This is a genomic window from Gemella cuniculi DSM 15828 (assembly GCF_000425665.1).
GTDB lineage: Bacteria > Bacillota > Bacilli > Staphylococcales > Gemellaceae > Gemella > Gemella cuniculi.
Map to the genome: position 1 here is coordinate 173014 of NZ_KE384432.1, position 57671 is coordinate 230684.

General features: G+C 28.7%; 66 protein-coding genes and 1 riboswitch (2 of these 67 only partly in view). Of the genes, 21 read left to right on the forward strand and 45 right to left on the reverse strand.

Annotated elements, in window-relative coordinates:
• The 12 genes from H612_RS0107020 to H612_RS10180 form a co-directional block, all read right to left on the reverse strand.
• Positions 1 to 629, reverse strand: partial view of an aldo/keto reductase gene (locus tag H612_RS0107020; protein WP_027130800.1) — the 5' portion only. The gene continues 226 nt to the left of window position 1, outside the view; only the first 629 of its 855 coding nucleotides appear in the window; the start codon lies at positions 627 to 629; its stop codon lies beyond the left edge, outside the window.
• A gap of 302 nt (positions 630 to 931) precedes the next feature.
• Positions 932 to 2080, reverse strand: coding sequence for a pyruvate kinase (locus H612_RS0107025; RefSeq protein WP_027130801.1), 1149 nt, complete (start codon positions 2078 to 2080; stop codon positions 932 to 934).
• Positions 2081 to 2247: 167 nt separating this feature from the next.
• Positions 2248 to 3246 (reverse strand): tRNA dihydrouridine synthase DusB, encoded by a 999-nt coding sequence (gene dusB, locus H612_RS0107030; RefSeq protein ID WP_027130802.1) that lies wholly within the window; start codon positions 3244 to 3246, stop codon positions 2248 to 2250.
• A gap of 3 nt (positions 3247 to 3249) precedes the next feature.
• Complete coding sequence (gene folK / locus H612_RS0107035; protein WP_027130803.1) at positions 3250 to 3723, reverse strand: 2-amino-4-hydroxy-6-hydroxymethyldihydropteridine diphosphokinase; 474 nt, start codon at positions 3721 to 3723, stop codon at positions 3250 to 3252.
• A gap of 1 nt (position 3724) precedes the next feature.
• Complete coding sequence (gene folB, locus H612_RS0107040; RefSeq protein ID WP_027130804.1) at positions 3725 to 4105, reverse strand: dihydroneopterin aldolase; 381 nt, start codon at positions 4103 to 4105, stop codon at positions 3725 to 3727.
• A gap of 225 nt (positions 4106 to 4330) precedes the next feature.
• A complete protein-coding gene (locus tag H612_RS10290; RefSeq protein ID WP_342663383.1) occupies positions 4331 to 5152 on the reverse strand; it encodes an endonuclease/exonuclease/phosphatase family protein in 822 nt (273 codons plus the stop codon).
• Positions 5092 to 6375 (reverse strand): hypothetical protein, encoded by a 1284-nt coding sequence (locus tag H612_RS10295; RefSeq protein ID WP_245570465.1) that lies wholly within the window; start codon positions 6373 to 6375, stop codon positions 5092 to 5094. Before H612_RS10295 ends, H612_RS10290 begins: the two co-directional genes overlap by 61 nt.
• Before the next feature lie 202 nt (positions 6376 to 6577).
• The gene (locus H612_RS0107050) at positions 6578 to 6946 is read right to left on the reverse strand and encodes a single-stranded DNA-binding protein (RefSeq protein ID WP_027130805.1); all 369 of its coding nucleotides are present in this window, start codon (positions 6944 to 6946) and stop codon (positions 6578 to 6580) included.
• A 103-nt stretch (positions 6947 to 7049) separates the two neighbouring features.
• The gene (locus H612_RS0107055; protein ID WP_027130806.1) at positions 7050 to 7334 is read right to left on the reverse strand and encodes a cupin domain-containing protein; all 285 of its coding nucleotides are present in this window, start codon (positions 7332 to 7334) and stop codon (positions 7050 to 7052) included.
• Between the two features lie 56 nt (positions 7335 to 7390).
• On the reverse strand, positions 7391 to 8149 hold the full coding sequence (locus H612_RS0107060; RefSeq protein ID WP_027130807.1) for a class I SAM-dependent methyltransferase: 759 nt from the start codon (positions 8147 to 8149) through the stop codon (positions 7391 to 7393).
• 206 nt (positions 8150 to 8355) lie between these two features.
• The gene (locus H612_RS0107065; RefSeq protein WP_027130808.1) at positions 8356 to 9978 is read right to left on the reverse strand and encodes a phospholipase A2 family protein; all 1623 of its coding nucleotides are present in this window, start codon (positions 9976 to 9978) and stop codon (positions 8356 to 8358) included.
• Positions 9979 to 10410: 432 nt separating this feature from the next.
• Positions 10411 to 10635 (reverse strand): Rossmann-fold NAD(P)-binding domain-containing protein, encoded by a 225-nt coding sequence (locus H612_RS10180; RefSeq protein ID WP_027130809.1) that lies wholly within the window; start codon positions 10633 to 10635, stop codon positions 10411 to 10413.
• Positions 10636 to 10887: 252 nt separating this feature from the next.
• Between H612_RS10180 and H612_RS10435 the strand changes: the two genes are divergently transcribed.
• The 9 genes from H612_RS10435 (at position 10888) to H612_RS0107105 (ending at position 16664) form a co-directional block, all read left to right on the forward strand.
• Positions 10888 to 11055 (forward strand): recombinase family protein, encoded by a 168-nt coding sequence (locus tag H612_RS10435; RefSeq protein ID WP_342663380.1) that lies wholly within the window; start codon positions 10888 to 10890, stop codon positions 11053 to 11055.
• Positions 11028 to 12572: a DUF4368 domain-containing protein gene (locus H612_RS09285; RefSeq protein WP_342663384.1), complete on the forward strand. Its 1545-nt coding sequence runs from the start codon at positions 11028 to 11030 to the stop codon at positions 12570 to 12572. The genes H612_RS10435 and H612_RS09285 overlap by 28 nt, the downstream gene beginning before the upstream one ends.
• Positions 12573 to 12630: 58 nt before the next feature.
• Positions 12631 to 13143: a ClbS/DfsB family four-helix bundle protein gene (locus H612_RS0107080; protein ID WP_425402103.1), complete on the forward strand. Its 513-nt coding sequence runs from the start codon at positions 12631 to 12633 to the stop codon at positions 13141 to 13143.
• Positions 13144 to 13266: 123 nt separating this feature from the next.
• Positions 13267 to 13587 carry a DUF3847 domain-containing protein gene (locus tag H612_RS0107085; protein WP_027130811.1) on the forward strand — a complete coding sequence of 107 codons (321 nt, stop codon included), beginning with the start codon at positions 13267 to 13269 and terminating at the stop codon, positions 13585 to 13587.
• 241 nt (positions 13588 to 13828) lie between these two features.
• Positions 13829 to 14500 carry a MobQ family relaxase gene (gene mobQ, locus H612_RS10515; RefSeq protein WP_281170300.1) on the forward strand — a complete coding sequence of 224 codons (672 nt, stop codon included), beginning with the start codon at positions 13829 to 13831 and terminating at the stop codon, positions 14498 to 14500.
• The gene (locus H612_RS10520) at positions 14497 to 14988 is read left to right on the forward strand and encodes a hypothetical protein (protein WP_281170304.1); all 492 of its coding nucleotides are present in this window, start codon (positions 14497 to 14499) and stop codon (positions 14986 to 14988) included. Before mobQ ends, H612_RS10520 begins: the two co-directional genes overlap by 4 nt.
• Before the next feature lie 355 nt (positions 14989 to 15343).
• The gene (locus tag H612_RS0107095) at positions 15344 to 15763 is read left to right on the forward strand and encodes a nuclear transport factor 2 family protein (protein WP_027130812.1); all 420 of its coding nucleotides are present in this window, start codon (positions 15344 to 15346) and stop codon (positions 15761 to 15763) included.
• A gap of 14 nt (positions 15764 to 15777) precedes the next feature.
• Entirely contained in the window at positions 15778 to 16392 is a 615-nt protein-coding gene (locus H612_RS0107100) for an SAP domain-containing protein (RefSeq protein ID WP_455327362.1), read from the forward strand.
• Positions 16393 to 16499: 107 nt separating this feature from the next.
• On the forward strand, positions 16500 to 16664 hold the full coding sequence (locus H612_RS0107105) for a transposon-encoded TnpW family protein (protein WP_027130814.1): 165 nt from the start codon (positions 16500 to 16502) through the stop codon (positions 16662 to 16664).
• Here the strand turns inward: H612_RS0107105 and H612_RS09980 are convergent.
• The 6 genes from H612_RS09980 to lepB form a co-directional block, all read right to left on the reverse strand.
• Positions 16639 to 16929, reverse strand: coding sequence for a Rossmann-fold NAD(P)-binding domain-containing protein (locus tag H612_RS09980; RefSeq protein ID WP_027130815.1), 291 nt, complete (start codon positions 16927 to 16929; stop codon positions 16639 to 16641). The two genes, H612_RS0107105 and H612_RS09980, sit on opposite strands and share 26 nt — an antisense overlap.
• Positions 16930 to 16965: 36 nt before the next feature.
• Positions 16966 to 17325: a DUF1304 domain-containing protein gene (locus H612_RS0107115; RefSeq protein WP_027130816.1), complete on the reverse strand. Its 360-nt coding sequence runs from the start codon at positions 17323 to 17325 to the stop codon at positions 16966 to 16968.
• Positions 17326 to 17343: 18 nt separating this feature from the next.
• A complete protein-coding gene (locus H612_RS0107120; protein WP_027130817.1) occupies positions 17344 to 17757 on the reverse strand; it encodes a MarR family winged helix-turn-helix transcriptional regulator in 414 nt (137 codons plus the stop codon).
• Positions 17758 to 17958: 201 nt separating this feature from the next.
• Complete coding sequence (locus H612_RS0107125) at positions 17959 to 18615, reverse strand: DNA alkylation repair protein (RefSeq protein WP_027130818.1); 657 nt, start codon at positions 18613 to 18615, stop codon at positions 17959 to 17961.
• Positions 18616 to 18617: 2 nt separating this feature from the next.
• On the reverse strand, positions 18618 to 20219 hold the full coding sequence (locus tag H612_RS0107130; protein WP_027130819.1) for a CTP synthase: 1602 nt from the start codon (positions 20217 to 20219) through the stop codon (positions 18618 to 18620).
• 145 nt (positions 20220 to 20364) lie between these two features.
• Complete coding sequence (gene lepB / locus H612_RS0107135) at positions 20365 to 20916, reverse strand: signal peptidase I (protein WP_027130820.1); 552 nt, start codon at positions 20914 to 20916, stop codon at positions 20365 to 20367.
• Between the two features lie 294 nt (positions 20917 to 21210).
• Positions 21211 to 21313, forward strand: a riboswitch (TPP riboswitch).
• Positions 21314 to 21352: 39 nt separating this feature from the next.
• On the opposite strand from lepB, the gene H612_RS0107140 reads away from it, so the two are divergent.
• Genes H612_RS0107140 through H612_RS0107155 form a run of 4 tightly spaced genes read left to right on the forward strand, consistent with a single transcriptional unit; the run spans position 21353 to position 24092 of the window.
• Entirely contained in the window at positions 21353 to 21637 is a 285-nt protein-coding gene (locus tag H612_RS0107140) for a thiamine-binding protein (RefSeq protein ID WP_027130821.1), read from the forward strand.
• A complete protein-coding gene (locus tag H612_RS0107145; RefSeq protein WP_027130822.1) occupies positions 21612 to 22397 on the forward strand; it encodes an ABC transporter permease in 786 nt (261 codons plus the stop codon). The genes H612_RS0107140 and H612_RS0107145 overlap by 26 nt, the downstream gene beginning before the upstream one ends.
• Positions 22378 to 23373: an ABC transporter substrate-binding protein gene (locus H612_RS0107150; RefSeq protein ID WP_027130823.1), complete on the forward strand. Its 996-nt coding sequence runs from the start codon at positions 22378 to 22380 to the stop codon at positions 23371 to 23373. The genes H612_RS0107145 and H612_RS0107150 overlap by 20 nt, the downstream gene beginning before the upstream one ends.
• Positions 23373 to 24092 carry an ABC transporter ATP-binding protein gene (locus H612_RS0107155; RefSeq protein ID WP_027130824.1) on the forward strand — a complete coding sequence of 240 codons (720 nt, stop codon included), beginning with the start codon at positions 23373 to 23375 and terminating at the stop codon, positions 24090 to 24092. Before H612_RS0107150 ends, H612_RS0107155 begins: the two co-directional genes overlap by 1 nt.
• A 57-nt stretch (positions 24093 to 24149) precedes the next feature.
• On the opposite strand, the gene H612_RS09300 is transcribed toward H612_RS0107155, so the two are convergent.
• The 3 genes from H612_RS09300 to H612_RS0107165 all read right to left on the reverse strand — a co-directional run bounded on the left by H612_RS09300 (position 24150) and on the right by H612_RS0107165 (position 26282).
• Positions 24150 to 24902, reverse strand: a complete 753-nt coding sequence (locus tag H612_RS09300) for a chloride channel protein (protein ID WP_281170305.1) — start codon at positions 24900 to 24902, stop codon at positions 24150 to 24152.
• An 11-nt stretch (positions 24903 to 24913) separates the two neighbouring features.
• Complete coding sequence (locus tag H612_RS10410; RefSeq protein WP_281170301.1) at positions 24914 to 25309, reverse strand: chloride channel protein; 396 nt, start codon at positions 25307 to 25309, stop codon at positions 24914 to 24916.
• Between the two features lie 64 nt (positions 25310 to 25373).
• Entirely contained in the window at positions 25374 to 26282 is a 909-nt protein-coding gene (locus tag H612_RS0107165) for a YitT family protein (protein WP_027130825.1), read from the reverse strand.
• Positions 26283 to 26463: 181 nt separating this feature from the next.
• On the opposite strand from H612_RS0107165, the gene pssA reads away from it, so the two are divergent.
• Entirely contained in the window at positions 26464 to 26982 is a 519-nt protein-coding gene (pssA, locus tag H612_RS0107170) for a CDP-diacylglycerol--serine O-phosphatidyltransferase (protein WP_027130826.1), read from the forward strand.
• 82 nt (positions 26983 to 27064) lie between these two features.
• On the opposite strand, the gene H612_RS0107175 is transcribed toward pssA, so the two are convergent.
• A complete protein-coding gene (locus H612_RS0107175; protein ID WP_027130827.1) occupies positions 27065 to 27829 on the reverse strand; it encodes an alpha/beta fold hydrolase in 765 nt (254 codons plus the stop codon).
• 147 nt (positions 27830 to 27976) lie between these two features.
• Between H612_RS0107175 and H612_RS0107180 the strand changes: the two genes are divergently transcribed.
• A complete protein-coding gene (locus tag H612_RS0107180; RefSeq protein ID WP_027130828.1) occupies positions 27977 to 29227 on the forward strand; it encodes a peptidoglycan bridge formation glycyltransferase FemA/FemB family protein in 1251 nt (416 codons plus the stop codon).
• A gap of 36 nt (positions 29228 to 29263) precedes the next feature.
• Here H612_RS0107180 and clpP read toward each other — a convergent pair whose 3' ends face one another.
• Positions 29264 to 29917 (reverse strand): ATP-dependent Clp endopeptidase proteolytic subunit ClpP, encoded by a 654-nt coding sequence (gene clpP / locus H612_RS0107185; protein WP_027130829.1) that lies wholly within the window; start codon positions 29915 to 29917, stop codon positions 29264 to 29266.
• Positions 29918 to 30059: 142 nt separating this feature from the next.
• Complete coding sequence (locus H612_RS0107190) at positions 30060 to 30938, reverse strand: YitT family protein (RefSeq protein WP_027130830.1); 879 nt, start codon at positions 30936 to 30938, stop codon at positions 30060 to 30062.
• 188 nt (positions 30939 to 31126) lie between these two features.
• On the opposite strand from H612_RS0107190, the gene cysS reads away from it, so the two are divergent.
• Genes cysS through H612_RS0107215 form a run of 5 tightly spaced genes read left to right on the forward strand, consistent with a single transcriptional unit; the run spans position 31127 to position 34714 of the window.
• A complete protein-coding gene (cysS, locus tag H612_RS0107195; RefSeq protein ID WP_027130831.1) occupies positions 31127 to 32524 on the forward strand; it encodes a cysteine--tRNA ligase in 1398 nt (465 codons plus the stop codon).
• Positions 32509 to 32937 carry a Mini-ribonuclease 3 gene (locus tag H612_RS0107200; RefSeq protein WP_027130832.1) on the forward strand — a complete coding sequence of 143 codons (429 nt, stop codon included), beginning with the start codon at positions 32509 to 32511 and terminating at the stop codon, positions 32935 to 32937. Before cysS ends, H612_RS0107200 begins: the two co-directional genes overlap by 16 nt.
• Complete coding sequence (rlmB, locus tag H612_RS0107205) at positions 32924 to 33739, forward strand: 23S rRNA (guanosine(2251)-2'-O)-methyltransferase RlmB (protein WP_027130833.1); 816 nt, start codon at positions 32924 to 32926, stop codon at positions 33737 to 33739. Before H612_RS0107200 ends, rlmB begins: the two co-directional genes overlap by 14 nt.
• Positions 33732 to 34175 (forward strand): GNAT family N-acetyltransferase, encoded by a 444-nt coding sequence (locus H612_RS0107210; protein ID WP_035500450.1) that lies wholly within the window; start codon positions 33732 to 33734, stop codon positions 34173 to 34175. Before rlmB ends, H612_RS0107210 begins: the two co-directional genes overlap by 8 nt.
• An 11-nt stretch (positions 34176 to 34186) precedes the next feature.
• Entirely contained in the window at positions 34187 to 34714 is a 528-nt protein-coding gene (locus tag H612_RS0107215; protein ID WP_027130835.1) for an NYN domain-containing protein, read from the forward strand.
• 139 nt (positions 34715 to 34853) lie between these two features.
• Here H612_RS0107215 and gorA read toward each other — a convergent pair whose 3' ends face one another.
• The 8 genes from gorA to H612_RS0107255 all read right to left on the reverse strand — a co-directional run bounded on the left by gorA (position 34854) and on the right by H612_RS0107255 (position 42715).
• Positions 34854 to 36206, reverse strand: coding sequence for a glutathione-disulfide reductase (gene gorA / locus H612_RS0107220; RefSeq protein WP_027130836.1), 1353 nt, complete (start codon positions 36204 to 36206; stop codon positions 34854 to 34856).
• Positions 36207 to 36536: 330 nt separating this feature from the next.
• Positions 36537 to 37583 (reverse strand): zinc-binding dehydrogenase, encoded by a 1047-nt coding sequence (locus tag H612_RS0107225; protein WP_027130837.1) that lies wholly within the window; start codon positions 37581 to 37583, stop codon positions 36537 to 36539.
• A gap of 18 nt (positions 37584 to 37601) precedes the next feature.
• On the reverse strand, positions 37602 to 38645 hold the full coding sequence (locus tag H612_RS0107230; protein WP_027130838.1) for a galactitol-1-phosphate 5-dehydrogenase: 1044 nt from the start codon (positions 38643 to 38645) through the stop codon (positions 37602 to 37604).
• Positions 38646 to 38751: 106 nt separating this feature from the next.
• Positions 38752 to 40017: a PTS galactitol transporter subunit IIC gene (locus H612_RS0107235; RefSeq protein ID WP_027130839.1), complete on the reverse strand. Its 1266-nt coding sequence runs from the start codon at positions 40015 to 40017 to the stop codon at positions 38752 to 38754.
• 87 nt (positions 40018 to 40104) lie between these two features.
• Positions 40105 to 40383: a PTS sugar transporter subunit IIB gene (locus H612_RS0107240; protein WP_027130840.1), complete on the reverse strand. Its 279-nt coding sequence runs from the start codon at positions 40381 to 40383 to the stop codon at positions 40105 to 40107.
• 4 nt (positions 40384 to 40387) lie between these two features.
• A complete protein-coding gene (locus H612_RS0107245; RefSeq protein ID WP_027130841.1) occupies positions 40388 to 40846 on the reverse strand; it encodes a PTS sugar transporter subunit IIA in 459 nt (152 codons plus the stop codon).
• 14 nt (positions 40847 to 40860) lie between these two features.
• Entirely contained in the window at positions 40861 to 41259 is a 399-nt protein-coding gene (locus H612_RS0107250) for a PTS sugar transporter subunit IIA (RefSeq protein ID WP_027130842.1), read from the reverse strand.
• Positions 41237 to 42715: a BglG family transcription antiterminator gene (locus tag H612_RS0107255; RefSeq protein WP_027130843.1), complete on the reverse strand. Its 1479-nt coding sequence runs from the start codon at positions 42713 to 42715 to the stop codon at positions 41237 to 41239. Before H612_RS0107255 ends, H612_RS0107250 begins: the two co-directional genes overlap by 23 nt.
• Positions 42716 to 43066: 351 nt before the next feature.
• Here H612_RS0107255 and H612_RS0107260 point away from each other — a divergent pair, with 351 nt between their 5' ends.
• Complete coding sequence (locus tag H612_RS0107260) at positions 43067 to 43393, forward strand: thioredoxin family protein (protein WP_035500452.1); 327 nt, start codon at positions 43067 to 43069, stop codon at positions 43391 to 43393.
• Positions 43394 to 43440: 47 nt separating this feature from the next.
• Here the strand turns inward: H612_RS0107260 and H612_RS0107265 are convergent, their stop codons facing one another.
• The 13 genes from H612_RS0107265 to H612_RS0107330 all read right to left on the reverse strand — a co-directional run.
• Positions 43441 to 45612: a hypothetical protein gene (locus H612_RS0107265; RefSeq protein WP_027130845.1), complete on the reverse strand. Its 2172-nt coding sequence runs from the start codon at positions 45610 to 45612 to the stop codon at positions 43441 to 43443.
• 182 nt (positions 45613 to 45794) lie between these two features.
• Positions 45795 to 46091: a DNA topoisomerase IV subunit A gene (locus H612_RS0107270; protein WP_027130846.1), complete on the reverse strand. Its 297-nt coding sequence runs from the start codon at positions 46089 to 46091 to the stop codon at positions 45795 to 45797.
• Positions 46092 to 46157: 66 nt separating this feature from the next.
• Positions 46158 to 47420 (reverse strand): competence/damage-inducible protein A, encoded by a 1263-nt coding sequence (locus H612_RS0107275; RefSeq protein ID WP_027130847.1) that lies wholly within the window; start codon positions 47418 to 47420, stop codon positions 46158 to 46160.
• Between the two features lie 342 nt (positions 47421 to 47762).
• The gene (locus H612_RS0107285; protein WP_027130848.1) at positions 47763 to 49223 is read right to left on the reverse strand and encodes a DEAD/DEAH box helicase; all 1461 of its coding nucleotides are present in this window, start codon (positions 49221 to 49223) and stop codon (positions 47763 to 47765) included.
• 428 nt (positions 49224 to 49651) lie between these two features.
• Positions 49652 to 50593, reverse strand: coding sequence for a serine hydrolase (locus H612_RS0107290; protein ID WP_035500455.1), 942 nt, complete (start codon positions 50591 to 50593; stop codon positions 49652 to 49654).
• Positions 50594 to 51005: 412 nt separating this feature from the next.
• Positions 51006 to 51761 carry a GNAT family N-acetyltransferase gene (locus H612_RS0107295; protein WP_027130850.1) on the reverse strand — a complete coding sequence of 252 codons (756 nt, stop codon included), beginning with the start codon at positions 51759 to 51761 and terminating at the stop codon, positions 51006 to 51008.
• Positions 51762 to 51804: 43 nt separating this feature from the next.
• A complete protein-coding gene (locus tag H612_RS0107300) occupies positions 51805 to 52959 on the reverse strand; it encodes a tetratricopeptide repeat protein (protein ID WP_027130851.1) in 1155 nt (384 codons plus the stop codon).
• A 1-nt stretch (position 52960) separates the two neighbouring features.
• A complete protein-coding gene (locus H612_RS0107305; RefSeq protein WP_027130852.1) occupies positions 52961 to 53908 on the reverse strand; it encodes a polyprenyl synthetase family protein in 948 nt (315 codons plus the stop codon).
• Complete coding sequence (locus H612_RS09305; RefSeq protein ID WP_051210183.1) at positions 53892 to 54308, reverse strand: hypothetical protein; 417 nt, start codon at positions 54306 to 54308, stop codon at positions 53892 to 53894. Before H612_RS09305 ends, H612_RS0107305 begins: the two co-directional genes overlap by 17 nt.
• A 171-nt stretch (positions 54309 to 54479) precedes the next feature.
• The gene (locus H612_RS0107315) at positions 54480 to 55709 is read right to left on the reverse strand and encodes a sensor histidine kinase (RefSeq protein ID WP_027130853.1); all 1230 of its coding nucleotides are present in this window, start codon (positions 55707 to 55709) and stop codon (positions 54480 to 54482) included.
• The gene (locus H612_RS0107320) at positions 55702 to 56379 is read right to left on the reverse strand and encodes a response regulator transcription factor (protein WP_027130854.1); all 678 of its coding nucleotides are present in this window, start codon (positions 56377 to 56379) and stop codon (positions 55702 to 55704) included. The genes H612_RS0107315 and H612_RS0107320 overlap by 8 nt, the downstream gene beginning before the upstream one ends.
• A 292-nt stretch (positions 56380 to 56671) precedes the next feature.
• Positions 56672 to 57427, reverse strand: a complete 756-nt coding sequence (locus H612_RS09310; protein ID WP_084167255.1) for a methyltransferase domain-containing protein — start codon at positions 57425 to 57427, stop codon at positions 56672 to 56674.
• 84 nt (positions 57428 to 57511) lie between these two features.
• A protein-coding gene (locus H612_RS0107330) for a GTP-binding protein (protein ID WP_027130855.1) crosses the window boundary here: on the reverse strand, positions 57512 to 57671 show its end. 929 nt of this gene lie beyond the right edge of the window; 160 of the gene's 1089 nt are visible here — the last part of the coding sequence; its start codon lies beyond the right edge, outside the window; the stop codon is at positions 57512 to 57514.

Genomic DNA, 57671 nt, shown 5'->3' on the forward strand with positions numbered 1-57671 from the left:
GTTGTTTTTCCATATTTTTCGCCTATTTCTGTTAAAACAGGATTTGTAAAAACATCAAATTTCCCAGCTGCCAAAGCTCCCCAACTTTCCGTAACTACTCCTTTACTTGTAAAATAATCTTGGTCTGTTTGTCGTTGATTAAATACATGTAATTCGATTTGATTCAAAGCAGGAGTAACTTCATTAAAAATAGAAAGATTGGCTAACTGTTCTGGTAAGAAATTAGATACGCCTATAGCTTTTATTTTTCCTTCTTTATATAATTCTTCCATTGCTCGCCACGCACCAAACACATCTCCTACTGGTTGATGCAATAAATATAAATCAACATACTCCATATCTAATTTTTTCAAAGAATCTTTAAAAGCAGATTTTGCTCCTTCATAACTAAAATCTGAAATCCACAATTTTGTGGTAATAAAAAACTCTTCACGTGGGATTCCTGATGCTTTAATTGCTTTCCCTACTGCTTCTTCATTTCCATATACTTGTGCAGTATCAAATAAACGATACCCTACTCGAATTGCTTCTTCAACTACTTTTTGACATTCTTCCATATCCGGAATTTGAAAAACTCCAAATCCTACCATAGGCATTTCTATTCCATTATTAAGCATAACATATTTCATTTTCTTTATCCTTTCATATTCAAATTTATCAATTATTGTCTAGTCCACTAATGATTTCTAAAAATAGTATACTATTCTTACAAAAAAATGTACAATAGAAAATTTTCATCGTAGTATGCAATTAACACATAGCATAATATGTTCAAATTCAGAAATATACAATATTTTTTCACGAATTAACTTTTATAGGTTAATAAAATACAAAAATAGTGGCTTTGCCACTATTTTTTATAATTGTAGTTGATATTTAATATTTTCAAATCACGTGTTTAAAACTTCAATTTATTTTTACTTTTGATCATTTAAACTTTTCTTATATTAACAAAATCTGTTGGTGGAACGTTATCCTTTCCGAGATCAGGTTGACCTGCCGTTATCAAAATATAATCTCCTTTATTTGCTAAACCTGAATTTTCAGCATAATTTGAAGCAAACTCTAACATTTCTTCCATTGACAATGTCTTAGGCTCTATATAAGAAACTACCCCTCGAGTTATTGCCAACTTTCTTGCTTTCTCCTTTGTTGGAACTACCGCTAGTATTGGCACTTTTGGTCTATATCTTGCAATAAATTTTGCAGTACTTCCCGATTTTGTATATGTTACTATATTATTTACATCAACTACATCCAATAAATATTTAGTTGAAATCGAAATAGCATGAGCAATATCCATCTTATGGTTTTTATACTCACTATCATCTTCCTCAATAATATTTTGAGTTTCTATATATGTAATTATTCTATCTATAGTTTCCAATGCTTCCCTAGGATAACTACCTGTCGCTGTTTCTTCAATTAACATAATCGCATCAACACCATCTATAATAGCATTCGCAACATCTGATACTTCTGCACGAGTCGGTCTTGGATTATAAATCATAGAATGTAGCATCTGAGTTGTTAAAATTACTTCTTTGGTCGCATCATTAGCTTTTCTTATAATTTCTTTTTGTATACTTGGTAAATTTTGATATGGCATCTCCATTCCAAGTTCATCACGATTTATCATTATAGAGTCAGCAAATTTAATAATCTCATCGATATTTTCATATGCTTCTTTACAATCAATTTTTACAATTAAACCAATGTTTTCTTTTCTATTTTCCTTTAATATTTCTCTAACTTTTTTTATTTCATCTAAATTACTAACAAATGGGCAAGCTATAAAATCAACATCTTGTTCACAAGCAAATTTAATATTTTCTTCTTCTATTTTTATTAATTTATATTTGCTTTGTGCATATATATGATCTAGATCATATATAATAGCAGTATTTTTATTTAATTCTTCACGTAAAGACTTTATCTCTTCTATTCTTTTTATATTTTCCTCATTACTCCCATAATAAGTATCTATTAAAACCGCATCAACCGCACCATTAACAATATTTTTTAAAATATTTTCTGTGCTATTTCCTAGCGTTGCTATTATTTTTACTTTTCTTGTCATAAATATATCCACCTTACGTAAAACGTTTTCTAAATAAATTATAACACATTAAATTCTAATTGACTATATTAAAAAAAATAAAGTTAATATTTTTATTTAAAATAACAAAAACTAGAAATAACGATATATTTATTTCTAGTTTTTAATTTGTGATTTTTATTAATGTATTAAATTATTATCTCTTTTTTATTATCATTCTCTAAATAATGTAAAAATTCACCAAATAAGTTTTCCATTTCTTCATAAGTATTAAGATAGTTTAGTTCTTTTTTCACTTTAGTACCACCTTTAATACCTTTCATGTAGTATGCAGCATGTTTTCTCATTTCGTGAACGGCTACTTTCTCTGGTTTAATTTCCATAAGTCTTCTTAAATGCAAAAGACAAACATCTATTTTTTCTCTAGGAGTGGGCTCCTCAGATAATTCTCCGGTTTCTAAATATTTTACTGTTCTATAAAGCATCCAGGGATTTCCTAAAGCCGCTCTACCAATCATAACAGCATCACACTTTGTATCATCTAACATTTTTTTAGCAAGTTCTGGTGTTGTTATATCACCATTCCCAATTACAGGGATTTTTAATTCTTTTTTCACATCACGAATTATATCCCAATTAGCTTTCCCACTATACATCTGTACCTTTGTTCTTCCATGAATAGCTATTGCACTTGCTCCAGCTCTTTCAGCATTTTTCGCATTATCCATAACATAAATATGCTCATCATCCCAACCCATTCTCATTTTTACCGTAACAGGTTTCGATACTGAATCTACTATCCTTGATATTACTTCATATACTTTATCAGGATCTAATAACAATTTACTTCCTGCATCAACTTTTGTAATTTTAGGAACAGGACATCCCATGTTTAAATCAATAATATCCGCCTCGGTATTTTTATCAACATATTTTGCAGCCTCTACCAAACTATCAATTTCTCCACCAAATATTTGCAAACTCAAAGGACGTTCTCTTGGGTCAATATACAACATGTTCATAGTTTTTTTGTTATTAAATAAAATTGCTTTATCACTAACCATCTCTGCACATACAAGACCTGCGCCAAACTCCTTTGCAGTAAGCCTAAATGCCGCATTACAAACTCCTGCCATCGGAGCGAGTACCACTCTGTTTGGTATTTCTATTTCTCTAATTTTAAACATTTTCTATCCTTTCACTTTATACACTTTAATTTCATCTGTAATTTTATCTAATGATGTTTTTATACTTTTGTTATCAATAATTACATCACCAAACAATTCATATATAGGTCTCAAAACAAAATTTCTTTCGTGAAGATATTTATGGGGAATTATTAATCTTTCATCATTAAATTTTTGATTATTATACTCAATGATGTCAATATCTATTGTCCTATTTCCCCAGTGTTCTTTTCTAACTCTACCCAAATCTAACTCAATTTTTTGAATTGCATCCAAAAGTTCATATGCTGAAAAATTACATTTAACTTCTACACACATATTTAAAAATTTCCCATCAGCTACTCCTCCCCAAGCATGTGTCTCATAAATACTACTCTTTTTTAAAATTTTTATCTCGCTTTTCTCCATTTGAATTAAAGCTTTTTGTAAATACTCTTCTTTAGGATCAATATTTGTTCCTAGTGCTAAAATTATCATATTATAAGTTCAAAAACTCCACACACCCAGCCTCTATCATAACTCCACACTCTTCGAAATGATATTTTATTGGAGCTGCTGGTTTATTAATTTTTAATTTAATATATGTGATTTCTGGAAATTTATTAAAAAGATTTTTCAGAATTTCGCCTGCTAAACGTTCTAAAAGATTAAATGTACTTTGGGTTGTTACTTCAACAATAGTTTGTGTAATATCTGCATAACTGACACTATCGTTAATATTATCATTAAATAATGCCGTTTTGTATTTAACATCACATTCCACCTCAAAAATAAAATTTTGTCCTAATTTATTTTCCTCGGGAAATAATCCGTGATGAGCAAAAACTTCTATATTTTTTACAAATAACTTTGTTATCATCTCAAAACTCCTTTGCAACTTTCATATAACTATAAAATTTTATCATATTTTTAGTTTTTTCTCTATTATTAAGTATTATTGATACTATTTAATTTCTATGAACATATAAAACACAAAAATATAAAACTTATCAATATCTTTTTTATGCATACTAAATTTGATAAAAAATAAAGACTATAAAATCGTTAAAAATCTTATAGTCTTTTTTAATTACTATTTAAAAACTTAATTTAATTTTCTTTTTAATAAATATAATCCAATAAATGCCAAACCAAAACCAACTAATGACAAATTATTTCGTGTTACACCTGTTTTAGCTAATATTTTTTTATTAGGTTTTGTAACCTCTTCTTTTTCTACTTGATTATTTCCTTTATCTTTAGGAACATTCTGTTTATTATTAGAATTGTGCTTTTCTTCTCTAGGATTACACTGATTTTCAGATTTTCTTTCCTTACTAAAATCTATCTGAACAATAACTGGATCATGATCTGATGCTCTTCCATGTTCTTCCATAAATGAAGCATTAATATGAACTGGAGAGAAAACAACTTTATCTTCTATATTTCTTGAAACAAGAATATTGTCCAGACTCTGATTACTTCCTCTATAAAAATATGAGTATCTATCTGCTGCATTATGTTTTAACATCAAATTAACAAGCTCATCTCCAACTATAGTCTTAACAGTTTCTGAAAAATCAAAATCATTAAAGTCTCCAGTCAGTACAAATTTCAGATTTGGATTTTGTTTCAAACCTTCTTTTACGAAATTATTCAAAATTTTCGCTTCTTTCAATCTTTTTGGCAAAGTATTTTGAACTGCTGGTTGGTTCAATCCATAAATAGCATCATCTCCTAATTTTGATTTCAGATGATTAGCTATAACAACTACTCGCTCACCTTTAAATTCAAATTCCGCCGCTAAAGATTTTCTAACTTTGTCAAATGCAGGATTCGTAGGGTCTATTCTTGAAGGATTTTTTGCTAAATGTCCATTTTCAAATTTTGCTGCCTTTGTACTCCCCCAATTTCTTTTTCTATTAATTTAACTCTGTCAGGATTATACAAATAAGCCACTCTTATATTTGCACCTGGTTTTCCTCCATCTTTGCCATCAACAGGTGCTATTTCAACGTATTTATAATTTTTTCCACCTAATGATTTTATTCTATCAGCTAATTTTTCACCACTCTTAACACCAGAAACCTCTCCATTATTTATTCCACCATTATTATCTTGAACTTCTATTAAAGTTATTATATCCGGACTATGTATCTCATTTATAAATGATTTGGCAATCTTATCTACTTTCTCTTCTGGAGTTTCATCATGCCCACTATTATTGGCAGAAAAGTTTTCTATATTGTACGAAGCTATAGTCAATTTATCCTCTGATGGATAGATCTTAGAAATTTCTCTTCTTAACCCACCATCTGTTATTGCTGGAACTTTTATTGGATCAATTTTAAAAGTTTTATTTTTATATGTAACTACTCCTTCTATATTTTCAGTAAAATAATCTTTTGCTTTTGCTATGTATTTGTTACCTACTACTATTGGAATAGTTTCTGTATTTTGAACTCCAGAACGCAAATTAACGCCACCAATATTGTTTAGAGGTAACCCTACATAATTTTCAGGCAAAACATATATATCCCCCTTATACTGTGGTCCTAGGACACGTGGTTTTTCTACAACTGTAAGCATTCCTTCTAAGCTTTCCCAGTAGTCTAAAGCTTCTGTCTCAGGATTATAACTATTAATATTATTATCCACTATATCTTTTGGCATATTGGCCGAAATATTAACCGCTTTAGGTAGTGGTGCTTTCCCCTCTTTTTTAATTTTAGCATCAATTAATTCTGTAACAGTTAAGCTTCCTGTTGGTTCTTTAAAAGTAGAGCCAGATTTTACACTATACTCTTCCATATAGCCTTCTTTTACTGTCGCTTCTATAGATAGCTTATCACCTGATTCTACTTTTTCTTCAGAAGCTACATATATGGCATCAGAGGTTTTTTTGTTATTATCTGGATTTGTATCTTGTACATAAAATCCTGAATTATCTTTTTTAGTAACTACCACATTACTTAGTTTTACTCTTTTTCCTTCCAGTGGTGATCTATGCCCCTCACCTTGAATTTCTCCTATATTAGCTACTGCCTGTATATTATTTTCTGCTTTCGCAATATAGGAAATAGTTGGCATTACGCTCACTCCTCCCAATACTGCACTCGCTAAAAGCAATGGTAATTTGTACTTTTTCACAATAAATTTCTCCTTATTTTGTTTGTATTTCTATTTTACTATTTTTTCTAAATTAATACAATATTTTTTAGCAAAGGTTTACAATTTTTTCAATTAACAAATTATTCTTTGTTATTCTATAAGTAGAAAACCAAAAAATCTTTAGCGTAAATTATAAATTTACACTAAAGATTTAAAAACAATCTAAATTACTTCTTCTGTCTTATTGACCTAAAACAAAAATATCTTCATTTTGTTTTTCTTCTTTTTTGTTACCTTTACTCAAAAATGAAACTTTATTTGCTATAATCGAAAGTTGATAATGATTTACACCATTTTTATCTTTATAAACATTATTATTCAAACTTCCCACTACATTCAATAAGCTACCTTTATCACAATACTTGGCAGTATTTTCTGCAATTTTTCCAAAAGCTGTAAACTCTAAAAAATCCGTTTCATACTCACCATTTTTATTTTTATAATCTGATTGCACTGCTAGTGTGGCTTTTAGATAATTTCGTCCTCCTTCACTTTCTTTTAATTCCGGTTTTTTTACCAGTCTTCCTATTAAAATTACCTGATTTAACATATCTTTTCCTCCCTATAATATATATTGTAATTTAGATTGCTTATAAAAACATTCCAGAGATCCTTAATAAAATTTATCTTTATAAATTAAAGATACTCTGTATTTACTTATGAATTAAAGTCACAAAAACTTCTCCGTCTTCAAGGAATTCTGCATTTATATAATTATCACCATCAAAATGTAAAACTTTTCCAGGTTCTACAACATAAGTCTCACTATCATTTAAAAAAACTTGAACTTTTCCTTTTACCACTGTAAAAACCACTAATGCCTCTGGGTGATTATGTCTTGATATTAAATCTCCCTTTTCCCCTACTTTTTTCACCAACTTAAATCTATCATGTTTCTTCAATAAACCTGCTTCACCAAAAACTACTCCTATTTTCATTTTTATTCTCCTTTCACTCAAATACAACTATTATTTTATTAAATTGTATTCTTTTGCTACTGCAATGGTTTTTTATTAACAAAACAAACAAAGTTCATATCTGTCTTTAATTTATTAAATGTTAATCTCATTTTTACAAACTGTTTTCGATTTTCTGATTTTAATCCATTTTTTACAATTTTTAAAGTATTAAGTACTCCCTCATCTGATAACATTCCTTTTAGTGTCATTAACGTAAGTTCCCCTTGTAATGAATTAACAGTTTTAAAACCAATTTTTGAAAATAAATCAACCCATTCTTTTTTCGGAAGAGGAAAAACATTTATATTGATGGCTGATGATAAATCTTTTTTTGTTTCTTCATAATTATTTACCAAAGAAATATCATGAGTAAGGAGCAATCCACCATTTTTTAAAACTCTATAATATTCTCTTAGTGCTTTTTCCTTACTTTTATCACTAAACATAGTTAACATAGCTTCATTGATTATATAATCAAAACTATTATCTGGAAATTCTAAATGAAATGCATCTGCTTTTAAAAATTTAATATTTTTTAAATTTTGTTTTTCTGATTCTTCACAGGCTTCAGCAATGGAAACCTTATCTACATCAATTCCTATAAAAGCTGTTTTAGGATACTTTTTAGCTAGCTGCAATAAATTTACTCCTCTATTACAAGCAACTTCCAAAACTAAATCGCCTTCTTTAAAATTAGTGTGGGCTAATAAAAAATTTGTTCCCCTAAGTCCTCCAGGTCTTAGTCTAGTCTTTCCTAATTTTTTTAAAAATTTATGACCTAATTCTTTTTTCAAAATGCACCCTCCTAAATATAACTTTCAATATCTATTTTATAACATATCTCTGAAGAATACTAGTTATTTATTAATATTTAGATTATATTTTATAAAAATACAATGAAAATTTAGTAATTTATATGTGTCTAAATTTAAATTTTTTATGAAAAAAGAGGCCGATTATTCAGCCTCTTTAATAGATATAAAATTTTTTATTTTACCAATTACATCTGTGTAGCTTTTTTTAAAAAACGTTTTTTGAAAAACAAATTTTTGGAATCACTATCTGAATTACCAGAATGTTCTCTGTTAAATTCTTTATGATTTACAGAATTTGAATTTTCATTCAAAGACTTAAAGAAATCTCCAATAGCTCTAAATGGTGCTGTTATAGTTTTAATAGCTTTAGCTATCTCTTCTAACGGAGTTTTGTTCATACGACTAAACCCTTCTGCAAAATAATATGCTTTTTCTCTTTCTTTTTGAGTCATTTTTTGTGCTTCTTTATATACACCATTTATAAAATTATTATTTGCCTTTCTGCTAAAATATCCATATTTATCATACTCTATATCATGCTGTTTACATAGTGCATCCAATCTATCAACTGGTGCTGGACCATTTTTTATGTCCCCGTACCCTGGTCCACAATAATTACCATGTAACGCTTTAAACGATTTACCATTTCTATTTTTCATAACATAACCTAATATTTTCCAAGTAGACATTTTTTTTATTTCTTCAGGCGTTGCAATTTTAGTTTTTTGTTTTTGATTGATTGCCACAACTTTTTTATTTACTAAATTTGGTTTTTTATTTTTAATTTTTGACACTTTAAAGTTTTTCTTCTTACTATTATCAATAATTGCCCCTAATTTTTTATCTTTTCTCATTTTTGTCTTACTTATTTTAGGTGTTGATACTTTATTAGTTACCGTTTTAGTTGTATTAGGTGATTTCTTATTTTTTGTATATGTTTTTTTATTTTCTCTTGTGTATAAATCAGCCTTTACAACACTCTGTTTAGTTTTACCTTTTTTGTTTGATGAAATGTTAGTTTTCTGATTACTACTAGTTTTAGTATTCACAGCTTTTGTATAGTTTTTTTCTTTACTTTTATTAACATTGGTTTTTGAGTTTTTATTTGAATCCACCACCTTATTTGTTGAATAAGATTTTGAATGTTTTGCTCTTCCTATGTTTGTTTTTGACTTTGTTTCTTTATTTGTATTATTTTTTGAGCTTTTACCTATATTTGAATTCGTTGCTCTACTTGAATTTTCTTTAACATTTTTGCTTCGAGAAGTCGAATTTGTTTTTGAACTTCTTCCATTACTATTACTATTACTATGCGAACCAAAACTTCCTTTTGTACTTGAGCTCTTTCCACTTGAAGCTAAACTACTCTTAGAATTTTTTCCGTAGTTATCTTTATTATGTGAACTTCTGGAACTTTCACTAGTGCTTTTTCCTCCATGTGATGCTGAACTTCCCTTAGAAGTCGCACTTTTTCCATGTGATGCTGAGCTTCCTTTGGAACTTCCTCCTCGACTTCCTCCGTGTGACGATGAGCTTCCTTTGGAACTTCCACCTCGACTTCCTCCATGTGACGATGAGCTTCCTTTGGAACTTCCACTTCGGCTTCCTCCATGTGATGCTGAGCTTCCTTTGGAACTTCCTCCTCGGCTTCCTCCATGTGAACCTGAATCGCCTCTAGAACTTCCACCTCGGCTACCCCCATGTGAACTTGAACTTCCCTTAGCGAATACATCGTGGTGATTATCAGTTATTGCCGCAGCACCACATAGTAATGTTGTTAACGCAAATATTGTTAACCCTTTTTTCATACTGTTTCCTCCTTTGTGTTGTATTAAATTAGTTAACTTTAAAAAGTTAACTTTTAAGTATACTATAACACTATAAATATCATTTATCAATTATATTTGTCATCAATTTCTAATAGAAAAAATTATTTTATTATAATAATTATCATCAAATATACATTAAATATCCCTTATAATTATTTTATATTCCATTAACCAACCTTATTATTTTTTTTTTATATTCCTATGTTTATAATCAAATTTATTTCATACCATCTATTTACTATTTAAATATCTACTATTATTATCCTATTATATAGAAATATCCTTTTTTTTATTAATTAAAATTTTTATATATTATTTTGTCTGTTTATCTATTTTAAAATTATATCTAATTGATAAATTTATCATTATAAAAATAAAAAAAAACTTAATGTAAATGTAAACATTAAGCTTCTATTCTAAAATCATTATAGGTGTTACTCCAGAAGATTTATTTATAATTGCAAATTTTACAATTACTCTACCTAATCTAGTTACTTCTATTGGAGAATATCTTCCTCTTAGAAAAAATTTTAAAACTGGTGATAGTTTTATAAGCAAATCTTCTAGTTTTCTTTCTTCGTCACGTTTTGCTATTAATAATAAAGGTCTATATATTCGTAAAATACCCAATTTCATATTTTTCAAACTTTCTTCTAGCTCTCCTTTTAGTGAAGAATAAAAATTTTTTGACTTACTATTGGCTCCTAAAGAAGAAACAACATTAAAACTTTTTACTTTATTATTACATAGCTTTGCAAAATTAATTGTATAATCTAAATCTATCTTTCTCTGATTCTCTTTTGTTTTTGCAATCTTTATTGTAGTCCCTAAAGGGTTAACCTCTTAGGAACAGAGAAAATAATAAAACTTGGAAAAGAGGTAATTCTCATGTCAAATACGAAAAGAACAGGACAAACAGCCCTTTACGAGCGTTTAAGTCGTGATGACGAAATGCAAGGAGAAAGCAATTCCATCACCAATCAAAAACAGTTACTTGAAAGCTATGTCGAAAGAAACGGCTTTGTAATATCTATCACTATACCGATGACGGAGTAAGCGGAACAACCTTTGATAGAGAGGGATTTCAAAAGATGATAAAAGCAGTAGAAGAAAACAAAGTATCTACTGTGATAGTAAAAGATATGAGCAGGTTTGGCAGAGATTACCTCAAAGTAGGCTTTTACACCGAAATACTTTTCAAAGAAAAGGGTGTAAGGTTTATTGCCATCAATAACGGAATAGACAGTGAAAAACAGGCAGAAAGCGACTTTACCCCATTTCTAAACATTATGAATGAATGGTATGCAAGAGATACTTCAAGAAAAATACAATCTATCTTCAGAGCAAGAATGGAAGAGGGTAAAAGAGTATCGCCAAGCGTACCATACGGTTATTATAGAAACCCAAAGAACAAACAGGAGCTACTTGTCGATAAAGAGAGTGCAAAGGTCGTAAAACGCATTTACAGGCTTGTTATAGAGGGATATGGAGTAACACAGATAGCAGAGATACTAACCAAAGATAAAGTCCTTATTCCGTCAGCCTATGCAGAAATACACTATCCTGAAAATAACCACAGTTCCAAGAAAAGAGGAATAGACGATCCATATTTTTGGACACCGACCACAGTTGGATATATTTTAGAAAAAAGAGAATACATGGGACACACTGTACTTGGTAAAACAATATGCCTTGATTACAAAACCAAGAAACGCAGAAAGGCAAAAGAAGATGAACTCATTATCTTCAAAAACACCCATGAAGCTATCATTGATGAAGAAACATGGAATAATGCGAGGAGGCTAAGAAAAACAGTAAGAAGAAGTCCGAAGTACGGGACAACCTCACACCCTTTTACAGGACTTTTAGTCTGTTCAGATTGTGGAGGAAAGCTAAGTTATCGAGAGCCGGCAGAACACAAAGAAAAGAAGTACGATTGTGATTATTGCTTTGTATGTCAACATTACAGACACAGAAAAGGTTCTTGCAGTATGCACTACATCAAAGTAAAAACAGTGAACGAAATACTCCTAAAATCAATCAAAGAAATCACAGACTTTGCCAAAGAAGATAAAAAAGAGTTTCTAAAAGTGATGAACAAGTTATCCGACGAAAAAAGAGAAGAAAAGTATCAAGAGGATAAAGCAAAATTAGAAAAACTGTCATCAAGAAATGAAGAGCTAACAATCCTTATTACAAAGCTATATGAAGACCACGCACTTGGGAAAATTCCCGCAAAACACTTTGATAGATTATTTAACACCTATGATATGGAGCAACAAGATTTAGAAAAACAAATACAGTATTTTGAAGAAGAAATAGAAAGCTATCATCAGAGAAAAGTTGATACTGATAAATTCCTAAAAATGATAGAGAAATATACAGATATTGAGGAACTGACAGTACCAATGATAAATGAATACATTGAAAAAGTTGTAGTCCATGAAGCAACAGGAGGAAGAAAAGGAAAAGACAGAAAACAACAAGTCGATGTGTACTTTAACTTTATAGGCAACTGTCAAGTACCACATGATGAAAATAATCATAGAAAAAATAGCTTTAAAATGGTATAATACTGTTAATTATTCAGAGAGAGAAATTAGAATTTGTGGGGAGGTGATTTTTTTGAGAGTGTACAAAGATAAAGAAGAACTCAAAACTGAAATAAATAAAGCATTTGAGAAGTATATTTTAGAATTCGACAATATTCCAGAAAATTTAAAAGATAAGAGAGCTGATGAAGTTGATAGAACTCCAGCAGAAAACCTTGCTTATCAGGTTGGCTGGACAAGTTTAGTTCTTAAATGGGAAGAAGACGAAAAAAAGGGGATTCAAGTAAAAACACCATCGGATGAATTTAAATGGAATCAACTTGGTGAATTGTATCAGTGGTTTACGGATACCTATGCTCACCTATCCTTGCAAGAATTGAAGACAAAATTAAATGAAAATATTCATTCTATCTATGCAATGATTGATTCGTTGAGTGAAGAAGAATTATTTGAACAGCATATGAGAAAGTGGGCTGATGAAGCGACCAAAACAGCAACTTGGGAAGTATATAAGTTTATTCATGTAAATACTGTTGCACCTTTTGGAACTTTCAGAACAAAAATCAGAAAATGGAAGAAGATAGTACTATAAATCCCAGTTTGTTGAAATGAAATAATTAAGTAAATACAATAATATAGCAACTTACAAAACAGTAAATCAAATCGGTTTACTGTTTTTTCTTTGCTCAAAAATAAAAAGAAAGGAAAACAGAAAATGAAAAACATAGATGAAAAAATCTTAATGGCAGAAGAAGAAATCAAGCAATTACAAAACAAAAGAAAAAAGCTCATCAGTCAGCAGAAACAGGAAGAAAGAAAAAAGAGAGATAGACGGCTTTATGAAAAAGGAGCAGTCTTTGAAAGTATTTTTACCGAAAGCAAGGACTTCACCAAAGATGAATTTTATCAGCTAATCACATTTTCAAACATTAAAGAAGCAGTAAATCAAAAGATCCTAAAAATCATAGAGAAGCGAGAAGAAAGCGAAAATCAAAATACAGAAAATCAAGAGGAAGAAACGGAAACAGAGGAATAGTCCCTTGTTTACAAGGGCGCACTTATACACCTTAACAGGTGCGTGCGTTCTCCGAAGGCTCTTGCAGAGGGCATATCAGCTAACGCTGATACAGGGGAGCTACACTCCCCTACGGAAATAAATTTCCTACCCCTTGTGTACTTCCCAAAAGAAATCGGATAAAAAGCAATCCGATTTTTTTAGGAAGTCTTATCTATCGCCACATCAAAGTATTAGAAAAACGGAAAGGAGGCTTTTAACTATGGCGATATATCATTTTTGCATAAAAATTATCTCAAGAGGCAAAGGCAAAAGTGCAGTAGCAGCTTCCGCTTATCGTAGTGGCGAAAAGATAAAAAACGAGTATGACGGAATAGACCATGACTTTACAAGAAAAGGAGGAATAGCCCATACAGAAATTCTATTACCGCAAAATGCACCACAGGAATTTGGTAACCGTTCTATTTTATGGAACAGTGTCGAGAAAATAGAAAAAAGTAAAAACTCACAACTGGCAAGAGAAATAGAAATTGCATTACCTAAAGAACTAAATCGAGAAAAACAGATAGAGCTTGTACGAGAATATGTAAAAGAAAATTTTGTAAAAATCGGCATGTGTGCCGATATTGCTCTACATGATAAAAATGACGGAAACCCACACGCACATATCTTACTTACTATGCGACCGTTAAACGAAGATAAAACATGGGGAGCAAAATCAAAAAAAGAATATATCCTTGACAACAACGGGGAAAAGATAAAACTCAAAAACGGTAATTACAAGACAAGGAAAATTGACACAGTTGATTGGAACGAACAAGATAAAGCGGAACAATGGCGAAAAGCATGGGCAGATATTGCAAACAAATATCTTGAAGAAAACAGCGCATACAGGAAAAAGTTGACCATCGTTCTTATCAAAGACAAGGCATAGAGCAAGTACCGACCATACATTTAGGAGTATCAGCAAGTCAAATGGAAAAGAATGACATAGGAAATATCAACCGAAAAATCAAACATCTGAATAAGCTATTAAGAAAAATTGCAAGAAGAATAAAAGCCTTGCTAAATTGGATAAGAGGAATTGGAAAAAAGGAAAAAATAGAAAATGAAAATACAAAGTCCACGCTTCCACCAAAAGAAAATCTACTATCCATTTTTGAAAATCTTATCCGTAGAAATGCAGATAACCATAATACAGACTTAGAGAAATATATTGAAAATTATCAGCTTCTAAAAGAGAAAAATATTATAAGTATCAATCAATTAAAAGAAAGCATAATTACTTTAAGGGATAAAAATTACAAGGCTACAAGAGTTATCAAAGATACTGAAAAAAGAATTGATGATAAAGTACAACTTATATACCAAGCGGAGAAATATTTGAAGCATAAGGATACTTACAAAGCCTATATAAGCTAAAGAAAAACAAACAAGATACTTTTTCTACAATGAGCATACCGCAGAGATTATTCTGTTTGAAAATGCCAAGAAATATCTGAAAGAACATTTAAGAGGAAGCAAGACCTTAAATATATCCAAATGAAAATCGGAAGTAACAGCCTTGAAGAAAGAAAAAGATAGTCTGTATTATCAAATCATAGACCTACGAAAAGAAGTTGAACAAGCTGAAAGTGTTAGAAACTGTATAGAGCGCAATTACAGAAACAAGAGAAGCGACTATCACAGGTAAAGAGGAACGAGTTAGACCTATACAACCGAGTGAAAAAATGATATAATGTAGGATAAGTATTTGATTTTGGAGGTGCTTAAATTCATGGATGAAAGAGAGAAAATCATTCGTTTATGGTTTGATATGTGGCTTATACAACAAGACTTAGGGATAGATGATATTTTTTCAGATGATGTAATTTATATTGAGAGCTGGTGTCCTAAGTATGAAAATCGGCAAACAGTAAAGCACTGGTTTAATGAGTGGAATACAAGAGGAAAAGTGCTTGCATGGGATATAAAGCAATTTTTTCATAAGGATAATCAAACTATTGTAGAATGGCACTTCAAAAACAAAATGAATGAGGGAAAAGTTGAAGAGTTTGATGGTATTTCTTTGATTGTTTGGACAACCGATAATAAAATCAAAGCATTAAAAGAGTTTGGTTGTAACTGCAATAACTACAATCCTTATAAAGAGAGTGATATTCCCTTATTTAGAGATGAAAAAGTAAATTGGTTTTAGGAGATAGAATATTGATAGAAAGTAGACCTGAGTTTGACAAAATTACATCGTTTGATGAGTTTAATAAATACTATTGGTATCGTGAAGAACTTTCACAGATATGCAAGTCATTAGGATTAGAACATAGAGGTACAAAACAAGACCTCAATTATATTATTGAGCAGTACTTTAAAGGTAATTTCATTAAAAGGTCATCAATAAAAAATGAAAAAAAACGAGTAGAAACTATTACCTTAGATACGCCATTACTTGAATGTGATTTTTCCTTTAATGCAAAGTTCAGAGAATATTTCTCTGTTTTAACAGGTATCTCACCATTTAAATTTACTGCTGATATGGCAACAGCTTGGAGAAAAGTAAAAAAAGAAAAAAATTTGAGCTTTACAATTCAAGATATGCTAAAAGTTTATTATGGAAAATCAAATTATGCGAAGTATGATAATTCAGTTTGTCAATGGAATCAATTTTTAAAGGATTTTTGTGCAGATAAAAATAGTTACAACTACTCAAACAAATTAAAAGTAGCTGCTATTCTTTGGAAAGAAGTTAGAAATTCAAAAAAGGAAAAAATCTATTCAAAGAATCTTTTAACTGAATACGAACATAAAATAAAAGTGTATTACAAGTAGGCAATTCCCAACTTGTTAAACTAACAATTTAATAAAAACTAAAACAGAACAGTAAATCGAAAAAGGTTTACTGTTTTTTCTTTGTCTAAAAGTGGAAAGGAGGACTTATGGAAGCAGAAAAAAGAGAAATAAAAGAACCACCACATAAACAGTTAATAATGGATATTGGAAAGACAAAATATACTGTAAATCTACATTTCAAGCAAGGTACAGGGGAAACATACAAGGATAAAATATTAAAGCTAATCAAGAGAGAAACAGAGAAGATATAAATTTGTCAAAGAAATTTTGTTTATATCCTTGACAAATCTTCCCAAATGCGGCAAATACATCTGAATGGTTTAATATCTCTATATTAAAGTTTGGTTTTTCAAAGTCTATAACTATCTTACTTAACCTCTCAGAATCAGGTGGCTTATTAATAGAATTTCTTCCCAATACATATACTCTTCTATAGATATTATTTTCCAAAGCTTCTTTTAAAATTTCCTTTCCTACTGCTCCTGTTGCGCCAATAATTACTGCAGATTTTTTCATACAATATCATCCAATATCATCTCTCCTATTATGTCTCTAAAAAAACAACGAAATCAGTGCTAGTATGGGTAACCCACCTTGTTTTAAAATTATTTTTTTATCACTAGTCACCCCACCGTATATTGCTACTAAAATAATATATATTAATATCATTCCTACCATTTCTTTGGGATTTTGTGAAAAAAACACACCATAAAACAATGCTACTCCTAATAAACCATTATAAACTCCCTGATTTTTAAATAATACATTTAATGATTGTCGTTTTAGTTCCTCCTGTGGAATATTAAATACTCTACTAGTATTTTTAGAATCTGTTGCAAAAGTTTCTAGATACATAATGTAGAAAAATAATATTGCTACTAATATTGTTAAAATTGTTGATAATATACTCATAATAATATACCTTCTTTCTTATTTTATGTTTTCACTAAACTTAGATAATAACTTTACCAAATTTTTTAAATCTTCATCAGTAAATTTCTCATTTATTATATCTCTTATATTTGTATTTTTATCACATTTTTTTATTTCAGATTTGGCATAATTTGTAACTTTCACATATATTTCTCTATTATTTTTTTCATTCCTACACCTTATTATATACCCTTTATTTTCTAAAATCTTTAAATGCCTAGTAATTGCAGCAGCATCTATTTTTAAGAACTCACCTAATTTTCTTTGAGTACATATAGAAACTTCATTTAAATACATTAATATTTGATACCTAGTTAAACTAACCCCAATTTCTTCTTCAAAAATATTTATAAGTCTTTGATCTATTATTTTTAAATTGTAAAGTAATTCTCCAAATTCTTTTATTTCCATAACTTACTCCTTAACAGTTGAATTATTGATAAGTCAATAATATTTAATTGATTTTTATAGTATATATCTTTATTATTGACTTGTCAATGATTTATTTACTATTTTCTTAATAATTTTACTTTAAATAACTAGATTACATATAATAAATTCGGGGCATAAGAAAAACTCATGCACCCGAATTTATAAAATTTAATTTTAGATTTATAAATATTTGCTGGCTTCTCTTATACTCAACGAAGCCATATTCTCAGAATTTACTTCTATAAAACGTTTCACCCAGATTGGATTTGTTTTTGAATAATCACGTAATGCCCAACCTATCGCTTTATTAATGAAAAATTCTTTTTGGTTTAAATTATTTACCAATATCTTTTCTAAAAGTTCAACATTCATTTTTTCTTTACGTAGAAGTTGATGGTCTATCGCAACTCGGCACAACCAAATATTCTCATCAACACTCCACTCTAAAATGATCTCCTGCATTTTTTTATTATCATATACTAAACTTCCTACTACTCTATCTAGTATATCTACCGTATCCCACCATGACTTAGTTATAACTAATTTTTTTAATTTAGGTAAATCCTCTGCTACTAAAGCTTTTTTCATAGTTTTCAAATACTGAGCAGCAATATATTGACATTCTCTTTTTTCATGTTGCCAACAAATTTCTACAAAATTCCAATCTATAACGCCCAACTTTTTAGCCTCTTTAAAATAAGATTTACAAATTTCAACTCTTTTGGGAGCCGTTACTCCAAAAAACTCAAACTTATTTCTCATATATTTCGACATATCTAAAGCACATACCTTATCTTCATGTGCTTTAAGATCAGTTATTATGTTAAATAAATTCATAACTATTTTCTATTGTCCAAACTCGCTTTAATAAACCCTGCAAATAGTGGATGTGCTTTTTCTGGTCTTGATTTGAATTCTGGATGGAATTGCCCAGCTACAAACCACGGATGTTGTGGTAATTCTACGATTTCAACCAATCTACCATCTGGACTAACTCCTGATAAAACTAAACCTTTTTCTGTTAATCTGTCACGGTAAAAGTTGTTAAATTCGTATCTATGGCGGTGTCTTTCCGTAATATTAATCTCACCATATTCTTTGTGTGCTTGAGAATTTTCAACTAGTGTACAAGGATAACTTCCTAATCTTAAAGTTCCTCCCATCTCAACTACATTCTCCTGATCTGGAAGTAAGTTTATAATTGGATATGGAGTATTTGGATCTAATTCTGACGAATGTGCCCCAGTCAATCCACAAACATTTCTTGCAAACTCCACAGCTGCAAGCTGCATTCCTAAACAAATTCCAAAGAATGGTACTTTGTTTTCACGTGCATACTTAATTGCAGTGATTTTCCCTTCAACTCCTCGATCACCAAATCCACCAGGAACCAAAATTCCATCAGCACCTCTTAAATATTCATTAACATTTTCTTCTGTAATATCTTCCGACTGAATCCAATCTATTTTTATTTTCGAATTATATTTATATCCTGCATGTTTTAACGATTCTACCACTGATATATATGCATCATGAAGTTCAACGTATTTACCTACTAAGGCAATTTTCACAGTATCTTGTAAATTATCCACTCTCTTAACTAAACTTAACCATTCTGTCATATCCGCTTCTGGAGCAGTAAGACCAAAGTGTTTTAGAACTATATCATCAATTTTTTGCTCTTTTAAATTAATTGGTAATTCGTATAAATTACTTACATCACGACTTTCTATAACATTTTGTTTTGGAATATCACAGAATAATGAAATTTTTGCACGAAGTTCATCAGTAAGTGCAAGTTCATTTCTTACAACAATAATATCTGGTTGTATCCCTAAACCACGTAATTCTTTAACAGATTGTTGAGTTGGTTTAGTTTTCATCTCTCCTGCAGCTTTTATGTAGGGAAGTAAAGTACAATGAATATAACATACATTATCACGACCTAAATCACTACGAATTTGGCGAATTGCTTCTAAAAATGGCAGTGATTCTATATCACCTGTTGTTCCTCCAATTTCAGTAATTACAACATCTGCATCACTCGACTCACCTGCTAGAAGAACTCTTGATTTAATTTCATTTGTAACATGTGGAATAACTTGAACTGTTCCACCCAAATAATCTCCACGACGCTCTTTTTCAATTATCGAAGAATAAACCCTTCCTGCCGTCACATTTGAATATTGTCCTAAACTAACATCAATAAATCTTTCATAATGTCCTAAATCTAAATCTGTTTCCGCTCCATCTTCTGTTACAAAAACTTCTCCGTGTTGATACGGACTCATAGTTCCTGGATCAACATTTAAATATGGATCAAATTTTTGTAATGTTACTTTCAATCCTCTATTTTTTAGCACTCTTCCTACTGATGCAGCTACAATACCTTTTCCTAATGATGATACTACTCCACCTGTCACAAAAATATACTTTGTCATCTTTTTCTCCTTCTTAAAAATAATAAAACCCCCTACGAAAATCGTAGGGGGTGGTTTCTTCTATCACTCTTTTAGAGTGCCCGTATATTATTCTAGCATAACATTATATTTTACGCAACTAAAATATTTTTAATCTTAATTTTATTTAAAAGAATTTAAACGAATTAAATGGATAATATCTCATACTAACTTTTCCTATCATAGCCTCTTTCTTTACAAATCCAAACACACGACTGTCTGTACTATGTTGTCTATTATCCCCCATCACAAAATACGTTCCTTCCGGAACTGTTTTTGATTTCGTACTGCTTAAATATTCTATGTTAAAATCTGGCGTTAGTGGAGCACTTCCTTGAGCTTTAGCCTCTTTTATTTTTTGTTCTAAATATGGTTCTTCTACCTTTTGACCATTAATATAAAGAACATCATTTTTATACTCTATAGTATCTCCTGGAACTCCTATAATCCTCTTAATATAATCATCTGTTTCATTAGCGTGAAATACTACCTCATCTCCACGTTCATAATTTTTACTAAGTTTATTAACAAAAACTTTATCATTATCTGCAAATGTATAATCCATTGAATGACCTTTTACAGTAAATGGTGCAATTACATAGGTGCTAAGTACTAAATAAATAGCTATTGATGCAACAACCACTACTATCCACTCAAATATCTCTTTTAAAAATTTCACTTGGCTATCCCTCTTTATTTTATTATTATGATTTTTAATTCTATCATATCTTATCACAAAAATCAAAAATAACTGTTAAATATATTCAAAATTAATCTACTAATATTTGATATTATATTTTAAATTTAACAGTAATAAATCTAATAGAATCTATTTCATTAAAATTTCTTTTCATTATAATTTATAAACATTAAGTCAAGTTAAAAATAATTTAAATATGTGAATTATAAAACCCTGTAAGACGTCTTGCAAGCGTTAATATCTTTCTGTTGCATTTTATTTTCATTGTGCTATAATCATAGATACGGGAGTCTGTGAACAGTCTGAGAGGAAACATTTAGTTTCGACCGAACCTGATCTGGGTAATGCCAGCGTAGGAAAGTTAATCTTAAAGACCATACTTAGACCCCTTAAAATTATAAGGAGGTTTTTTATTTTGCAAAATTGCAGTATCGCATTACAAATTCTACCGTTAGAAAATAATGATTCTAGGAGAATTAAAACGATAGATAATGTTATACATTATATTCAAAAAAGACATTCCAATGTAGTTATTTCACCTTTTGAAACAGTTATTGAAGGAGAACTCGATGAGCTTATAACTACTTTAAAGGAATGTTTAGTCCTTGCAGGAAAGGACTCTAATAATATTTTTGCTAATGTGAAAATTAATTACGGGAGTATTTTAACAATAGATGAAAAACTTAGTAAGTTTAGTTAATAAATATGCCGCTGCTATTTCTATGATTATTTTACTCATCATTTGGCAAGGAGCTGGTTATTTTAATCTACTCCCAAAATATATTATTCCAACTCCGATTGAAATAGCAAAAGCTTTTATAAAAAATTATCAACTGCTAATTTTTCATAGCAAAGTTACTTTAATAGAAGCTATTATTGGTTTATTTTTAGGAATTATAATAGCTTGGATTCTGGCTTTAATTATGGATAGCATTCTTATTTTAAATAAAAGTATTTATCCTATACTTGTTTTGACTCAAACAATTCCTACCATTGCTATCGCACCTATTTTGGTTCTTTGGTTAGGATATGGTCTTGCACCTAAAATTGTATTAATAGTATTAACAACTACTTTTCCTATCGTTATTAGTATATTAGATGGTTTTAGAAATTGTGATAAAGATATGCTTACCTTGTTAAAACTTATGAATGCTAGCAAACTTCAAATACTTTGGCATGTAAAAATTCCAAATAGTCTCAGTTATTTTTATGCAGGACTTAGAGTAAGTGTATCGTACGCATTTATTGCTGCAGTCGTAGCTGAATGGCTAGGCGGTTTTGAAGGATTAGGTGTTTATATGATTAAAGCAAAGAAATTATTTGAATATGATACTATGTTCGCCATAATAATTCTAGTATCAATTATAAGTTTACTAAGTATAGAGTTAGTAAAACTGAGTGAAAAAAAATTTATTAAGTGGAAATATATAGGAGAAAATCATGAAAAAAATAATAACTAGTTTATTTGCTTTTGTTCTACTAGTATCATTAACTGCATGTGGAACGACAAATAAAGATAACGAAAAAAAAGAATTAAAAAAAATAGATTTTGTTTTAGACTGGGCTATTAATACTAATCACACTGGATTGTTTGTCGCTAAAGAAAAAGGATATTTAGCAGATGTAGGAATAGATCTTGATATTAAACCAGCACCTGAAGATAGTACTTCAGATCTTATCATAAATAATAAAGCCCCATTTGGAATTTATTATCAAGATACAATGGCTAATAAGCTTTCTAAAGGAGCGGGAATCACAGCTGTTGCAGCATTAATCGAACATAATACTTCTGGTATTATTTCTCTTAAAAAAAGTAATATTACTGAACCAAAAGATTTAGTAGGTAAAAAATACGGAACCTGGAATGATCCTGTAGAACTTGCTATGGTTAAATCTTTAGTAGAAAAACAAAACGGAGATTTTAAAAAAATAACTTTAGCACCGAATACTGATAACAATTCTATTACACCTCTAGAAAATGGGTTATTCGACGCTGCTTGGATCTATTATGCATGGGATGGAAAGTTGGCTGAAAATATGAATTTAGATACTAACTTCTTTTATTTGAAGGATTTTTCCAAAGAGTTAGATTACTACTCTCCAATAATTATTGCAAATAATGATTATCTAAAGGAAAATAAAGAAGAAGCAAAAAAAGTTATTCAAGCAATTAAGAAAGGATATGTCTACGCAATTGAACATCCTGAAGAAGCTGCTGATATTTTAATTAAATATGCACCTGAGCTTAAAGAAAAACGCAATTTCATCATTGAATCACAAAAATACTTATCTAAACAATACGCAACTAATAAAGATCGTTGGGGGGAATTTGATCCAAATAGATGGAATGCATTCTACAACTGGGTAAATAAAAATAATATAGTTGAAAAACCTTTGGCAGAAAATACAGGATTTACAAATGACTTAATAAAATAATGACAGTATTATCAATAAAAAACTTATCTTATAGTTATCCAAATAACAATATATTAAAAAATATAAATATTCATGTTAATAAAGGTGAAATAGTTTCTATTCTTGGTGGTAGCGGTGTAGGTAAAACTACATTATTTAATATTATTGCTGGTATTATAGACGTTCAAAAAGGAGAAATAAAAATTCAAAATACTACTAATTTTAAAGGAAAAGTTAGCTATATGCTTCAAAAGGATTTACTTTTAGAGCATAAAACTGTTATAGGAAATATAATCCTTCCACTCTTAATTAAAAAAGTTAATAAAAAAGAAGCTGAAGCTGAAGCAATAAAAAATTTAAAATTATTTAATCTTTTTGAATATAAAGACAAGTATCCAAGCGAGCTAAGTGGTGGTATGCGCCAACGTGTTGCACTTCTTCGTACTTATATGTTCAAAGAAGAATTGTTTCTTTTAGATGAACCTTTTAGTGCATTAGATGCTATTACCAAAATCACGCTACACTCTTGGTATCTAGAAATTTGTAAAACTTTTAACCTTACTACACTTCTTATTACACACGATATTGATGAAGCTATCGAACTTAGTGATAGAATATATATTATAAAAAACAAACCTGGAGAAATCATTTCTGAGATAAATATCAACCTTGATTCAACACAAAAGGATGAACAGAAATTAAAATATAAAAAAGAAATACTATCTATTCTAGGTTTATAAAACTTTCTACAAATAAAAAGAGTTTAAGTTAAAACTTAAACTCTTTTTATTTATTTTTCAATTACTATAAATACTATATTTTTTATTAATCAGATATAATAAAACTGCTGAGAAAATTATTATTAACATGAGTTTAAATCCAAAAACTTCTAACGATAAAAATATTGGTGTTAAATATGTTTTAGTCGCAGAAGCAAACACTAAACAATATCCTAAAGCAACTACTATCATTGTAGGTAATGAAAAAATTAAACTTATTACTACTCCTAAGCTAGCACCTATTGCAAAAAGCGGGGTCACTTCTCCTCCACTGAAACCAACAGCTGTACATAAAGCTGTTAATATTAATTTTAAAATAAAATCATAATAGACTATTTCAGCAGGTTTATAAAGTGAAGTATTAATTAAATTTATTCCTAATGAAGAATATTTAAATTTTGTAAGGATACTTATTAAGATAAATAAAATCAAAAACATCCAAATTATTGTTGTATTATTTAATACGATTTTTTTCAAATATTTTTGACATATTACAAAAAACATTCCTATTAAAATAAAAACTATTTCCACTATCAAAAGCTTAGTAATTGTAGCAAATGTTATATCTGAGAAGTTAAAATCTATCTTTACAAAAAATTTTTCCAATCCTAAATAACAAGATAGTTTTGTGCTGAAATATGCTGAAACTAGAAATATTCCAAATTCAAAAATAATTTCCTTAGTTATTCTCATTTTTTTTCTAGTTATCTCAAAAATAAAAAAAATTGCTGCTATCGGTGTTTGAAACAATGCAGAAAAGCCACAAACCATTCCCAATTTTACTAGAATTTTTTTTCTGATTCTGTAAAATTACTTTTTGATAAATTTAACCCTACTGCACCTCCAAATTGAACAGCAACCCCCTCACGACCAACACTTACTCCTGTTATATGTGCAAAAAACGTATTAGTAATGAGTAATATTGGAAAATACCAACTAACTTTCTCTTTACCATTGTTAGCTGCTGTAATAAAATATTTCATTCCTAGGTCTAGGGTTTTAAAATACTTATTACTGTATTTTGTTAAAATTAAAATTAAAGGAGCTATATATATCAAATAAACATAATAATTTTTACTGCTATTGATTAAGAATAACAGCATCTGACCAAAATAGGAACAACAAATACTTGTAATCAATGTTATCAAAATTGCTCTTAAATAAAAAATTTTATTCATACCTCCTACTCCTTACCTCTTAAATAATTAAAGGAGCTGATAAAAATTTCAACCCCAAACAAACTTATTTATTTTTTTTAAATTTAAATTTCCTCTTCTTAGGCTGATCAAAACTAAAACCTTGACCTATTATGTCATGAACATCAGATATAGTTACAAAAGCATTTGGATCTACAGCATAAACTAATGATTTTAGTCTAGCAACCTCACTTCTCGAAACTACACAATAACCAATATTCATATCTTTTCTTGAGTAACTACCTTGTCCCTTTATAAAAGTTAAACCTCTATCCATATCAGTGTAAACTTTTTGTGTTATTTCTTCTATTTTTGGTGACATTATCATTACTCCTTTTCCAGGAATACCACCTTCAATTAGATAATCTATAATTTTTGTACAAATATAGATATAGATTAGTGTATATAATATCGCTGGAAAACTTTTTAATACCATAAAAGTAAATAGTAAAATTATCCCATCTAATATTTGAATTACACGTCCTACTGAAAAACCAAAATAAACTTGGAATATTTTAGCAATAATATCCACTCCTCCAGTAGTTCCGCCAAAAACAAAAACTATACCAAGTCCAGTCCCAGCTATAATTCCACCAAAAACAGATGCAAGAAGACGATCTCCTCCAATATCAATCACAACATGATAAGTTTCAAAAATTTTTATCCAAAACGTTAGCATTAAAATTCCGTAAATCGTATAAATCATCGTTTTCTTATCTAACATTTTGTATCCTAAGACTAATAATGGAATATTAACTAATAATGTACCATAAGATACTGGTAAACCAAAGGCATATAGGAAAAATAATGCTACTCCTGCTCCACCACCTTCTGCTAGTTTATTCGGCACATTAAAATGTAACAGCGAAAAGGAATAAACAGCACATCCTAGTGCTATAAAAAATAATTCTTTCGTTATTTTTTTCTTATTTATACTTTTAAAATCTAATTTCACAGTATACCTCCCATAAATACTTTACTAAATCATTATATCAGTTTATTTTTTTAAAAACAATATTCTTGATAATTTTTTATAAATAGCTTTGATAATTTTCTCAGAATATTCTTATCTTTCTTTAGACATTCTTATTATTTTGTACTATAATTATAAGTATTAATAAATGGAGGATAACTTAATGAATAAAAACTTCATACCTAATTACCTTACCCTTGGAAATATTTTTTGTGGTTTTATTTCAATATTAACTGCAACACATGGGTATTATGTATGGGCAACTGTCTTTATTATTTTAGCAATGCTTGCTGATAGATACGATGGTATCGTTGCAAGAAAACTTGGTGTTGTATCCGAAATTGGACATGACTTGGACTCTCTATGTGATGTTGTTAGTTTTGGTGTCGCACCTGCTGTTCTTGTTTTTGAAATATTTTTAGCAAATGACAAACCTACAATGACTTTAACCGTAATAGTTGCATTACTATGTGCCATTTACGTTTGTTGTGGAGCATACCGTTTAGCTAGATTTAATGTTACAAAAATGAAAAATGGTTATTATCAAGGTGTTCCTATTACGACATGCGGAACAGTTTTAGCCATAGTTTCACTTTTCAATTTACCTAGTATTGTACTGCTAGTACTATTAGTAGTCAGCTCTTATTTAATGGTAAGTAGTATAAAAATTAAAAAGATATAATAAAAAGGCAAAGAGATTTTCAAACCTGTTTAAAAACTTAGATAAGTTTTTACTATGAATCTTTTCTCTTTGCTTTTTTTATTTATTTTATACAGGTATAAATAACTTCCGCCAACCCCTCAGGATTTTCCCATGCCATCGAATGTCCAGCATCTTTTACTACTTTTACACTAACATCATGTTTAGGAAGTTCTTCATAGTCTGAACCTGGTAATGTTTTTTCTCCAAATATAAAATATTTAGGAACTGCAAAATTATATAACATTATTCTCCACGATGTTTCTCTGATAGTTATTGCATCTTTAGAAATTTGATAAGCAGCTTTTGGTAACCAGTTACGAAGTGTTGCCGCCCACATTGTATTTTTTCCACTTTCACAATATCCTATTAATTTCTGTAATCTCTTTTTGTAATTCTCTTCTGTATATTGTGCTACCGCCCAACTAGTTCGACCTTTAGTCGCTGGATCTAAATTAGGCTCTGTTAATATTAGACGTTCCACACGGTTCTCGCATAAAGAACATAATTCTATCGCTATTGCTCCTCCAAGGCTGTGCCCAAAAAGAATAATTTTTTCTAAATTCAAATCTTCCAAAAATTCTCTCAAGTATTTCGCATGATTTTTCACTTCGTAGGTAAATTCTACAGGTTTATCACTGTATCCCGCACCTAATAAGTCTATCAATATTCTTCGATGTGTTAAAAATTCTTTTTTCATAGCTATTTCTATATAGTCAAATGAACTAGCACATCCTAATCCATGAATAAAAACAATCGGAGTTTGTTCACCAGGAAAATCATTGTATCGTATTTTATAATTTTGATTTCTCAGCTTATATTCTTTCATAAAGTTACTACCTCTTAAAAAGTTAATTTACCCCCATTATACCATCTATTGTTTTAATTATCATTTATTAAATGGTTATTTCTTTTTTTTTTCTCAATTTTGTTATATAATTTTATAGGTTAAATATAAAAAAAGGAGAATATATTAATGATATTTACTGAAATTAGTAGCGATGAATTGCAGAAGTTTCAAAATGAAAATAACGATCGTTATTTCTTCTCACAGTCTGCCGAATATAGTAAAATGGCAAAAAATAACAATCTTAAGACAAAAATTTTAGCGGTTAAAAAAAATAACGAAATACTTGCTTATGGTACTTTTATTTATTTTCAATATAAAAAATTCTTTTATAAAGCTACAGCTCAATTTGGACCAATAATGGACTACTCTAATACTGAATTAGTTAAATTCTATTTTAATCAACTAAAACAATATTTTTCTAAAGATTTACGTGTTCTTTGTGTTCGAGTTAATCCATTTATTAATGAAAAAATTTATAATGATGTAGAATTTATTAAAAATAATGATGTAGCAATTAACATTAATAAAATTTTAAAATCTTTGAACTACAATGCTCTTAATGATGATTTATTCACAAATCCTACTCTAGCATCTCGTTGCGTATTTTCTAAAGAATTAGATGAAAATATTACCGAGGATTCTTTATTAAAGAATATTTCTCAAATTGCGAGATATACTATTAATAGAACTATAAAAGAGGGTGTCCTTGTTAGAGAAATTGATATTTTTAATGAAGAAGATGCAAAAGTTTTTGATATGATAAATCGTGATACAGAGAGTAGAATCAATTTTGAAATTAGAGATAACGAATATTTCAAATCTCTTAAGGAAAATCTAGGTGACAAACTCCATCTTCTTGTTTCTTATATTGATTGTTCATTATTTATTGAAACTACAAATAATACTATTGCTAATTTGGAAAAAGAAAGACAAGACCTAATTGAAAAATTAGAACAAGGAAAAGTTAATGCCAAAAAAGCCAATAATAGAATTAAGGAATATGATGAAAATATTGCGATTTGGTATAAAAAAATCGATAAAATTAGTGAACTTAAAGAAGAAAATGGAAATATTATAAATTTATCATGCGCCAGTTTTATTGAATCTGGTCAAGATTTAATTTATTTCACCAGTGGAGCTATACAAAAATTCCATCGCTATGAAGGACCGTATGCAATTTTATTTAATATGATGAAATTTGCTATTAAAAATAATTTTAAATATTTTAATTTCTTTGGTACAGCAAAAGATTTTGAATCCGAAGAATCTGCAGACTATGGTGTACTTCAATTCAAACGTAATTTTAATGGAAATGTAGAATATTTTATGGATAATTATGAAATTAGAAATAATATCGGAAAAATCTGGAAAATATAATAGCAAAAATAACCACCTTTTAAAGGTGGTTATTTTTTATTCATCTGATTTTTTCACAGATTTCTTAGCTGTAACTTTCTTTACTCTCTCTTTTTTTTGAGGTTTATTGTTCTCAGGATACATAACTTTATCCACCAATCCATAAGCACATGCTTCTTCTGCTGTTAGATAATTATCACGCTCTGTATCTCTTTCTATTGCTTTTAATGTCTGTCCTGTTCTATCTGATAAAATTTTATTTAACTTCTCACGAGTTCTTAATATATGTTTAGCAGCTATTTCAATTTCTGTTGCTTGTCCTTGAGCTCCTCCTAATGGCTGGTGAATCATAACTTCAGCATTTGGTAAGCAATATCTTTTCCCAATAGTTCCAGCAGCCAATAAGAATGCCCCCATACTCGCTGCCATTCCCATACAAATAGTAACAACGTCACATTTTATATGTTGCATTGTATCATAAATAGCAAACCCTGCCGTTACACTACCCCCTGGTGAATTTATGTAGAAATAAATATCTTTTTCACTATCTTGTGCTTCTAAAAATAAAAGCTGACTAGTTATTGAATTAGCAACCTGATCATTTACATCAGAACCTAAAATTATAATTCTATCTTTCAAAAGTCTTGAATAAATATCGTACGCTCTCTCTCCTTGAGAAGTTTGCTCTATTACTGTAGGAATTAAATTCATTCTCTCTCCTCCTAATTTTATTCTCACTTGATATTATATATCAAATTTGGTCAATAAGCAAATTTTTACGATAATAAATAGTTTTCACTTTTATATTATAAAACTCCTTGCAGTTTATTTTCATCATTACATGATTTTCTATTTATAATCTATAAGAATGTTCTTTAAAGTTTCCTACTATAGTGTTAACAGCTGTCACAGTGATAAATGCTTCTGGACAATTTTTTGATACTAATTTTTTTAATAAATACATTTCATTTTGTTGAATAACTAAGATAATCATTCTTTTTTTCTTATGTGTATATCCCCCTTCGACATCCAGTATAGTTGATCCTCGATGTAGCGTATTGTTTATTATCTCAACCATTTTTTCTGGACAGTTACAGATTATCGTACATTGGATATATGCCGAGAAAAATTTTTGAACTCCCTTCATAGTTTGGTTCCGAACAAAACTCATAACTAATGCGTACATTACATATTTTATGTCAAAGAAAATCCAAACTATCACATAAATTAAAATATCCTGAATTAAAAATACAGTGGGTAAATTAATTTTTAATTTGCAAGAGAAGAATTTACCCGTAATATCTGTCCCACCTGTTGATGCACCACCTACCAAAAGACAACACATAGCAAGTCCTGAAATAATTCCACAAAAGATTGCTGCTACCAATGAATCGCCCAAATGAACAGGGGTTATAAGTTTTGGTAAATTATTAATAAGAAATGATGACGCACTTATAACTATTCCTGTTAATATTATAAATCTTCTACTTACATACCTATAACCTATATAAAATAATGGAACATTTAAAAGAAACTGTGCTGTCCCTATTTTTACTCCTGTCAATTTATTCATTACCAAACTAAGCCCTAATGCCCCTCCTGCACCTATATTGTTTGCAGGTAACAATAATCCAGCATAGATAGCAAATAATATAGAACCTACTATTAAAAGAAAAATATTTTTAAAATTTTTATGTCTTTCCGTCGTGTAAATAGTATCTGATAATTCCATGAATCCCTATTCCTTTTTTCTTTATCTTTCTTTATATTTTAATACAAATAAAAAATAAATCAAGAGATATGAAAATATAAATTTACAATTTTAATTATTGACATTTTATGATAAAATTTAATTAATGAAATTTTATATTTAGTATTTATATTTGGACAATTTTATACGAAGCAAAAAGGAGCAATTTTATGATAAAACTCTATAATACTTTGACAAAGCAAAAAGAAATTTTAAAGACTATTGAAGAAGACAAAGTTAAAATGTATGTGTGCGGTCCTACTGTTTATAATTATATTCATATTGGAAATGCACGTCCTATTATTGTTTTTGACGTTGTTAGAAAATATTTAGAACACAGTGGTTACGAAGTGGATTTTATTTCAAATTTCACTGATGTTGATGATAAAATTATTAAAGCTAGTAATGAAGAAGGAATCAGTACACATGAGCTTGCCAATAAATATATTGAAGCATTTTATAAGGATTATGATGCACTAGGATGTAAACGTGCAACTAAAAATCCAAGAGTTAGTGAGTATATGAACGAAATTATCAATTTTATTCAAAATCTTATTGATGAAGATTACGCTTATAAATCACATGGTGATGTCTATTTTAGAACTAGAAAAAAAGAAGATTATGGAAAACTTAGCAAACAATCAATAGATGATTTAATTTGTGGTGCTAGAATTGAAGTTGGAGAACATAAAGAAGATCCACTCGATTTTGCACTTTGGAAAAAAGCAAAACCTGGCGAAGTAAAATGGGATAGCCCATTTGGTGAAGGACGCCCTGGATGGCATATAGAATGTTCTGTAATGGCAAAAGAAACTTTGGGTGAAACAGTTGATATTCATGCTGGTGGTCAAGATTTAACATTCCCACATCATGAAAATGAAATAGCCCAGTCGGAATGTCATAATCACAAAACATTTAGTAACTATTGGATGCATAATGCCTTTATTAATATTGATAATGTGAAGATGAGTAAATCTCTTGGAAATTTTCGTCTAGTAAAAGACATTATCGCCGAAGTTAATCCTATGGTACTTCGTTTATTTATGCTTAGTGTACACTATAGAACACCTATCAATTACACTTTAGAAAATATTGAGTTAGCTAAAACTAATTTTGAAAAAATAAAAACCGCCTATCAAAATCTACAATTTAGATTAAACAATAAAATGATGGAAGAAAAACTAGATAATGAAGTTATCAGTAATATTACTAATGAATTAGAAAAATTCGAAGAATATATGCAAGATGATTTTAACACCGCTAATGCTCTTTCTTCTTGGTACGAAGTTGTTAGGATTACAAATTCATATACAGCAAAAAGTTCCGTAAATAAAGAAACGCTTGAACTTCTTAATGCTGCATTCGAAACTTATAGTTCTATTTTAGGAATAAATATTAAAGAAAACTATGATCTTGATAACACCTATATTGAAAATTTAATTGCTGAACGTGAAACTGCTAGAAAAAATCGTGATTTTTCTTTAGCTGATAAAATCCGTGATGATTTAAAAGGACAAGGTATTATTTTAGAAGACACAAAACAAGGAGTAAGATGGAAAAAAATATAAATTTTAAATTTACCAAAAAAAACTTTACTAACTCAGAGCAACTGCAATCACTAACTCTTGCATATATTGGAGATAGTATTTATGATATTATGAGTAGAGAATATGTTATAAAAAATCATCTTGGAAAAATTAATGATCTTCATAAAACTGTTTCCACTATAGTCTCAGCACGTGCACAAGCCAGTTTTATGTTGAAAATTTTAGAAAATAATATTCTAAATAAAAATGAAGAAAAAATATTCAACAGAGCAAAAAATCAAAAAAACAACACTAAAGCAAAAAACGCCAGCATTATAGAATATAAACTTGCTACTGGTTTAGAGGCTGTTTTTGGATATCTGTATTTAGAAAAAAACTTTGATAGATTGGAGGAAATGTTTAATTACATAATAAATATATATGAAAAAAAATAATAATTACTATAAAGAACTTCGAAAAAAAAATAACGAGAAAAAAATTATCTTGGACAATGAAATGAATAGCGACAAAGAGGTTATTGCAGGAAGAAACGCTATTATTGAAGCAATAAAATCTGGACGTGAGATTAATAAAATTCTTTTCCAAGAAGGTATTGAAAAAGGTAGATTAAAATCTATTTTTGCTTTAGCCAATGAGAAAAAAATTATTTGTCAAGAAGTCCCAAAAAGAAAATTAGATAATTCTACAACCGAACGCCATCAAGGTGTCATTGCCTTTGTTGCTCCATATAACTACTTTGAACTTGATGAAGTTCTTAACAGTTTAGAAATTAATAAAAACACTACATTACTTTTGTTAGATCATATTGAAGACCCTCATAATCTTGGGGCAATTATTAGAACTGCAGAAGCTAGTGGTGTAAAAGGTGTAATTATCCCAAAACGTCGTGCTGCAGTAGTTAGTCAAACTACAGTAAAAGCTTCAGCGGGTGCTATCGAACACATACCGGTTGTTCGTGTATCCAGTCTTGTTGATGCCATAAAAAAACTTAAAGAAAAAGGATTTTGGATTGCTGGAACAACGTTAGCCGACCACTCTGAAGAATATACTAAAATTGCAAAAGATGTCCCATTAGTCATTATCATTGGTAATGAAGGAGAAGGAATGAGTAAGATAGTCACTAATGAATGTGATTTTTTATACCACCTTCCAATGCTTGGAAAAATACAAAGTTTAAATGCTTCAGTAGCTGCAGGAATAGTTATGTACGAGAGGATAAATAATATTAATGATTAAAATCCTCAAAACTGATCATGAAAAAAAATTAGCCTTTGAACTTAGGAAAAAAGTATTTGTCGTTGAACAAAATGTTCCATTAAATCTTGAAATAGATAATTATGACTTTCTTAATTCAACAGTCCATCTAGGATATTTTGAAAAAGATAAACTTATTGGCGTAGCCAGAATTATAGATTTAGATAAAGAAACCATTCGTATTGGTCGTGTTGCAGTTGACAAGCAATATAGATCTTTAGGTATTGGAAAAAAACTTTTGTTAGAATGTGAAGAAGTTATTAAAGAGCTACTACAAAAAAATTTCAATATAATTCTGTCTGCACAACTTCAAGTCGAAAATTTCTACAAAACCTTAGGTTATATTAGAATAAATGATACTATCTACCTAGATGCTGGAATTGAACATATTGATATGAGAAAATCAATCTCTTGTTAGGAGGTGTTATTATGAAAAAACAATATTTATTTATCGATGGTTATAATTTATTATTTCGCATGAAAGAATATGAACTTATAAAAAGTTCAACATTTCCAACAGAGCGTGATACTCTAATTGATATTCTTAAAGAATATGCTGGAGGACATAATTACATTGTTTACTGTATCTTTGATGCTTACCTTACTCGTTCAAAAGAATACATAAAAGAAGAAGCCCCTATTAGTATAGTTTACACTAAAACTGGTGAAAAAGCAGATCAATGGATAGAAAGAAAAACTAGAGAACTTCGCATAGAACACTTTGTTGATATTATTGTAGTTAGTGATGATCATGATGAGCGTGATACAACTCTTGGATATGGTGCAATTTTACGTGATTGCCATATGTTTATAAAAGAACTTAAAGAAAGAAAAAAGAACATTTCAAACCTTGCCAAAAAACATAATACTTCTAATAGAATTAAAAATCGTCATATTAGAATGAGCGATAAAGATAGAAAAAAATTAGAGAATTTTTTAAAAGGTGGTAAATTTTAAAAAATAAGGATAGATGCTGAATTCTGCAATCTATCCTTATTTTAATTTTATATCACATATTATTCATACGAACATATGATTACGTTCTTAGTTTTTTTATTTTAAATTTTAATATCTTAAGTACATATAAAACTCAAAACTATCTCATCGTTACGAATTCTTCTGAACCAGTTGGATGAATTGCCACCGTATCATCAAAGTCCTGCTTTGTCGCTCCCATTTTAATTGCCACTGCAAATCCTTGTATCATTTCATCGATACCGAATCCAATTCCATGAAGACCAATAATCTTTTCTTCCTTCCCTAAAGTTATAATTTTCATAACACTTGGTTGCCTATTACTTGTAACAGCAGAATACATTGGAGTAAAACTAGACTTATATACTTTTATATCTTCTTCGCCAAATTCTTTAATAGCTGACTCTTCCGTATAACCAATAGCACCAATTGGCGGATGTGAAAATATTACTGTCGCTACATTAGTATAATCTAAATGCTCATCTACTTTTCCATTAAACAATCTTTCTGAAAGCCTTCTTCCTGCTGCCACTGCTACTGGAGTTAATGCAATACGTCCTGTCACATCACCAACTGCATAGATACCATCTACATTTGTATTTTGATATTTATCAGTTGGAATATACCCACGTTCATCTATCTTAACCCCTGCTACTTCTAAATTTAAATTTTCTGTTACAGGTTTTCTCCCTATCGCCCATATTAACAAATCTACTATGGTTTCTCTTCCATCCTCAAGAATCAATGTTACACTTCCATCTTCATTTTTTTTAAGTTTTTTGGGAGTTGCATGATTGTGAAGAATTGGCCCTTCTTTTTCCATTACTTCTACCAAAGTATTAACAATATCTTTATCAAATTTTCTTAAAGGTATATCTCTTCTTACAAAAAGATGAGTTTCCACCCCTAAACCATTAAACACTCCAGCAAGCTCTACTGCTATATATCCTGCACCTACTACAGCAATTCTTTTTGGGAGTTCTTTAAGTGCGAACACTTCATTAGAAGTAATTCCATATTCTGCACCCTCAATATCAGGAATACTAGGTTTTCCTCCTGTCGCAATTAATATATGATTTGAACTATATTGTTTTCCATTTACTTCAACAGTGTTTTTATCAATAAATTTTGCGTAACCTTTAATCACATCAACCTTATTATTACTTAATCCTCTTTCATAAGAGCCGTGTATTCTATCAATGTAGGCTGATCTATTTTCTACTAAACTAGAAAAATCAAAGTCTAAATTTTCAAAAGTAAAACCATAATCATTAGCATATAATTTTAAACTTTCAGAAATTTGTGATGCATGCCACATAACTTTTTTCGGAACACATCCAACATTTACACATGTTCCACCAAGTTCATTTCCTTCTATTAACAAGCCTTTTTGTCCATACATAGCCGCTCTATTTATAGAAGCAATACCACCACTTCCACCACCAATAGCTATATAGTCATATTGTTTTATCATATTTTCACCTCTTATAAATAATGAATTTTTACAAAAGTATCAAACTTCCTAAAATAAAATATCATTCATTATATCTATTACTTTATTTTCTATCGAAGATTACAATATAGGAATAAAATTTCAATTGCATACAAATAACATATCAATACATACAATTTTTCTTTGTAATCTTTCCTTAATATAGTATGCAATATTTATTTTTTTTCTTCAATAAATATGCTTACAAAACTTTTGTTAAAGTAACAAAAACTACCTTATAAAATTTTTTCAATAAATAAATTCTTAAAAATTTTATAAGATAGTCTATCGAACCCTAATTTGTTTTTTATTCTAATCTAAATCTTCATTTGACTTAATTAGAACTTTTATCTCTTTTCCTGCCATAACAGCTTCAAAAGCATCTCTTGATTTTTCTAATGGATAAATTTTTGTTATCATTTTATCAACAGCTATTTTATTATTTTCTAATAAATTTAGTGCTAAATGCCATGAGGAAGGTTTTTGTGATCTTGAACCAATATATCTAATTTCTCTTTGAATTATGCTTTCTTGATCAAATTCATTCATTTTTTTAGCAAATAAACCTATTTGAACAAAATCTCCTTTTTTCTTCATAAGTGGTAATGCATTATTAACTGCAAAGACTGAACCCGAACAATCAAATATTTTATCAACTCCATATCCGTCAGTTTCATCTAACACTACTTGTCTCAAATCTTCTATCAAACTATCTACTGCCAAGTCTATTCCGATTTCTTTTGCCAAATCTAGTCTTGGTTTATCTTGTGTTATCCCTGTAATTATTACTTTTGCTCCATTTGCTTTTGCTACCTGTGCAGCTAATAAACCAATAGGTCCAGGTCCAATTACTAAAATCGTTTCTCCTTCGTTAATACTAGTTTTTTCCATAACCGAATGTGTGCAACAAGCCAATGGTTCTGTTAACGCTGCTGCTTTAAGACTAATTTTATCTGACAGTACATGGCAACTTTCTTCACGGCTCAATACAAATCTCGCCATACTACCATTTGCTTGTGTTCCTATGCCTTTTCTACTATCACAAAGATTGTAGTCTTTAGATTCACAATAGATACATTCTTCACAAGTTTCAAATGTTGTTTCACTAGTTACTCTATCTCCTACTTTAATATTTTTCACATCTGGTCCAACCTCAACAACAACTCCAGAAAATTCATGTCCTAATGTTACTGGCAATCCTTTTACATTATATTCACCTTTAAAAGTATGAATATCAGAACCACAAATTCCAGTATATGCCACTTTTATTTTTACTCTATCTCCATAGATTTTCGGTTCTTCTGAATCTAATAATTCTAAATTATCATATCCTGCTTTTGTTTTTACTACAGCCAGCATATTTTTTCCTCTCTTTCTTTAACTTTGTGGAAGAATAAGAACTTTTCCAAATGGTTCATTTCTTCCAAGTATCATCTCAAATGCCTTATCAACATCTCTTAGCGAAAATTTATGTGTTACCAAACTTTCTACATCAATTTTATTTTTGGAAATCAAATCAATAGCATTACTCCATTCCCTTCCTGGGAATGGTGCAGAGTATGAATTCCAAAAACCTTTCAAAGTTAACTCTTTTCTAAAAATATTTTCAAAAGCTTTTTCCTTTAATGTTACATCTTTGTAAGCAATTCCTAAGTATCCTACCTTACCATGTTTTTTTGTAAGAAGTAATGCTTGTTCTTGAGTTATTGTACTACCTGCACATTCCAAAGCAATATCTACACCAACATCATTAGTAAATTCTAGAATTTTTTCCTCTAGATTTTCTTCTAAAGAATTTATTGTATATGTTGCACCTAATTTCTTAGCAAGTTTTAATTTTCTATTATCAATATCTACTACTATAACTTTTGAGGCTCCAGCTGAAATAATCGCTTGTAACACCAACATCCCTATAGTCCCCGCTCCTAGTATAACTACAGTATCACCTAAATCAATATCTATTCCCATTACCGCATGCATAACTACAGCAAGTGGTTCTATAAAACTTGCCTTATCATAATCCAAATCACCTATATTTAGCAAATTATCTTCAGGAATAATTGAATATTCTGCAAAACCACCAAATTTTTGCGAACCTATCATTTTATAATTTTCACACATTGAGTATATTGATTGTTTACAATATTCACATTTATTACACGGCATAAAAGGTACACAAACTACTCTATCGCCTATTTTAAATTTTGTAACATCTTTCCCACATTCTACAACTTCTCCGCAATATTCATGTCCAATAATTGCTGGATAACCATATTTCCATTTTGTTTGCATCTTGTGAATATCTGAACCACAAATTCCACATGAGTAAACTCTTATTTTCACTTCCTTTTCTCTACAAGCAATATCTTTCACTTCTCTATAATCAAACTTCGCATGTTCATATAAGACTGAAGCTTTCATATTTAATTCCTCTTTTCTTAAATTTATTTCGTTTAAAATAATTGGCGTCTAGATATTACTAAAAAATTATTACACCTTAGACGCCATTTAATTAAACAGTTACATTTTAATAAAATAATTGTGAGAATTTCAAAATAATCCAGTTAAAGAAATTACCACCAAGATCCAATGAACTTAGACTTGAATGTCCATGACTAAATTGATCAATACCTTGCATTAGTTGTGTATGAACTCCTATAAAATCTGTTGCCATAAGTAGTGATAATGCAATAACAAATGTTCCTGCTAATACTGAGTGGAAGATATTCCCCTTTCTGCTAGCCACAATAAATGACACATAAAATGGAATAGTCGCTAAATCTCCAAATGGTAATACTTTATTCCCTGGAATAATAATCGCAAGTAATAATGTAATAGGAACCAAAATTAAACCAGTCGCTATATTAGATGGATGTCCAATAGACACAGCTGCATCCAAACCAATATATAAATCACGACCTTTGTATTTAGTTTTCATATAATCACGAACTGATTCAGAGATTGGAATTAATCCTTCCATAAGCAGTTTAACCATACGTGGCATCAACATCATAAATGCACCCATAGCAACTCCAGTTTTTAAAATGGCACCAACATCTCTAAAATCTACTAGTGCTTGCAAAATCATTCCTAAGATTACTCCAACTACCATCGGCTCTCCAAAAATACCAAAACGTTTTTGAATTGTTTCTGAATCAATATGAATATCTTTAATAACAGGAATTTTCGAAATTACCCAACCAATAGGAATTCCTAAAAATCCAAATGCTGCTGTAGAACCTGTAGGTAATGAAATACCTTTTAATCCATAAACATCTTGAACCATTTTTTGAGTTCTATCAGCCATAACAAGAACCATTACTTCATAAAGCACAGCACATAAAATACTAAATGTCCATGAACCACCTGAAACTATCCACCCTGTAGCACCTGCTGCAATAAAATGCCAATAATTCCAAATATCAATATCAAGTGTTTTAGTTAATTTCAATGCAATTAAAATAATATTTACTACAACACAAATCGGAATCAAAATTGCAGCAACTGGTGAGGCCCATGAACCCGCAGCAGCACCTGGCCATCCAACATCGATAGTACTTAATGAAATACTATACTTCTCAACCAATTTTTCTGTAATAGGTCCCAAATTTGTAGTAAGAATACCTACTACAACGTTAATTCCAACAAAACCTATACCAATAGTCAATGCTGATCTTACAGCTTTACCCACTGGAACTCTAAATATAATAGCTAAAATAAATATTGCTATAGGTAAAATAACAGTCGGCCCTAAGCCTAAAATATAATTAGTTGCATCAAGTATCTTTTGCATAATATCTTTCTCCTTATTTATAAATTTTGTTCCTTATCTAATAAAAGAAATATTCTATTTCTCCCATAGATTTTTTAATACCACTTTTTATTTTAAATAACTTAAAATTTCTTCATCTAGTTCTTCTTCACCAAATCCCATAATATAACTTGTCGCAATAATACTTGGAATTGAGTATGTAGTTGGTAAAATTGTAGTAGAGACTATTAAATCAGCTTCATTTTGTAATCCTGCTGCTTCTGCAATTTTTATCTGCTTGATATCTACATCAAGATTATTTTTCTTTACTAACTCCTCTACTTTTGAAACTACGATTGTAGAAGTTGCGATTCCTGCTCCACATGCTATTAATACTCTTTTTGTCATTTTCTTAGTTCTCCTTGTTTTTTATTATATTTAAAATTTGTTTTTTATCATTACTTTGCAAAATACCATTATAAAAATCTTTCTCAGAAAATCTTCTTATAATATTAGATAACACACTAACCTGATTTTCATTTTTACTTATTAAAAGTAATAAAAATACTCCTACTTCTAAATCTTTCGAATTAGTACCCATATCTCTGAAAAATATATTTTTTTGAGGTTTCACCACCGCTATTGCATCTTTTTTTATATATTTCGAATCTGTATGCGGTATAGCAATACAATATTCAGGAAATTCAAGTCCAGTCGGAAAAACTTTTTCTCTTTCTAGGACTGCCTCAGCATATCCCTCATTTAAAAAATCTTTCTCATCTAGTTCTTTAACTACATTAAATAGTACCTCTTGGAAATTTTCCCCTTCTACTTCTAAATAAATATTATCTTCTGTAAATAAATTTTCCATAAAAACACCTCCTTTTATATATACTCTGAAATCTTTTCAAATTTTACTCTGTCACTTTGTAAAATTATCTTTCTCTTATCCTCTACAAGTAAATTTTTTACAATATTTTTCGCTTTATTTTTTGCATCTGTATCATTATCTTTTATAAGAATAAATAATATATCATTTTTAAAATTATCCACCCTTATAATGATATTTTCTATAATATTATTATTCTCTAAATGTGGAAGATAAAAATTAGTATCTACTTTAATACAACCTAAATTTTCTCTAGCTTCAAGGTCTTTTAAAAATATTTGTTTTGATATAATCCATGAATTTTCTTCTAAAAATTCCGCTATATCTTTGTAAATATCTTCTATGTGAGTCCTTTTATTATTTTTATATACTTTAAATTTCATTATTTTCGCCATAGACCTTTCTATTAATATTTAGAATATCTTCATCTTTCAACATTACATTTACATAAACAACATTTTTTATATCACTTCCAAGTTTAACGGTAGAAATTATAAAGTCTATTTTCTCCAAATCATACTCTTCTAAGTCTTTTGCAGAAATAACGTCTACCACTTCTAAATTATCAAGTTTATCTTCAATTCTTTTTTTCAAAAATATTGAGGTTCCAAAACCACTATGACAAACTAAAACTACTTTTTTATTAACATTATTCAAGTTAAGGATTGATTCAATATAAATTGTTAAATACGCAACTTCATCTTCTGTAATTTTTTCAGAAAGAATCTCTTTAGAAATATCTTCAATTTTTTTAAATTGTTCCTTATACTCTTCCTTAATTTTTTCTAGTAACGGATTTTTTATTACAATGTCATATTTTAGTCTTCGTAACAATGCTCTTATGTGCAACTTAAATAAATAATAAATATTATCTTGCATATTAAAAGTTGATTTTCTATCGTTTGATATGGCTAATAAAAATTTTTTTGTTATTTTTTCTACAGATTCATCAACTTTTAATGAAATATCATTATTCAAATTTCCAACACCTGTACTAACCAAATATTGATAAATATAATAAATTTCAATTAACGGTAAAGTTACAGAAAACTCTCTTTCTAATTCTGCCGCAATATTCTCAGCTTCTCCATAAAACTTTTTATCACTTATTTGAGGTAACTTATTTTCTTCAATATAGTTTCCATTATTTATTCTCTCCATAGCTATTAATATATGAACAATGAGGTTTGTATAATATAAATCTCCAATTGTATAAGGTAGTCTGTGTTCATTATTATTTACAATTTTTTCTATTGTTGCTATTTTTGGTATATCGAATTTCGAAGCTAGCTCCTTTAATATTCCTTCTTCTATTCTTTCTGAATGATAATCACCAATATCATCATCAGAAATAATAGAATAATTACGTACTAAACACATTAACCTTTTTCTTATATTTTTTTCTTCTCCTACAATCTTTGTGCCAAATCTATCTTTTTTTAATTCTAAATCACCATGTAACAAGTTATTTTCTATATAAGATAAATCATTAACTATACTTGACTTTCCAACAAAATATTTATCCGATAATTCTTCAATAGAAGTATATTCTTTAGAATTTTTTAATAAATAATACAGTATTTTTATTCTTCTTTCTTCCACAGAATGCTTAGATACCTTCTTTTGTTGTGTCAATTCTAAGGGAATCTCAGAAAATTTAACCTTAATTCCTTTACCTTGCTTTTTCAAAAGGGCTATATCGTTCCTTTTTTCTATTATTTTTTCTATATCTCTATATGCAGTTTTAGTTGATACTCCTAATTTTTCTGCAATGATATAAACAGGTAGATAATCTTTTTCTTCAGTTAAAATTCTTAAAATTTCTATTTCTCTTTTTTCTAATTCTGTCAAGTTCATTACCTCCCTTGCACTTTCATTATAATACGCTTACAACACTTATAAAATACCATTTAATGTCTACAGTACTATGGACATTCTTTTATTTTTTATTGTACTATGGCAATTATCTTTGTATTTATATTTATAAAAACTTTTATTTCTAATGTTTTAAAGTATTATTTATATGTATTTTTTAAAATTATTTTTTTAAAATCCTATTAAAAAAACAATATCTAATACCTTATTTTATATGCATTAAAGACAAATTATACTCTTTAATTATATTTTTTAAAAAAACATATAAAATGATTATATCACTTAATAATGATATAATTAAAACATATATTTCAACGAGGTGATAATATGTTTAACTATATAAAAAAATTAGCTACTATTGATGAATTCAAACTTTTAAAAGAAAAAAATAAAAAAATTGTTTTTGTTTTCTCAGCATCATGGTGCCCAGATTGTGTTATGCTTAATAATTATTTTGAAGAATCCATAAGTAAATTTCCTGAAATAGAATTTATATATGTAGACAGAGATGAATTCCCTGAAATTACAGAAGCATTAGATATTTTTGGTATCCCCTCTTTTATAGCTTATAGAGATAACAAAGAAATTAGTCGCTTTGTTTCAAAAATTTCTAAAACTCAAGATGAAGTAGAAGCTTTTTTAAAAAAAATATAAAATAAAAAAACTATAAAACATAAAAGTTTTATAGTTTTTATTTAAAATCATCTTAAATAATACAGTGGTCCCAATATTCTTCTGATATTTTCCGTTGATTCAAAATCTAAATTTAAAAATTCGTCTGCGGTTTTTATCCTATTATTTTCTATCATATCCTTTACATTTGAAGAAAATAAATTAAATTTAAACACTGGTGTTAATTTCAAATCTGAAGTTGGTACGATATTATATAATTCTGTTTCTTCTATTCTTTGTCCAGCAAAGACTTCTTTAGAGCCATTTCTTAAATTTATTTTTACGTTTTTATCTGCTATGAAGTGGGAAACACTATAACTTGCTCTAGGTAGTACGATTATTTTATTATCTTTTGTTGCTTCACCAATATTATCAAATTCATCTACTTCTAAAACATTTTCTGTACCCTTTGATAAATTCACACTTCCCGCTTCAGTTTCTGCAAACTCTACTTTGAATAGATTTCTATACACTGCGGTAAATTCTAAATTTTTTCCTCTTTGTGCAACCACAGCACCTAATTCATTCGTCTTAAGTAGTTTATTTTTCGAAATGTGTTGCTTGTTAGAATTTTCATCAATAATTTCATAATCTTCATTGGCTCGCCATCCTAGAAATTCCCGCTCAGTTTCCCCAGTTGCTGTTGGCAAATTTATCATACTATCTATTCTTGAACCAGCCAAAACCTCTTGTCCATCAGATAAAAATTTATCAATTCCTTTTCCAATAAATTTTACATTTACCCACTCTTTTTCAATTTTTTTAAAGTATATTTCTAAAGTAACATCCTTATTTATATAATCTGAATCATTAACTACTTGCTTATTGATTCTAAAAACAACCTCATACCCCGTATTCGGTTTTATTTTTTTTCTAAGTTCTCCTAGGAGCTCTCCTATTTTCTTAGTTTCACTCCACTGAATATCTTTGTCCTTTACCGTATTATCTACTTTACCAAATCTTTTGTTATAGTCATCTTGACGAATACTAACAGTATTAGTGTTTTCTTTATAATTAGCTTTTATTATCACACTTTCATTGACAGTTTCCTCATTCAATGAACTTATATCTTTGATTTTTTTATGAGTTACAGCATTATAAATTGTATAATTTTCAACATGATATTTATCCTTATTGAAAAAATCTGCATCAATATCACTAAACTTATCATCTGTTAACAAGGTTTGCTCCTTTGTAGTCTCTCCATTATCTAAAATAATCTTAGTATTAAATTTAGCTTTTATTGTAATATCACTGGAAATTTGATTGGTTAAAACAGTGGATAATTCATTATTACCTAAATAATAACCTACAAATTTGTAGTTACTCGTATCAGAAAATTTTCCACTCAAACCATGTTCCTTAATAAATTCGCCAATTGTTGAATTTCTTTTTATTTCATACTCTTTTTCTTCTTTTGAATACTCTTTTGGAAATTGAACATTCACTTTTCTCCAATATTCTTTATTTTTATTTAAGATCAATTCTATCTTTTGAGAATTATATGGAATTGTGAGATTACTACTTGAAATATATTCTTTTTTATCAACTTCTACCTTTGCATTAGTATATGAATAATATCTATCCGTTCTGTAATACTGTTCTAATTCATAGGGATATACTAACACTTTATCATCCTTAGGCTCATTTACTAAATTTATATTTCTATTTACTACCTCTTTATCTCCCTCTTTTACAACCAAATTTACACTTTTTGTAGTATAATACTGTTCACTTGGTTTTGAATATTGTAAATTTATTATATTTCCTCTATCATCAATATCAAAACTCATTACATTCATCATTATAGTAGAATTAGGTTTAAAAAGTTTTAATAAATTCTTATCAACAATCTTTCCTTCACCCGTTTTTTCAAGAGGAATCCTAAGTATTTCTGTCGGAATCTTCTTATCATCAACTGAATAAAAAATTAAATAATTTTTAGAATTTTTCTTATAACTAAGTAATTCTGCATTATAGTCTATTTCATTAATATTTTCTGTTGCTATATTATTTGTTATTATTGGAGGAGAATATTTTAAAGAATTTGTGAAAATATCAAAATTAAAAATATTTTTTTTGAAAATAGTATCCATTACACTAGCGTTATAATCTGTATAAAAGTCCGCTTTAACTAACTTATCACTTCCATAAGCAAAACCTAAACATAAAAAACATGCTAAGGCTGTTTTATATTTCATATCATCTCCTCCTTTCTTTTTTATTCATGCTCCCTATTATATTATCTATAAAAATTCTCGTCAATAATTATACTAAAAATTATTTAAATTTAATTAAAGTAATATAATATTTTACAACTTGAGATAAAAACACTGATGAATATCTTTATATCCATCAGCGTTAAATTTTTATTTAATGTTGATTAAGCTTCGCTTATATTTTCTAACATTATTTGATCATTAGATATACTAACTTCATCATATTCGTAGTCATCTGCAAAATCATACAAATACTCCTTATAAAGGAACATCTCATTAGAGTAATCTAAAAACTCCTCATTACTAGTTTTAAACTCTACCTCATTATAGCTTTCATCAGCATAATCTGATAAAATTTCATTTTCATAATCTATTTCTGTATTGAAGTCCTGGGAATATTCATCGTCTTGCGAGAACCTGGGATCCGGTGACTCCAAACTAGATAAGTTCATTGTATACATAAAAATCTCCTTAAATTACTTTTTTTATAATTATACAAAAAACTCTAAAAATTTACAAGTAATAAACTAAATATTTTCTAAAATAATTTTTCTAACTTCATTTAATGCTTCTATACTAGCTCTTGTTCTTATTAACTCTCTATCCCCTGTAAATATTTTCTCTACTATATTGATATTCCCTTTATAATAAACTCCTATATAAACTAATCCTACTGGTTTTGCACTATCATCACTTTTCGGACCTGCTATTCCCGTTGTCGCCACTGCTACATCACTATTTAATCTCTTAGCAATACCATACACCATTTCACCAGCAGTCTGTTCACTAACTGCACCATATTCAAGTAGTGTTTTTTCACTTACTCCTAGTGCTCTTATCTTTGATTCATTAGAATAACAAACAACACTTTCTAAAAGCGAACTAGATATTCCACTTCTTTCCACTAACATAGAAGTGAGTCTCCCTCCAGTCAAAGATTCTGCTACTGAAATCGTTAAATTGTTTTCTATCAATAAATTTGAAACTACATTATGAAGTTCTGTTTGACTAGATGATACGTCCTCTTCTCCAACTAAATAAATGTACTCCCCAACTAAACTTTCAATTTCAATTAATTGTTTATTAATTAACTCTTCACATTCTTCATTAGTATCAGCACTTGCAGTTACTCTAAGTAAAACCTCTCCTGTTTTTGCATAAAGTGCCAAAGTAGGATTTTTCTGAGTGTCTAATATGTGTTTTATCTTAGTTTCTAATAAAGACTCTCCTATTCCATAAAAACGAACATACTTAGAGATAAATTTTTTTGTGCTAAATTTTTCTAGATATGGTCTTACACTCTTTTCAAACATATCTCGCATTTCTCTTGGTGGTCCAGGCATTAAAATAACTCTTTTATCATTTTCTTCTATTATAATACCAGGAGCAGTTCCACAAAAATTTTCCAATACTATTGCACCATCTGGTATCATTGCTTGTTTTTTATTATTATCAGTTATGATATTTCGCCCTGAACGTGTTAATCTTTCTAAAATTTTTACCCATGAATACTCATGAAAGTAAAAATCACGGCCAAAATATTCAGCAGCACATTCTTTTGTTATATCATCATCTGTAGGTCCAAGACCTCCAGTTATAATAACCGTATCATTTTCTATAAATGCTGTTCTTAATGTATCTAACAATCTATCATGATTATCTCCAACCGTAGTTTGTCTATAAACTCCTATCCCAAGTGCAGCAAGTTCTTTTGATAAATACGTGGTATTAGTATTAACTATATCACCTAATAGTAATTCCGTTCCTACAGAAACTAATTCAACTCTCATCGGCATCTCCTTTCAAGATCTTATTTTATATTTAACATATTTTTTATTTTAAACACTTAACTAAATTTTATAACTTTAATTTAAATTATATTAAAAATAAAACTAAATTTTTTTAACTTTTCTATAGAATATAAACAACATCTAAATTAAAATAACTAAATTTTAAAGTCCTACACTAAAGAAATTGTTTAAAAATTTTAATAATTACACTACTTATATTCTACATCAAACCTTAAAAAAAATAAAGACTACCTCATTTTTAATTTTTTATATAGTAGTACCTTTTACCAAAAAAATCTTAAATAACTTTTTGTTAAAGTTACTTAAGATTTTTAATTAATTTTATTTATTTTGCATTCTTCGTCCTTTTTTATCAAAAAACTTTTTATCTATACTTCTTCTTTCATTTTTAGGTTTTCGTTTTTTGTTATCAGAACGTCTTCTTCTTTCATTTGATCTTGACGATTTTTTATTTCTATCTTGTTTTCTAGGTAACGGTTTTTCAAATGATAATTCAACGTCCACTTCTTTTTTATCATTTATAAGTTTATTCAAAAGAACCGTAATTATTTTTTCAGCATTAGATTCTGATAACAATTTATTTGCTAGACTATTAAGTTCAGTATGATTATCTTCTAATTCAGATACTACCTGATCAAATATTCTATTATTCCTTGCTTTTTTCACTTCATCTTTTGTATAAGGTCGAAGCATTTTCATTCTTTCTCCACGAGAATTCTCTATATCTTTTAAATATGGCATCTCTATTGGATTTAAAAATGTAATAGCAATTCCCGATTTCCCTGCTCTCCCAGTTCTACCAATTCTATGTGTATAACTCTCAACATCCTGAGGTATATCAAAATTATATACATGTGTTACATCACTTATATCTATTCCACGTGCAGCTACATCTGTAGCAACCAAGATTTGTAATGAATTATTTTTAAATTTTCTTAAGATTTCTAAACGTTTCGATTGTGTTATATCTCCATGCAATCCTTCTGCTAAGTAACCTTTAGATATTAAAGCACTCGACAATTCATCAACACGACGCTTTGTTCTTCCAAAGATAATTGCTAAACTAGGATCTTGAACATCTAAAAATCCTATTAACGTTTCTAATTTTTCATTTTCTCTAGCTATCGTTGCAAATTCTTTAATATCAGGATTTAATTCTTCATCACTCATTGTTTTTATAAGTTTATAATTTTTCATAAAATCCTTAGAAAGTTCCATAATAGTTTTTGGCATTGTTGCTGAAAATAATAATGTTTGATGCTTTGAAGTTATTTTAGATAAAATAAATCTAACATCTTCTATAAAGCCCATATTTAGCATTTCATCCGCTTCATCTAATACTAAATGACTAAGATTATCCAACTTCAATGTTCTTCTATTTATATGATCTATTATTCTTCCTGGAGTTCCTACTACTATTTGTGGACGTTTTTTAAAATCTTGAATTTGTCTTTCTATACTTGTACCACCAAATACTATACTTACTTTTAACCCTTTTGCTTTTGACATTAATCGTAATTGCTCACCCACTTGTTGAGCTAATTCTCTTGTAGGGGTCAAGATTAAAGATTGCAACTCTTCACTTCTTCTTACAACGTCTACTATAGGTATTCCAAAAGCTCCCGTTTTTCCAGAACCTGTTTGTGCTTGAGCTAAAACATCAATTCCAGAAATAACATAAGGAATAGTTTCTTTTTGAATACCAGTAGGAGTTACAAAATTCATTTTTGTCAGTGAATCAACCGTTTCTTTACTAACTCCTAATTCTTCAAATGTTGTCATTTACTTCTCCTTTTAATTCTATTTTATATATATCTCATTTATATAACCAAGTAATTATAACATATTTAATTCAACAAGTACATCATTAAACCTAAATTATTACTTTTTTATAGCAGAATATATAAAATGTTCAAATATTAAACACAACTAAACCTCGCGCAAAAAATTGTTTGTAAATTTTTTTAATATTTTTCCATTAAGTGTTTATTTTATTAGATTTGAAAATTCTGGAAATCATTCTAATAACAAAATTAGGTCAAATACCAAAATACACTACAATTTTCTCTTGTTCAGGTAACATGAGTAGCATGTAAATATAACATTATAAAAACTAAAGAGAATAGAAAAAACTAAGCAGTTCTAATCCGCTTAGCATTTCATTAATATTTTTTCTTATATGATGCCCAATATTAACAAAGGGCCTTATTTTACATATTATTTTCAGTTAAATTATCAATCTCTTTTGCTATTTGTGTTATACTTTCTCCAGAATTTCTCAAATTATTAGTATAAATTAATAACATATAATCTTCATCACCAAACACAATTGCTGTATCATGCATGTTCGCATCTATTCCACCATATTTACTAGCTATCTTCTTACCAGTTATTCCTTCTTTTATCCATTCATTATCTTCTGAGTCTTCTAAATACTTAATAAGATCTGGATATTTTTCTCTCTCATTATATAATTTTGTCCAAACTTCTTCCATCATTTTCGGTGTGACTCTATTCTTCTGAGCTTCTGCTAACGGTAGAGTAATTCCTAGTTGAGCAAAATATTTTGTTAAAACATCCGCTGCTGTTGCACTGTTACCAACCAACATTCTTGTTGCCGTATTATCAGAATATTGAATCATATTTTGAATAACATAGTCTAGTGGATAGCTACTTTTTTTCTGTTGATTGGTTATTTCCCCTCCACCAGCTTCTAAAAATTTAGAATTATATGCAATCTCAGTATTTTTGGTAATTTCTCCAGCACTTATTCGATCATAAATTTTCATTGCATACACTACCTTAACAGTACTTGCTGCAGTAAAGTAATGATCGTCTTCTACTGCAAATCTATATCCAGTTGAAAAATTTTTATAAATAATACTTATTTCATTATTACCTTTATATTTTTCTACCACATTATTCATAGCATTATCTAATTCTACCTGGCTCAATTTTCTTTTTTCTTGGTTCTTTCCAGTTTGATTATCATTGTTATTATTTGTATTATTATTTTGTGTTTGTTGTGAAGTTTCTTGCTGTTTATTATTCACATCTTTTTTAGATTTCACATAACGTCCTGCTGAAAATACACTGTAAATAATAAAAACAACTACTAATGATTCTATAACAAACTTTAATACTCTCTTCATCGTTTTCTTCAACTACCTCTCACATCCTTTTCGATAAACTCTCTTTATTAGTTTACTATACATCTTCAAATACATCAATCAATATTTTTAAAAATTTTTATTATATTGAAATTGTGTAGTTCAATATAAAAGCCTAGATAATTCATTCAAGAGGATCAACCAAAAACTCCAAATTCAATATTAATTTTCAGAACAAAAGCGAAGAGATATATTAAATCGGCTGATCTTTCAAACTAATTTTCAGTAAAAATACTCCAATCTTGCAGCTTGTTCACTTACAAAAATTAAAGTTTTATTTAGAATTTCTCTCACAAGACTTCATACATCTTTTATTCCTCTAAAATCTTAAGATATTAGCACATATAGGAGCAACTCTAAATATTGTTTAAATTGAGTTGCTCCTATATGAAATTTACACATCTGATTTTAAATAAAAATCTTGTTCTGATATTTTTTTAAATCCCATTTTCTCATACATATATTTAGGGGTATCATTAGCATCTGCTACCAATAATACATTACTTTTATTTTCATTCTTTATTGCAAAACTTATTAAATGTGATGCAATCCCTTGTTTCCTGTACTTTTCATCCACATAAAGATTGTCAATTTCAAAAAAATCATCTTTTTCTATTATATTAACAGTACCTATTATTTTATCATCATCTTTTATTATGAGCTGTTTAATATTTTCAGAACGAATATCCTCATATAGCAACTCTTGATTATGATTTGCCCATTCATTATTACTAGACTCTAAATCTATTCTATACTGGAAACTTAAATATTTGCTAAAATCCACTCTTTGTAAAAATTCTATTTTATAATTACTTTTTTCCTGCTCCATAAAATCTTCTACAGCTAAATGATACAAATCCAGATTAATTTCATTATAATTTTCTTTTTTTAAATATTTTTTTAATTTTTTAGAAAGTGCTGTATTTTCAACAGAAGCTATATGAATAAAATTAACTCCTTTATCCTTAAAAAAATTACGACACGCAGCAATATAATAATCTATATCTTCTACTGAATCAGCAACTTCTTTCATCAACAAATAATTCCCACCAAAATATAGTTTTGATTTCAAAGTTTGATATATTATATATTTATCCGTTTCAATAGCCACTTTAGCTTTAGAGTGAATATTTTTAAAACTATACTTCATATTACACCTCTTTTCTCAATAACAAAAAGTTCCTTCTCTAAAATTAATGATCATGATGATGCTTAAAATGATTTATTATTTCCAATACCCTCGAACTGCCAGTTAACTCATAAACATTTTTCAGTGTTTCTGGATATGTCGGATCATCATGCAGTGTTTCAAAGTATGTCACTACTTCTTCTTCCACAAAATCAATATAATCTTCCTCTTCTGATAACGCATTTAATGCTGTTCCTAATAAAATCGGATCATCTTTTATAATTGCATGTTCATTATATAAATCAAAAATCTTATCATATTCAAATAACGATTTTAATGCATTTATGGTAACAAATAAAGTTTCTTCTGATATACCCATTGTTTCTAACACTTCTTGCATTAATGTACGAATTTTATCATACTCTTCATATTCTTTATATATAGAAATTAAGTGTAGATATGCACTTACTGTTGTTCCTTGTAATTCAATATATTTTTCAAGATAATTTTTGGCATCTTCCCCTTTTGACATATGTCCTAGATGTAAATATGCATCTGTAAAATCTGGTTCTAGCGAAATAGTCTTTAATAAATACATTTTCGAATTTTCTAGATCTTGGATTTGATTATATGCATAAGAAAGAGCAAACAAAATTGATGCATCCTCGTATTCTTTACCATGATGAAGATAAAAATCAATTGCATCTTCAAACATGCCAAGCACAAATAAATTATCAAAAACTAAACGAAAATTTTCTATCGTAGGTTCTTCATGGAAAATTCTTTCACTTATAATTTTTGCTTTATTCTCACGACCAGTTTCTAAGTATATTAACACCAATTCTTTATCAATACTATGCAAGACTTCTGGGTGGTTTACCAATTCTCTTGCTTTTAAAAACTTCTCTTCAGCAATTTCCAACAGTCCATCAAACTTATAAATCATACCCTCTAGATACAAAATAGGAGCTGTTTTAGGAGCATTATATAAAACTAACAATGCATCATCTTTTTTATCAAGGTACATAAGGTTATGAACATAACCCTCTATTGCATTATCTTCATTTTTATTTTGTTCATAAATAATTTTTGACAACTCTAATGCCTCTTCAAATAAACCATTATTAAATAAAATTGAACGAAAGTTTTCTTGCTGATCTCTATCTAAATTTTTTAAATCTATATCTTTTAATTCATCTAAAAATTGTTCTATATCCATATTATCTGTTTCTCCTTGCTAATCTATTCATTACAAAAATTAGTTCTTCTCTGACCTTTTGATCAATATTTATTATACTAGCATTAGCCTTTTTTAAATATTTAATACTAACCTCAAGAACTTCATTTAAAATATCACCGTTGTCTTTTATATAGTTTATTATTTTTTTCTTTTCTTCCAAACTAGTATTTCTTGAAAAATTAATAAACAGGTTTGAATCACTTTTTTTTGCAATTAATGCTGGTAATGTTATATTCCCGTTTATTAGATCTTGTCCTGTTTCTTTTCCAAGTAATTCACTACCACCTGCAAAATCTAAATAATCATCAATTATCTGATAGCTCATACCCAAATAATACCCAAAAAAATAACTACTATGTATGTCTTTTTCATTTGCATCCGAAATTATACTTCCTGCCACAGTTGCAAATGCAATAAGTATTGCTGTTTTTCTTTTTATCTTTTTCAAATAATCAAGTCTTCTTGTATTTATATTATAAAGTTCATCTTCTTGTATTAATTCTCCTATACAAAGCTCCTTTAGAGTATTAATCAAATAATGATGTACTCTTTCATCTTCAAATTTTGTCACTTCTTTTAGTGCTGTTGCAAATAAATAATCGCCTACATAAAGAGCATATTCATTCCCGTACTTTCTATTCATAGTCATGCTCCCACGACGTGTATGTGCTTTATCTATTATATCATCATGTATAAGACTAGCAGTATGAATAATTTCTACTATGCTTGCTATTCTTATAATATTTTTCCTGTTTTTTTCAAAATCACCCAAATTAGCACATATTAAAAGGAGTAATACTCTCACTCTTTTTCCACCATTTAAAAAATATTTTCTTATTACATCATTTAACTTAGTATCTTCACTTTTAGTAATTCCAAAAATATTTTCCAATACTTCTTGCACCAGTGCATCATATTTTTTTAACATCATTATCTCCATAAGAATCTATAATATTAATTAATTCTACATCACTTTTTTGTAGCTCTCTTCCATAAAAAGCAAACCATGTACTTATAATTTCCAAAGAAAAATTTCTAAAATCAATACTTTTATTCAAAAATTTCAGATATCCTTCTTGCATTACTTGAGTCAAATTTTTTAATTTATCCAAATTATCTTTCAACAAGCTATAATACTCAAAGCTATAGTAATCACCTAGTAATATCACTCGTGTCGAAGGATTTTTTTGTTTGTAGTGTTCATATAGTGAACTCAATGCACAAAAGATTGCTTCATTATATTTTTCATTAGTAAAGTTGTACTGTTCTATGAAATTTTTTATATTTAATTTTTCTATCAATTCCTTGTTATAATTATATTTTTCCATAATGTATCCTTTACAAATTATCTTTCTAAATTATACCACATTATGCTAATTTATAAAATCTTAGTTGCCTACTTTCTCTTAATTTTTTATTTTACAATACATTAATCATAACAATAACCATGTTAAAATCACCCTTAATTTTAACATGGTCACTATCTTCAATATTATAATTTATTTCTTCTCATCTAATGTAAAACGCATCTCTATGTTAAAAATTCCATCTTCTGGAGCGTATGCTTTTATTACTTCTTTATGTTTTTCTGCAATAACTTGTGCCATAGATAAACCTATTCCATAACCTTTTATATTGCTATTTCTAGATTCATCCAAACGATAAAATCTATCAAAAACTTTACTCAAATCACCTTTTTCTACATTCGCCCTGTTAGAAATTTTCATTATAGCATGACGTCGATTTTTTATCAAACTAACATTAATTTCACTATCCTTAGGTGCATATTTTATAGCATTTTCCAACAAGATATCCATAAGTTGAATAATAGTTTGCTTCTCACCATTATAATAAAGACTATCATCTATATTAGCTACAATATATCTCTTTTGGAAATCAGCAAGCTCATTAAAATCTTCTATTCTTGCTCTCAGGCTCTCTGATAAATTAAACTGCACTTTTTCTACACTATCTCTTTCTTCCATTCTACTAAAAATAACTAAGCTGTTTACAAGACTTGTAAGTCTATCCACCTGATTTTGTATATTTTTTGTCCATTTTGAATTTCCATTTTCAAGTTCTAAAACATCAGTATTTGATCTTATTATTGCTAAAGGCGTTTTTAACTCATGACTCGCATCAGTTATAAATTGTTTTTGTTTTTTATAACTTTGTTGAATTGGTAAAATAACCTTCTTAGAAACCATTACCACAAGTAAAAATACTGACAAAATTACTATTAGAGAAATCAAAACAGTATTTTTTACAAATGAATAATACGAATCCAATTCCCGCTGAGTATTCAAAAATAAAACCAAATCCCCAACACTTGTTTTTGTTTTATAAAATCTATAGCTTTTCACATAACCGCTGTCGTAATTTTTCTTTAGTGCCAAAGTTGTTAATTCTTGAAGTGCTTCTTGATCTGTAAGTAATAAATCATCTCTATATGATTTAATTATCTTCCCTTCAGAATTTATTTTGGCAACAGAAAAACCATTATAACTAGCAGCTGTAGACGCATTTTTGGTTATTACTAAATCATCACCTTCTTCACTAAAGATAGTGGATAGTGCGGATGACTTAGAGGCTTCGTACAAAGTTTCATCTACCCTTTGTCCTATTTTATAATAATTAATAAAGTTTAATGTCCCAGCCATAAGAGCTATTACAACTGCAACACTAACTACCGCAGAGGCAACAAATTTTCTTCTGAGACTTTTAAACATCTAATTGCTCCAATGTATAACCAACATTTCTAGTTGCTTTGATTTGAATATTTGCATCCAACGCTTTTAATTTCTTTCTCAAATATGAAATATTAACCCAAACTACATTAATTTCTGAATCACTATCATAACCCCAAATTCTCTCTAAAAATTGTTCAGTTTGGATAACATTACCAGGATTACGCATAAGCATTTCCATCATTTGATATTCTTTGTTTGATAGTCTTACTTTATCTTTCTCAGTAGATAATTCAAATGTATATTTACTCAAACTAACATTACCAAGTTCAAGAACATTACTAGTAAATGTTGCTTGTCTTCTAGTCATAGAACGAACCCTGGCCAGCAATTCTTTAATCACAAATGGTTTTGTTAAGTAGTCATCAGCTCCGCTATCAAGTCCATAAACTTTATCTTCAACTTCAGATTTAGCAGTCAGAAGTAATACTGGTGTACTTTTTTTATTTTCTCTTAATTTTTGAACAACAGTTACTCCATCCATTTTCGGCATCATAACATCAAGAATTGCCCCATCATAATCATCTAATAATAAATAATCCAACGCATCCTGCCCATTATCCACAGTATCAACAGAATAATTATTATGTTTTAACATTGCTTCAAGAGCATCTGATAAATCTCTTTCATCTTCGGCAAGTAATAACCTCATTTTCCTACACTCCTAACTATAATATATTTCGAGTTTATTATATTAAAAATAACTAAAATCTAGTTTAAATATGTTGTATTATAAGAAATATTCTATATAATTTATAATATGTTCAACCTCAAAACTCCATATAGTTAAAAATATATTATTTAAAAAGTTATCAAAAATTAAGAGACAAATATTTTTAATATAGCTTCTTAATTAAATGCTTTACTTTACAAAAATATTTACTGGCTAATAAAAAATTAAAATTTTAAAAGCAAAATAGATATTTTCACTTAGTTTGTTTTCATTACTTTCTGCCTATCAGCAATCCACTTTGAATATAATCTTTTATTTCCTCTCCATATCCCCATTTTTCTGAGTATTCATCCGTAACTTCGGAATTTATAATTTGAAATTTTTTAAACCCTGCTTTTTTTACAATATCTACTATTTCTTCTTCTAAAATAGCTCCGGCAACACAAGTACAAAGCATTCTCTCGGAGTTTTTCCATTCTAATGGCAATTCTTTCTTCAAAACTATATCAGATATTACAAACATTCCATCATCTTTTAATATACGATAAATTTCATCGTACACTTTTTGTTTATTTGGTTCAAGATTTATCACACAATTACTAATTACTCTATCAACTGTTTTTTCTTGCAGCGGTATATCTATTAACTCACCTTTTATAAACTCAATATTTTTAAAATTCTTCTTATCACAAACTTTTCTAGCTTTTTCTAACATTGAATCTAACCTATCAAGTCCATATAAAGTTCCTACTTTAGGGTTTTTCATTTTTGTTATGAAAATATCTAATCCACCTCCACAACCTAAGTCAATCAAAGATTGACCTTCTTTAATTTTTAAATGGTGAATAGGATTACCACATGACAACCCCATGTTTATCTCTTCTGGAAATTGATTAATTACTTCTTCTTCGTACCCTAATGATTTACTTAATTCTTTTGAGTCAACTTTTGTTTTCTCTTTATTTTTTGAAATATTATCATAAAATGTCTCTACTGATAATCTTACTTTTCCATTACTTTGCTTCATGATATGCCCTCCTTGGAAAATGTAGTTGCTTGAGTTAAAACTCAAGCAACTAAACTTATAAATGTATATTTCATTCTAACATGTTTAATATAATTTTACTATTTCTCTATATCTAAATGTAGGATTTGGTCTCCCAGGAATCAATGCATTCAATTTATCTTGTTTATATCCAATAACACCAAATACTCTTTCAACTTCTTCTTTAATTATTTCTTTTAGTTTATCAGGATGAATCTCCACCCTA

Excerpts from the sequence above, each read along its gene's own strand:
- H612_RS0107120 (WP_027130817.1), bottom strand. The coding sequence starts at position 17,757 with ATGGAAATAAAAGAATTTGGAGAATTACTTTACAATTTAAAAATAATA.
- folB (WP_027130804.1), bottom strand. The coding sequence starts at position 4,105 with ATGATAACAAAGTTATTTGTAAAAAATATAGAAGTTTTTGCTCATCAC.
- H612_RS0107320 (WP_027130854.1), bottom strand. The coding sequence starts at position 56,379 with ATGAGGTTATTACTTGCCGAAGATGAAAGAGATTTATCAGATGCTCTT.
- H612_RS0107300 (WP_027130851.1), bottom strand. The coding sequence starts at position 52,959 with ATGGATATAGAACAATTTTTAGATGAATTAAAAGATATAGATTTAAAA.
- dusB (WP_027130802.1), bottom strand. The coding sequence starts at position 3,246 with ATGTTTAAAATTAGAGAAATAGAAATACCAAACAGAGTGGTACTCGCT.
- H612_RS0107105 (WP_027130814.1), top strand. The coding sequence starts at position 16,500 with ATGGAAGCAGAAAAAAGAGAAATAAAAGAACCACCACATAAACAGTTA.
- H612_RS09980 (WP_027130815.1), bottom strand. The coding sequence starts at position 16,929 with ATGAAAAAATCTGCAGTAATTATTGGCGCAACAGGAGCAGTAGGAAAG.
- rlmB (WP_027130833.1), top strand. The coding sequence starts at position 32,924 with ATGAAAAAAAATAATAATTACTATAAAGAACTTCGAAAAAAAAATAAC.
- H612_RS0107215 (WP_027130835.1), top strand. The coding sequence starts at position 34,187 with ATGAAAAAACAATATTTATTTATCGATGGTTATAATTTATTATTTCGC.
- H612_RS0107305 (WP_027130852.1), bottom strand. The coding sequence starts at position 53,908 with ATGTTAAAAAAATATGATGCACTGGTGCAAGAAGTATTGGAAAATATT.
- H612_RS0107315 (WP_027130853.1), bottom strand. The coding sequence starts at position 55,709 with ATGTTTAAAAGTCTCAGAAGAAAATTTGTTGCCTCTGCGGTAGTTAGT.
- H612_RS0107065 (WP_027130808.1), bottom strand. The coding sequence starts at position 9,978 with ATGAAAAAAGGGTTAACAATATTTGCGTTAACAACATTACTATGTGGT.
- H612_RS0107050 (WP_027130805.1), bottom strand. The coding sequence starts at position 6,946 with ATGTTAAATCAGGTAATTTTAATAGGAAGACTGGTAAAAAAACCGGAA.
- H612_RS09310 (WP_084167255.1), bottom strand. The coding sequence starts at position 57,427 with ATGAAGCAAAGTAATGGAAAAGTAAGATTATCAGTAGAGACATTTTAT.
- H612_RS0107025 (WP_027130801.1), bottom strand. The coding sequence starts at position 2,080 with ATGACAAGAAAAGTAAAAATAATAGCAACGCTAGGAAATAGCACAGAA.
- H612_RS0107125 (WP_027130818.1), bottom strand. The coding sequence starts at position 18,615 with ATGAATTTATTTAACATAATAACTGATCTTAAAGCACATGAAGATAAG.
- pssA (WP_027130826.1), top strand. The coding sequence starts at position 26,464 with ATGAATAAAAACTTCATACCTAATTACCTTACCCTTGGAAATATTTTT.
- H612_RS0107175 (WP_027130827.1), bottom strand. The coding sequence starts at position 27,829 with ATGAAAGAATATAAGCTGAGAAATCAAAATTATAAAATACGATACAAT.
- H612_RS0107180 (WP_027130828.1), top strand. The coding sequence starts at position 27,977 with ATGATATTTACTGAAATTAGTAGCGATGAATTGCAGAAGTTTCAAAAT.
- H612_RS0107130 (WP_027130819.1), bottom strand. The coding sequence starts at position 20,219 with ATGACAAAGTATATTTTTGTGACAGGTGGAGTAGTATCATCATTAGGA.
- H612_RS10435 (WP_342663380.1), top strand. The coding sequence starts at position 10,888 with ATGTCAAATACGAAAAGAACAGGACAAACAGCCCTTTACGAGCGTTTA.
- H612_RS0107145 (WP_027130822.1), top strand. The coding sequence starts at position 21,612 with ATGAAAAACTTAGTAAGTTTAGTTAATAAATATGCCGCTGCTATTTCT.
- H612_RS0107225 (WP_027130837.1), bottom strand. The coding sequence starts at position 37,583 with ATGCTGGCTGTAGTAAAAACAAAAGCAGGATATGATAATTTAGAATTA.
- H612_RS0107250 (WP_027130842.1), bottom strand. The coding sequence starts at position 41,259 with ATGGCGAAAATAATGAAATTTAAAGTATATAAAAATAATAAAAGGACT.
- mobQ (WP_281170300.1), top strand. The coding sequence starts at position 13,829 with ATGGCGATATATCATTTTTGCATAAAAATTATCTCAAGAGGCAAAGGC.
- H612_RS0107230 (WP_027130838.1), bottom strand. The coding sequence starts at position 38,645 with ATGAAAGCTTCAGTCTTATATGAACATGCGAAGTTTGATTATAGAGAA.
- H612_RS0107295 (WP_027130850.1), bottom strand. The coding sequence starts at position 51,761 with ATGAAGTATAGTTTTAAAAATATTCACTCTAAAGCTAAAGTGGCTATT.
- H612_RS09300 (WP_281170305.1), bottom strand. The coding sequence starts at position 24,902 with ATGGTTTGTGGCTTTTCTGCATTGTTTCAAACACCGATAGCAGCAATT.
- gorA (WP_027130836.1), bottom strand. The coding sequence starts at position 36,206 with ATGATAAAACAATATGACTATATAGCTATTGGTGGTGGAAGTGGTGGT.
- H612_RS0107155 (WP_027130824.1), top strand. The coding sequence starts at position 23,373 with ATGACAGTATTATCAATAAAAAACTTATCTTATAGTTATCCAAATAAC.
- H612_RS0107285 (WP_027130848.1), bottom strand. The coding sequence starts at position 49,223 with ATGACAACATTTGAAGAATTAGGAGTTAGTAAAGAAACGGTTGATTCA.
- H612_RS09305 (WP_051210183.1), bottom strand. The coding sequence starts at position 54,308 with ATGGAAAAATATAATTATAACAAGGAATTGATAGAAAAATTAAATATA.
- H612_RS0107260 (WP_035500452.1), top strand. The coding sequence starts at position 43,067 with ATGTTTAACTATATAAAAAAATTAGCTACTATTGATGAATTCAAACTT.
- H612_RS0107245 (WP_027130841.1), bottom strand. The coding sequence starts at position 40,846 with ATGGAAAATTTATTTACAGAAGATAATATTTATTTAGAAGTAGAAGGG.
- H612_RS0107150 (WP_027130823.1), top strand. The coding sequence starts at position 22,378 with ATGAAAAAAATAATAACTAGTTTATTTGCTTTTGTTCTACTAGTATCA.
- H612_RS0107085 (WP_027130811.1), top strand. The coding sequence starts at position 13,267 with ATGAAAAACATAGATGAAAAAATCTTAATGGCAGAAGAAGAAATCAAG.
- H612_RS0107290 (WP_035500455.1), bottom strand. The coding sequence starts at position 50,593 with ATGAAGAGAGTATTAAAGTTTGTTATAGAATCATTAGTAGTTGTTTTT.
- folK (WP_027130803.1), bottom strand. The coding sequence starts at position 3,723 with ATGATAATTTTAGCACTAGGAACAAATATTGATCCTAAAGAAGAGTAT.
- H612_RS0107270 (WP_027130846.1), bottom strand. The coding sequence starts at position 46,091 with ATGTATACAATGAACTTATCTAGTTTGGAGTCACCGGATCCCAGGTTC.
- H612_RS0107240 (WP_027130840.1), bottom strand. The coding sequence starts at position 40,383 with ATGACAAAAAGAGTATTAATAGCATGTGGAGCAGGAATCGCAACTTCT.
- clpP (WP_027130829.1), bottom strand. The coding sequence starts at position 29,917 with ATGAATTTAATTCCTACAGTAATAGAGCAAACTTCTCAAGGAGAGAGA.
- H612_RS0107190 (WP_027130830.1), bottom strand. The coding sequence starts at position 30,938 with ATGGAATTATCAGATACTATTTACACGACGGAAAGACATAAAAATTTT.
- H612_RS0107265 (WP_027130845.1), bottom strand. The coding sequence starts at position 45,612 with ATGAAATATAAAACAGCCTTAGCATGTTTTTTATGTTTAGGTTTTGCT.
- H612_RS0107235 (WP_027130839.1), bottom strand. The coding sequence starts at position 40,017 with ATGCAAAAGATACTTGATGCAACTAATTATATTTTAGGCTTAGGGCCG.
- H612_RS0107055 (WP_027130806.1), bottom strand. The coding sequence starts at position 7,334 with ATGAAAATAGGAGTAGTTTTTGGTGAAGCAGGTTTATTGAAGAAACAT.
- H612_RS0107115 (WP_027130816.1), bottom strand. The coding sequence starts at position 17,325 with ATGAGTATATTATCAACAATTTTAACAATATTAGTAGCAATATTATTT.
- H612_RS10180 (WP_027130809.1), bottom strand. The coding sequence starts at position 10,635 with ATGAAATTGGGTATTTTACGAATATATAGACCTTTATTATTAATAGCA.
- H612_RS0107275 (WP_027130847.1), bottom strand. The coding sequence starts at position 47,420 with ATGAGAGTTGAATTAGTTTCTGTAGGAACGGAATTACTATTAGGTGAT.
- H612_RS0107095 (WP_027130812.1), top strand. The coding sequence starts at position 15,344 with ATGGATGAAAGAGAGAAAATCATTCGTTTATGGTTTGATATGTGGCTT.
- H612_RS0107200 (WP_027130832.1), top strand. The coding sequence starts at position 32,509 with ATGGAAAAAAATATAAATTTTAAATTTACCAAAAAAAACTTTACTAAC.
- H612_RS10410 (WP_281170301.1), bottom strand. The coding sequence starts at position 25,309 with ATGAATAAAATTTTTTATTTAAGAGCAATTTTGATAACATTGATTACA.
- H612_RS0107210 (WP_035500450.1), top strand. The coding sequence starts at position 33,732 with ATGATTAAAATCCTCAAAACTGATCATGAAAAAAAATTAGCCTTTGAA.
- cysS (WP_027130831.1), top strand. The coding sequence starts at position 31,127 with ATGATAAAACTCTATAATACTTTGACAAAGCAAAAAGAAATTTTAAAG.